At 38.8% G+C, this 57,671-nt stretch carries 44 protein-coding genes; 29 read left to right on the forward strand and 15 right to left on the reverse strand.

Annotated features, from left to right (window positions below):
• Positions 1 to 148 precede the first annotated feature (148 nt).
• The gene (gene pta, locus DK858_RS00550) at positions 149 to 2,293 is read right to left on the reverse strand and encodes a phosphate acetyltransferase (protein ID WP_109395776.1); all 2,145 of its coding nucleotides are present in this window, start codon (positions 2,291 to 2,293) and stop codon (positions 149 to 151) included.
• Positions 2,294 to 2,370: 77 nt separating this feature from the next.
• A complete protein-coding gene (gene ackA, locus DK858_RS00555) occupies positions 2,371 to 3,573 on the reverse strand; it encodes an acetate kinase (protein ID WP_109395777.1) in 1,203 nt (400 codons plus the stop codon).
• Positions 3,574 to 3,965: 392 nt separating this feature from the next.
• Here ackA and yfbV point away from each other — a divergent pair, with 392 nt between their 5' ends.
• From yfbV to DK858_RS00580, 5 genes are all read left to right on the forward strand, one after another.
• Positions 3,966 to 4,421, forward strand: coding sequence for a terminus macrodomain insulation protein YfbV (yfbV, locus tag DK858_RS00560; RefSeq protein ID WP_109395778.1), 456 nt, complete (start codon positions 3,966 to 3,968; stop codon positions 4,419 to 4,421).
• Between the two features lie 139 nt (positions 4,422 to 4,560).
• Entirely contained in the window at positions 4,561 to 5,055 is a 495-nt protein-coding gene (locus tag DK858_RS00565; protein WP_036913439.1) for a YfbU family protein, read from the forward strand.
• A 53-nt stretch (positions 5,056 to 5,108) separates the two neighbouring features.
• On the forward strand, positions 5,109 to 5,771 hold the full coding sequence (locus tag DK858_RS00570) for a sugar phosphatase (protein WP_109395779.1): 663 nt from the start codon (positions 5,109 to 5,111) through the stop codon (positions 5,769 to 5,771).
• Positions 5,772 to 5,880: 109 nt separating this feature from the next.
• Positions 5,881 to 7,710, forward strand: coding sequence for an SLC13 family permease (locus tag DK858_RS00575; protein ID WP_109395780.1), 1,830 nt, complete (start codon positions 5,881 to 5,883; stop codon positions 7,708 to 7,710).
• A 191-nt stretch (positions 7,711 to 7,901) separates the two neighbouring features.
• Complete coding sequence (locus DK858_RS00580; RefSeq protein ID WP_109395781.1) at positions 7,902 to 9,146, forward strand: hypothetical protein; 1,245 nt, start codon at positions 7,902 to 7,904, stop codon at positions 9,144 to 9,146.
• Positions 9,147 to 9,193: 47 nt separating this feature from the next.
• Here DK858_RS00580 and yfbR read toward each other — a convergent pair whose 3' ends face one another.
• Together yfbR and DK858_RS00590 are read right to left on the reverse strand one after the other, a co-directional pair.
• Entirely contained in the window at positions 9,194 to 9,775 is a 582-nt protein-coding gene (gene yfbR, locus DK858_RS00585; RefSeq protein ID WP_109395782.1) for a 5'-deoxynucleotidase, read from the reverse strand.
• Positions 9,776 to 9,910: 135 nt separating this feature from the next.
• Positions 9,911 to 11,125: a pyridoxal phosphate-dependent aminotransferase gene (locus DK858_RS00590; protein ID WP_072063486.1), complete on the reverse strand. Its 1,215-nt coding sequence runs from the start codon at positions 11,123 to 11,125 to the stop codon at positions 9,911 to 9,913.
• Between the two features lie 860 nt (positions 11,126 to 11,985).
• On the opposite strand from DK858_RS00590, the gene hexA reads away from it, so the two are divergent.
• The 14 genes from hexA to nuoN all read left to right on the forward strand — a co-directional run bounded on the left by hexA (position 11,986) and on the right by nuoN (position 28,650).
• Positions 11,986 to 12,903 carry a transcriptional regulator HexA gene (gene hexA, locus DK858_RS00595; RefSeq protein WP_006533310.1) on the forward strand — a complete coding sequence of 306 codons (918 nt, stop codon included), beginning with the start codon at positions 11,986 to 11,988 and terminating at the stop codon, positions 12,901 to 12,903.
• A 798-nt stretch (positions 12,904 to 13,701) separates the two neighbouring features.
• Positions 13,702 to 14,154 (forward strand): NADH-quinone oxidoreductase subunit A, encoded by a 453-nt coding sequence (locus DK858_RS00605; protein WP_036912633.1) that lies wholly within the window; start codon positions 13,702 to 13,704, stop codon positions 14,152 to 14,154.
• A 17-nt stretch (positions 14,155 to 14,171) separates the two neighbouring features.
• Positions 14,172 to 14,846 (forward strand): NuoB/complex I 20 kDa subunit family protein, encoded by a 675-nt coding sequence (locus DK858_RS00610; protein ID WP_004243697.1) that lies wholly within the window; start codon positions 14,172 to 14,174, stop codon positions 14,844 to 14,846.
• Positions 14,847 to 14,922: 76 nt separating this feature from the next.
• Complete coding sequence (gene nuoC / locus DK858_RS00615; protein ID WP_075670636.1) at positions 14,923 to 16,719, forward strand: NADH-quinone oxidoreductase subunit C/D; 1,797 nt, start codon at positions 14,923 to 14,925, stop codon at positions 16,717 to 16,719.
• A gap of 2 nt (positions 16,720 to 16,721) precedes the next feature.
• Positions 16,722 to 17,267 carry an NADH-quinone oxidoreductase subunit NuoE gene (gene nuoE / locus DK858_RS00620; protein WP_006533305.1) on the forward strand — a complete coding sequence of 182 codons (546 nt, stop codon included), beginning with the start codon at positions 16,722 to 16,724 and terminating at the stop codon, positions 17,265 to 17,267.
• Positions 17,264 to 18,628, forward strand: a complete 1,365-nt coding sequence (gene nuoF, locus DK858_RS00625) for an NADH-quinone oxidoreductase subunit NuoF (protein WP_023581728.1) — start codon at positions 17,264 to 17,266, stop codon at positions 18,626 to 18,628. The genes nuoE and nuoF overlap by 4 nt, the downstream gene beginning before the upstream one ends.
• A gap of 53 nt (positions 18,629 to 18,681) precedes the next feature.
• A complete protein-coding gene (gene nuoG / locus DK858_RS00630) occupies positions 18,682 to 21,414 on the forward strand; it encodes an NADH-quinone oxidoreductase subunit NuoG (protein WP_109395783.1) in 2,733 nt (910 codons plus the stop codon).
• Positions 21,414 to 22,391, forward strand: coding sequence for an NADH-quinone oxidoreductase subunit NuoH (gene nuoH, locus DK858_RS00635; RefSeq protein ID WP_075670642.1), 978 nt, complete (start codon positions 21,414 to 21,416; stop codon positions 22,389 to 22,391). Before nuoG ends, nuoH begins: the two co-directional genes overlap by 1 nt.
• Before the next feature lie 14 nt (positions 22,392 to 22,405).
• Positions 22,406 to 22,948: an NADH-quinone oxidoreductase subunit NuoI gene (gene nuoI, locus DK858_RS00640; RefSeq protein ID WP_036935576.1), complete on the forward strand. Its 543-nt coding sequence runs from the start codon at positions 22,406 to 22,408 to the stop codon at positions 22,946 to 22,948.
• A gap of 12 nt (positions 22,949 to 22,960) precedes the next feature.
• Positions 22,961 to 23,494, forward strand: coding sequence for an NADH-quinone oxidoreductase subunit J (gene nuoJ, locus DK858_RS00645; protein ID WP_109395784.1), 534 nt, complete (start codon positions 22,961 to 22,963; stop codon positions 23,492 to 23,494).
• Positions 23,491 to 23,793, forward strand: coding sequence for an NADH-quinone oxidoreductase subunit NuoK (gene nuoK / locus DK858_RS00650; protein WP_023581731.1), 303 nt, complete (start codon positions 23,491 to 23,493; stop codon positions 23,791 to 23,793). Before nuoJ ends, nuoK begins: the two co-directional genes overlap by 4 nt.
• Positions 23,790 to 25,625 carry an NADH-quinone oxidoreductase subunit L gene (nuoL, locus tag DK858_RS00655; protein ID WP_109395785.1) on the forward strand — a complete coding sequence of 612 codons (1,836 nt, stop codon included), beginning with the start codon at positions 23,790 to 23,792 and terminating at the stop codon, positions 25,623 to 25,625. Before nuoK ends, nuoL begins: the two co-directional genes overlap by 4 nt.
• A 19-nt stretch (positions 25,626 to 25,644) precedes the next feature.
• Positions 25,645 to 27,174: an NADH-quinone oxidoreductase subunit M gene (nuoM, locus tag DK858_RS00660; RefSeq protein WP_109395786.1), complete on the forward strand. Its 1,530-nt coding sequence runs from the start codon at positions 25,645 to 25,647 to the stop codon at positions 27,172 to 27,174.
• 6 nt (positions 27,175 to 27,180) lie between these two features.
• Positions 27,181 to 28,650 carry an NADH-quinone oxidoreductase subunit NuoN gene (nuoN, locus tag DK858_RS00665; protein ID WP_109395787.1) on the forward strand — a complete coding sequence of 490 codons (1,470 nt, stop codon included), beginning with the start codon at positions 27,181 to 27,183 and terminating at the stop codon, positions 28,648 to 28,650.
• Positions 28,651 to 28,724: 74 nt separating this feature from the next.
• Here nuoN and DK858_RS00670 read toward each other — a convergent pair whose 3' ends face one another.
• Positions 28,725 to 29,753: an alpha-xenorhabdolysin family binary toxin subunit B gene (locus DK858_RS00670; protein WP_109395788.1), complete on the reverse strand. Its 1,029-nt coding sequence runs from the start codon at positions 29,751 to 29,753 to the stop codon at positions 28,725 to 28,727.
• Positions 29,754 to 29,768: 15 nt separating this feature from the next.
• Positions 29,769 to 30,983, reverse strand: coding sequence for an alpha-xenorhabdolysin family binary toxin subunit A (locus DK858_RS00675; protein WP_109395789.1), 1,215 nt, complete (start codon positions 30,981 to 30,983; stop codon positions 29,769 to 29,771).
• Positions 30,984 to 31,195: 212 nt separating this feature from the next.
• Between DK858_RS00675 and DK858_RS00680 the strand changes: the two genes are divergently transcribed.
• The 6 genes from DK858_RS00680 (at position 31,196) to menE (ending at position 38,563) form a co-directional block, all read left to right on the forward strand.
• Positions 31,196 to 32,527, forward strand: a complete 1,332-nt coding sequence (locus DK858_RS00680; protein WP_109395790.1) for an isochorismate synthase — start codon at positions 31,196 to 31,198, stop codon at positions 32,525 to 32,527.
• 343 nt (positions 32,528 to 32,870) lie between these two features.
• Positions 32,871 to 34,565, forward strand: a complete 1,695-nt coding sequence (gene menD, locus DK858_RS00685) for a 2-succinyl-5-enolpyruvyl-6-hydroxy-3-cyclohexene-1-carboxylic-acid synthase (RefSeq protein WP_109395791.1) — start codon at positions 32,871 to 32,873, stop codon at positions 34,563 to 34,565.
• Complete coding sequence (menH, locus tag DK858_RS00690) at positions 34,540 to 35,307, forward strand: 2-succinyl-6-hydroxy-2,4-cyclohexadiene-1-carboxylate synthase (RefSeq protein ID WP_109395792.1); 768 nt, start codon at positions 34,540 to 34,542, stop codon at positions 35,305 to 35,307. The genes menD and menH overlap by 26 nt, the downstream gene beginning before the upstream one ends.
• Before the next feature lie 12 nt (positions 35,308 to 35,319).
• Positions 35,320 to 36,177: a 1,4-dihydroxy-2-naphthoyl-CoA synthase gene (gene menB, locus DK858_RS00695; RefSeq protein WP_023581739.1), complete on the forward strand. Its 858-nt coding sequence runs from the start codon at positions 35,320 to 35,322 to the stop codon at positions 36,175 to 36,177.
• Positions 36,177 to 37,148 (forward strand): o-succinylbenzoate synthase, encoded by a 972-nt coding sequence (menC, locus tag DK858_RS00700; RefSeq protein ID WP_109395793.1) that lies wholly within the window; start codon positions 36,177 to 36,179, stop codon positions 37,146 to 37,148. Before menB ends, menC begins: the two co-directional genes overlap by 1 nt.
• The gene (gene menE / locus DK858_RS00705) at positions 37,136 to 38,563 is read left to right on the forward strand and encodes an o-succinylbenzoate--CoA ligase (RefSeq protein WP_109395794.1); all 1,428 of its coding nucleotides are present in this window, start codon (positions 37,136 to 37,138) and stop codon (positions 38,561 to 38,563) included. Before menC ends, menE begins: the two co-directional genes overlap by 13 nt.
• Before the next feature lie 385 nt (positions 38,564 to 38,948).
• Here the strand turns inward: menE and DK858_RS00710 are convergent, their stop codons facing one another.
• Positions 38,949 to 40,403 carry a catalase gene (locus tag DK858_RS00710; protein WP_109395795.1) on the reverse strand — a complete coding sequence of 485 codons (1,455 nt, stop codon included), beginning with the start codon at positions 40,401 to 40,403 and terminating at the stop codon, positions 38,949 to 38,951.
• Between the two features lie 284 nt (positions 40,404 to 40,687).
• On the opposite strand from DK858_RS00710, the gene DK858_RS00715 reads away from it, so the two are divergent.
• Positions 40,688 to 41,230: a YfaZ family outer membrane protein gene (locus DK858_RS00715; RefSeq protein WP_109395796.1), complete on the forward strand. Its 543-nt coding sequence runs from the start codon at positions 40,688 to 40,690 to the stop codon at positions 41,228 to 41,230.
• A 90-nt stretch (positions 41,231 to 41,320) separates the two neighbouring features.
• On the opposite strand, the gene tyrP is transcribed toward DK858_RS00715, so the two are convergent.
• From tyrP to nrdA, 5 genes are all read right to left on the reverse strand, one after another.
• On the reverse strand, positions 41,321 to 42,532 hold the full coding sequence (gene tyrP / locus DK858_RS00720; protein WP_109395797.1) for a tyrosine transporter TyrP: 1,212 nt from the start codon (positions 42,530 to 42,532) through the stop codon (positions 41,321 to 41,323).
• A gap of 181 nt (positions 42,533 to 42,713) precedes the next feature.
• A complete protein-coding gene (locus tag DK858_RS00725) occupies positions 42,714 to 42,947 on the reverse strand; it encodes a YgdI/YgdR family lipoprotein (protein WP_109395798.1) in 234 nt (77 codons plus the stop codon).
• Positions 42,948 to 43,037: 90 nt separating this feature from the next.
• Positions 43,038 to 43,316, reverse strand: a complete 279-nt coding sequence (gene yfaE / locus DK858_RS00730) for a class I ribonucleotide reductase maintenance protein YfaE (protein WP_075670674.1) — start codon at positions 43,314 to 43,316, stop codon at positions 43,038 to 43,040.
• A gap of 25 nt (positions 43,317 to 43,341) precedes the next feature.
• A complete protein-coding gene (nrdB, locus tag DK858_RS00735) occupies positions 43,342 to 44,472 on the reverse strand; it encodes a class Ia ribonucleoside-diphosphate reductase subunit beta (protein WP_109395799.1) in 1,131 nt (376 codons plus the stop codon).
• A gap of 11 nt (positions 44,473 to 44,483) precedes the next feature.
• Positions 44,484 to 46,775, reverse strand: a complete 2,292-nt coding sequence (nrdA, locus tag DK858_RS00740) for a class 1a ribonucleoside-diphosphate reductase subunit alpha (protein ID WP_109395800.1) — start codon at positions 46,773 to 46,775, stop codon at positions 44,484 to 44,486.
• Here nrdA and DK858_RS00745 point away from each other — a divergent pair.
• On the forward strand, positions 46,774 to 46,983 hold the full coding sequence (locus DK858_RS00745) for a hypothetical protein (protein WP_109395801.1): 210 nt from the start codon (positions 46,774 to 46,776) through the stop codon (positions 46,981 to 46,983). The genes nrdA and DK858_RS00745 overlap by 2 nt on opposite strands.
• Before the next feature lie 141 nt (positions 46,984 to 47,124).
• Here DK858_RS00745 and ubiG read toward each other — a convergent pair whose 3' ends face one another.
• Complete coding sequence (gene ubiG / locus DK858_RS00750) at positions 47,125 to 47,862, reverse strand: bifunctional 2-polyprenyl-6-hydroxyphenol methylase/3-demethylubiquinol 3-O-methyltransferase UbiG (RefSeq protein ID WP_109395802.1); 738 nt, start codon at positions 47,860 to 47,862, stop codon at positions 47,125 to 47,127.
• A gap of 172 nt (positions 47,863 to 48,034) precedes the next feature.
• Between ubiG and gyrA the strand changes: the two genes are divergently transcribed.
• A complete protein-coding gene (gyrA, locus tag DK858_RS00755; protein ID WP_109395803.1) occupies positions 48,035 to 50,662 on the forward strand; it encodes a DNA topoisomerase (ATP-hydrolyzing) subunit A in 2,628 nt (875 codons plus the stop codon).
• 192 nt (positions 50,663 to 50,854) lie between these two features.
• Positions 50,855 to 53,695 (forward strand): two-component system sensor histidine kinase RcsC, encoded by a 2,841-nt coding sequence (gene rcsC, locus DK858_RS00760; protein ID WP_109395804.1) that lies wholly within the window; start codon positions 50,855 to 50,857, stop codon positions 53,693 to 53,695.
• Between the two features lie 383 nt (positions 53,696 to 54,078).
• Here rcsC and rcsB read toward each other — a convergent pair whose 3' ends face one another.
• Entirely contained in the window at positions 54,079 to 54,735 is a 657-nt protein-coding gene (rcsB, locus tag DK858_RS00765; RefSeq protein ID WP_006533269.1) for a response regulator transcription factor RcsB, read from the reverse strand.
• 2 nt (positions 54,736 to 54,737) lie between these two features.
• A complete protein-coding gene (gene rcsD / locus DK858_RS00770; protein ID WP_109395805.1) occupies positions 54,738 to 57,452 on the reverse strand; it encodes a phosphotransferase RcsD in 2,715 nt (904 codons plus the stop codon).
• Positions 57,453 to 57,671 lie beyond the last annotated feature (219 nt).

Below are 57,671 nucleotides of genomic sequence, written 5' to 3' on the forward strand. Positions count from 1 at the left end.
CCGTCACACAGACGGTTGCGGTCTAAGAAGTGGGAAGCCTCGCCCGACAGGGCGGGGAGCAGTCACTTAAATAGAAAATCCGTAGAATAAAAAACGCCAGATAAAATTAATCATCTGGCGTGGTTCTAATTGAAGCGAACTTCAATAATTATGCGTTTTCTTGTTGGCTTGCTTGAATTGCTGTCAACGCAACGGTGTAGACGATATCATCTACTAATGCACCACGAGAAAGGTCATTTACTGGCTTACGCATACCTTGTAACATTGGTCCGATTGAAACCAAGTCAGCTGAACGTTGTACCGCTTTATAAGTGGTGTTACCGGTGTTCAGATCAGGGAAGATAAACACAGTCGCTTTACCTGCAACGGGTGAATTTGGCGCTTTAGATTTAGCAACGTCAGCCATAACTGCTGCGTCGTATTGTAAAGGACCATCAATCATCAGGTCTGGGCGTTTTTCTTGTGCTAAACGTGTCGCTTCACGAACTTTCTCTACATCGCTACCTGCACCTGAGTTACCAGTAGAATAAGAGATCATCGCAACGCGAGGGTCGATACCGAATGCAATTGCAGAGTCTGCAGATTGAATTGCGATTTCAGCCAGTTGTTCTGCTGTTGGATCTGGGTTAATTGCACAGTCACCATAAACATAAACTTGTTCAGGTAACAGCATAAAGAACACAGAAGACACTAATGAGCTACCTGGAGCAGTTTTGATTAACTGTAATGGTGGGCGAATAGTGTTAGCAGTTGTATGAACAGCACCAGAAACTAGGCCATCTACTTCGCCTTTTTCCAGCATTAATGTGCCAAGAACAACGTTATCTTCTAACTGTTCACGAGCAACAACTTCTGTCATGCCTTTGTTTTTACGTAGTTCAACTAAGCGAGGTACATAGATTTCACGGACTTCTTTAGGATTGACTAACTCAATACCTGTACCTAATTCAACGCCTTGTGCGGTTGCTACGCGACGAATTTCTTCAGGATCGCCTAACAGTACGCAAGTTGCTATGCCGCGATCAGCACAAATTGCTGCGGCTTTAACAGTACGTGGCTCATCACCTTCTGGTAAAACGATACGTTTTTTCGCTTTACGTGCTAATTCTGTTAATTGATAACGGAATGCTGGTGGTGATAAACGGTTAGGGCGTTCAGAATTAGCGGTCAGAGAATCAATCCATTGTGTATTGATATGTTGAGCAACGTAGTTCTGAATTTTTTCAATACGTTCATGGTCATCAGCAGGCACTTCTAAGCTAAAGCTTTGCAGATTTAGAGAGGTCTGCCAAGTGTTTGCATTAACCATAAAAATTGGTAAGCCAGTTTCGAATGCACGTTCACAAAGTTGTTTGATTGGTGCATCGATTTGGTAGCCACCTGTTAGTAGGATTGCACCAATTTCAACGCCATTCATTGCTGCAAGGCATGCTGAAACTAATACATCAGGGCGATCCGCTGAAGTCACTAACAGTGAACCTGGACGGAAATGTTCTAACATGTGTGGAATACTGCGGGCACAGAAAGTCACAGATTTAATACGACGAGTTTCAATATCGCCTTTATTGACGATAGTCGCATTTAAGTGTTTTGCCATATCTGTTGCACGAGTGGCGATTAAATCGAAGTTCCATGGAATGCAACCCAGTAAAGGTAGTGGGCTATTTTTTTCGATGGTTTTTAAATCGACATTAGAGATAATCGCTTTACTTGAATCATCAAAGATTTCAGATAAGTCAGGGCGAGTACGACCTTGATCATCAACAGGTGCATTTAGCTTGTTAACAATAACGCCTGTAATATTTTGGTTTTTTACACCGCCGAATTCAGCACGCGCAAATTCGATACGCTCTTTTAGCTGTTCAACAGTGTTGTTACCTAATGCAGTAACGAAAACAATTTCTGCACCTAATGTTTTTGCAATTTCATAATTTAATGATTGTGCAAAAGGGTGCTTACGCATAGGCACTAGACCTTCGATGAGAACAACTTCTGCATCAGCTGTGTTTTCATGGTATCTAGCAACAATTTCTTCCATCAGAACATCTTTTTGGTTTGAGCTGAGTAGAGACTCAACATAATCCATATTTAAAGGTTCTGATGATTGAATAGTGGAGTGAGAGCGGATAATCGCAGTTGTCTGATCTAAAGCGCCTTTTACACGAGGTTGTGCAATTGGTTTGAACACGCTAAGGCGAACGCCTTTTTGTTCCATAGAACGGATAACACCCAAGCTGACGCTGGTTAAACCTACGCGTGTATCAGTTGGGACTAGCATAATTGTACGGGACACGGAAACCTCTTTAAATATCGGTTGCTCGTTATGTAAAACAGTACTGCCAGCATGACACTGGCAGTACATCAAAGAACTTAAGCGGTCAGGCGACTTGCGTCCTGAGCGATAACTAACTCTTCGTTAGTTGGGATAACAACAGCAAGACGGCTGTTATCGGTAGTGATAATGCCTGATTTACCAAAACGTGCATCTAAGTTACGTTGATGATCAACTTCGAAGCCTAACAGAGACAGTTTTTTCAGAGATAATTCACGTACCATTGCTGCGTTTTCACCGATACCACCAGTAAAGATAATAGCATCTAAACGGCCTTCCATCAGTGCACAGTAAGAACCAATGTATTTCGCTAAACGATGGCAGTAAACGTCCATTGCACGTTTAGCATCTTCTTTAGTATCGTAGTTATCTTCAACATAACGGCAGTCACTAGTAACTTCTGTTAAACCTAACAGGCCAGATTCTTTAGTCAGTAGTTTGTTGATATCTTCAACGCTCATACCTAAAGTGTCGTGTAAATGGAACACGATAGCAGGGTCGATATCACCACTACGAGTACCCATTACTAAACCTTCTAATGGAGTTAGACCCATTGAGGTATCAACACATTTACCGTTAACAACTGCAGAAACAGAACCACCATTACCTAAGTGGCAAGTGATTACGTTCAGTTCATCAACAGGTTTGTTTAACATTTTAGCGGCTTCACGAGAAACATAGAAATGGCTAGTTCCGTGAGCACCGTAACGACGGATGCTGTGATCTTTATATAAGCTATATGGCAGAGCATATAAATAAGCTTCTTGTGGCATTGTTTGATGGAAAGCGGTATCAAATACTGCAACCATTTTTTCAATTAAATGAGGGAATGCTTTACGCGCTTCTTCAATACCAATAAGGTGAGCTGGGTTATGCAATGGTGCAAATGGGATAGCAGCTTCAATGCCTTTGATAACTTCGTCAGTGATCACGACAGATTTAGTGAATTTCTCACCACCATGAACAATACGGTGGCCAATAGAGGCGATTTGTGCAGAAAGTTCTGGTTTTTCTGCCAGAATAGTATTTACGATGAAGTTTAATGCTTCGCTATGAGCAGCGCCTGCGCCTAACGCAGCTTCGTGTTTCTGGCCATCCATTTTCCACTTCAGGCGGGCTTCAGGAAGGTTGAAGCATTCAGCCAAACCTGACAGGAATTCTTCACCATTTTCTGGGTTGATAATTGCAAATTTAAGAGAAGAACTACCGCAGTTCAGTACCAGCACCAGCTTACTTGACATGGAATTACCTATTTATCTTGTTGTCGTAGTGTCTTTTATATTATAAAGACGGTGGTTAATAAAACGTCAATCATAAAAGCCTATCGCATTACTATGATGACATTAATGACGCGCATCATGCTTAAAGTAAAAAACTTGATGCTAATTATAGTTGCCAATCATTAATTGGACGATTTTTATTCACCCATTAGCTTTTCGCGTTAAAATCGGCGAAAAGGGTTGAAAATCACGCCGGCAAACAAAATATAGCGCTTTATTGCCACAAACCTTTAGAATGGGCACAGGATACAGAGTAAAGGCAACAAAGACAAAATATACTTAATTCTACTAAAAGATTTTTATTCTTTATAGGTATTTTTTAAAAGTTACAGAAGAAATTGATTGAGGTCATTATGAGCGAACCGACAGTGACTCCCCCTGGCTTTTTTAAAAAGCTTCGTTTGGGTAACGAGTATTTAAAAACCTGGCCGGTTGAAAAGCAATTAGCACCTGTTTTTCCTGAGAATCGTATTATCAAAGCTACACGTTTTGGTATTCGTTATATGCCACCTATTGCCATTTTTACAATGACATGGCAAATCGCATTAAGTGGTAATTTAGGGCCTGCAATGACGACAGCGCTCTTTGCTTGTAGCTTGCCAATGCAGGGGTTATGGTGGTTAGGTAAGCGTGCAGCAACACCACTTCCAGCTGCGTTATTACGTTGGTTTTATGAAATTCGAGAAAAATTTGAAGAAGCTGGCATCGCTTTAGCACCTGTTGAGCAAACACCAACTTACCTTTCTTTAGCTCATTTATTAAAACGTGCTTTTAAGCAACTTGATCGCTCTTTTCTTGATGATGTGTAGAACATTTGTTCTACCTTCTTCGTTTGTCATGATTGTCATCTGAATTACCCCGTTGAGATCAAAAAACGCGTAGTTAGCACTACTCAATACTTTTGATTAATGACATGATCCTTCCAATAATTTCTTTGGAGAATTAATGATGGAAATGACACACGCACAACGCTTGATCCTCTCTAATCAGTATAAAATGATGACTATGATGGATCCTGATAACGCTGAACGTTATCGTCGCTATCAGACAATTATTGAACGCGGTTATGGATTACAATTACGTGAACTTGATCGAGACTTCGATGAAATGTCAGAAGAGACTTGCCGTACCATTATTAACGTCATGGAAATGTACCATGCACTGCAAGTTTCTCGTGATAACTTAAAAGAACAAGAGATGCCAGATGCTCGTCGCGTCGCATTTATAGGCTTTGATGCGGCGACAGAATCTCGCTATCTTAGTTATGTGCGTTTTATGGTGAATACAGAAGGGCGTTACACACATTTTGATAGTGGCAGTCATGGTTTTAACTCTCAAACACCAATGTGGGAAAAATACCAAAGAATGCTTGCTGTTTGGTTAGCGTGCCCTCGTCAATATCACCTTAGCGTCGTTGAAATTCAGCAAATACTCAATGCGTAATTGCAGTAGATAATAGTTGACGCATCACTGTAAGGTTAAGGTAGGCATAAAATATGGCAATCACATGTAAAGGTTTTCTGTTTGATCTCGATGGAACATTGGTTGATTCATTACCTGTTGTTGAACATTGCTGGGCGTTATTTGGTGAGCGTGTTGGTGTTTCAACACAAGAGATTAATGACTATATCCACGGAAAGCCGGCTATTGAGTCGATTCGCCATTTTATGCCTAATGCAACAGAACAAGAGATAACGGAAACTTTTCGTTGGCTAGAAAAATTAGAGTCAACACAAACAGAAGGCTTAGCACCGCTTCCAGGTTCTATTGCGTTGATTAATCGTCTTAATAGCTTAAATATTCCATGGGCGATTGTCACATCAGGTACAGTTCCTATTGCCACAACGCGCCAATCTGTCACGGGGATCCCTGAACCTAAACATTGGGTTACCGCGGAATGTATTAGTAAAGGTAAACCTAATCCTGAGCCTTATCTTTTAGGTGCCAAAAAATTGGGGTTATTACCAGAAGATTGTGTGGTTTTTGAAGATGCTGCGGCGGGTATTTACTCTGGCTTAGATGCGGGATGCCAAGTCGTTGCTGTTCATGCACCTCTTTCCCTTCCTCGTCGTAATGAAATTCATTTAATTATTGATTCTTTAAATGATATTCAAATCGAGAAGCAAGCTGAAAAAGTGATAATAACACACAAAAGATAGTCTTTTCTTTGATCATATTAGAAGATTTATAGTTGTAAAAATGGTCTACTTATCAATGTAGTGAATTGATGTCTTAAACTGTTTTCACTTATTGCTGATTGAGGCCATTTTGAATAGCGAATTATTATGGGTTTTAAGCCTGCTATTGATAGCTATTGTCCTTTTTACGACCAACAAAATCCGCATGGATGTGGTCGCTTTACTTGTCATCATCGCATTCGTTCTTAGCGGTACACTAACCTTAAATGAAGCTACGGTAGGATTTAGCGATCCGAACGTATTACTTATTGCTGCCCTTTTTGTTATTGGTGAAGGGTTAGTGAGAACTGGTGTGGCTTATCAAATGGGTGACTGGCTAGTTCGTGTCGCGGGTAGCAGTGAAGTTAAAATGCTTGTGCTATTAATGATATGCGTTGCAAGCCTAGGTGCTTTCATGAGTTCAACGGGCGTTGTCGCCATATTTATTCCTGTTGTATTGAGTGTTGCTGCTCGAATGAAAACATCGCCAGGTCGTTTAATGATGCCGTTAGGTTTTGCAGGGCTGATTAGCGGATTAATGACCTTAGTGGCAACGCCACCTAATATGGTTGTTAACAGTGAATTAGTCAGAGAGGGGTTACCGAGTTTTCAGTTTTTCTCTATTACGCCTATTGGTATAGCGGTATTATTCGCAGGCATTCTTTATATGTTGGTAGTACGTCGCTGGCTAGGAAATAACGATAATGGTAAACAAAAAGAAGCTTATCGTCGTACTTTCCGTGATCTTATTCGTGATTATCAGTTAGCGGGACGCGCTCGTCGTTTAGCCATTCGTAAAGGTTCTCCGCTAGTAGGTCATTCACTTGATGAATTGCACTTACGCTCTCGTTATGGTGCAAACGTTGTCGGTATTGAACGCTGGAGGCGGTTTCGGCGTGTTATGGTTAGTGCAACTGGTGGCACTGAATTAAGAGAGCGTGATGTGTTATTAGTTGATATGTCAGCCAGTGATGTCGATTTACGTGAGTTTTGCCGTGAACAGCTGTTAGAGCCTATGGTATTGCGAGGTGAATATTTTTCTGAACAATCTCGTGATGTAGGGCTTGCTGAAGTATCCATGAATCCAGATTCAGAATTATTAGGTAAATCATTAAGAGAAATCAAATTTCGTACTCGTTATGGCCTAAACGTCGTTGCTATTCGTCGTGAAGGAAGTGCCTTACCGGGTAAAATTGTCGATGAGCCATTACGCCTTGGTGATGTGTTATTGGTGATTGGTGATTGGAAACTTATTCGTATTCTTTCGACGAAACCACGTAATTTTATTGTGTTAAATTTAGCAGCAGAAATTGAAACTGTTGCACCAGCTTCATCTCAAGCACCTCATGCACTGTTTTCGTTAGCATTAATGGTGGCATTAATGGTGACAAATGAAGTCCCTAACTTTATTGCGGCACTTATTGCTTGTTTATTAATGGGGAAATTCCGCTGTATTGATATGGAAAGTGCTTATCGTTCTATTCATTGGCCAAGCATTATTTTAATTGTTGGTATGATGCCTTTTGCTGCGGCATTGCAAAAAACAGGCGGTATCGAGCTTATTGTAAATGGCTTAATGGATGTTGCAGGTAGTGCAGGTCCTCAAGTGATGTTGGTGTGTTTATTTATACTTTGTGCATCAATTGGGCTGTTTATCTCAAATACGGCAACCGCAGTATTAATGGCACCAATTGCTATTGCCGCTGCAAACCAAATGAATGTGTCACCATTACCGTTTGCCATGGTGATTGGTGTTGCTGCATCGGCAGCCTTTATGACTCCGGTTTCATCACCTGTTAATACGCTTATTCTTGAGCCCGGGGGATATAAGTTTGCCGATTTTATTAAGATTGGTGTGCCATTTACAGTTATTGTGATGTTGATTAGTGTCTTCCTGATCCCGCTATTATTCCCATTCTAAATATCAATACTTTTGTTTTGCTGAAACGCTGTTTGTTAATTAATAAACAGCGTTTTTTATTTATTGGGCGGTGGTTTTTTATTTGATGTATGCGACACATCTATGAATGTGTGTTTTTTTAAAATCTTTCTTAGAAAAAAAAGTATAGTCATATTATTGAGTTGAAAATAATTTAATAAGAGAGATATATAATGGATATAAGAAATATAAGCCCCCAAAAAACCATTTCGATTCAGAATGATAAAAATAGTCAAGATGACAAAGGAATAAGCGCTCTATCAAACAGCAGTAGAGAATTTAAAACTAATGGTAATAATCATACATCAAAAGAAAGTAACAAAGTATTAAGTGGTAAAATAAAAGAAATAATAATAGAAAAAAATAGTCAAGGTAAATCAACAGCAAGAGTGAGTAATAAAAATATTGTTTTTTCTAGCGAACATAATAAAAATTTGACTCAAAGTGTTAGCGATGATCTAAAACAGATAAAACAGGCTATTTCTGCACGTCGTACTGTTTTTAAAGGATTAATCGCGAATAGTTTGATTAATAATAAAGAAAGTGTGGGGAATGAGATATTATCAAAGTATAATAATTTTACTTCATTGGCACCTGAGTTTCATGATAAAGCATCAAAAGCAATGACTAATTTTTCTATTTCATTAGAGTTAAAAAACGCAGATGAGGCAATAATTTTTTCTATATTAGAAAATAATAATAAGAATGATTCTGTTGAGTATGTAAAGGAATATTTAAATGAGAAATACCAAGGATATATAGACGCTAGAAAAAATAAATTGAATATTACTAATAGAGCGAAAAGTATATTAAAAACGATGGAGTCAAATAAATTTGATAAAAAAATAGAAGATCTTTTTGAACTTGTTAATGATTTTAAAAATAAAAATATTGTTAGAAATGAAAGTAAATTAAATACACATGATATTTTTCAAGGAATTGCTGAACACTATCTTAATGATAAAAATATTCATGTTAATTTAGAACAAGCCGAAAATATTATTGAAAAAATGATCAAAGATAAAGGTCTAGAGTTTGCTGCTACATTAAACTCAGAAAAACGATTAGAGACAGTTAATTCAGCAATTGACCAAACATTAGATTATATAAAAGCACTAAAACTTGATGAAAATAAAAATGATATAATAATGCTTGCTATGGGAAAAACAAAAAGTATCAATAGAAGTAATGTGTTTATTAGAGGTATGAAAGGAATAAGAAATTTAGTTATTGGTAAAGATAATAGCAAAATTGATAGACTAAATAAATTAACAGAAGGTTTGATCGTAAGTTTTGAATCCAATACATTGAAGTTTTTAGCAGAAAATATAAAGGAAATGGAAAATATAAAACAAATAAAAAGTATGGATGATAAGGATATTAATTCTGATAAAAACAATATAAAAAATGAAGAGTGATGTATATCAGTAAATTATAGTCTCAACGTTAAAGTGAGTGATTATTATCACTCACTAATTTCATCCAGCGATAAACTAAACCCCGGGACAAACACTTTTATAAAATAGTCCATTTCTGGGCTATTTCTCTCAGCTAAGGTTTTTTCTAACCGATTTTTCGCTAAATTAAATTCGCTATTACCGGCTGCTAACTCTTCAAGGCATTTTAAATAAGCACACAGACTGTCGGCTTGTTTTACAATAAATGTTTCCTCCTCGCTATGTAATTGCTCATCAATAAGAGGGCGAAAATCATCTTGTAATTCTTCGGGTAACATTTCAATTAGTTTTTGCTGTGCGTATTTTTCTATTTTTTTATATTCATGAGCAATTTGTGGATTGTGATATTTTATGGGAGTTGGCATATCACCAGTAATGACTTCACTGGCGTCATGATACATCGCCTGTAATGCAATACGTTCAGCATTAACATTACCATTAAACATCCGATTTTTAATTACAGCGAGTGCATGAGCAACAAAAGCCACTTGTAAACTGTGCTCAGAAACATTTTCTTGGCGAATGTTACGCATTAAAGGCCAACGAGTAATGAGTTTTAAGCGAGAAAGGTGGGCAAAAAAATAACTCATAATATCTCCCAATTGCGTGACTGAAGACATTATTGTGAGTGGATAATAGATAGATGTAAACATTAATAAAAAAGAAAATAAAAAACGCAATATAACGTATTGTAATATTGCGTTTTATTTTAGGTGTAGACAATTTTATTGATGATAACCCACAATAAAACGACCAAATTTTTGAATTGCCATATCTAAATCATCTTCGCGCGGAAGAGTAACGATACGGAAATGGTCAGGGTATGGCCAATTAAAGGCAGTACCTTGCACTAATAAGACTTTTTCTTGCAGTAACAAATCAAGGATCATTTTCTGATCGTTTTTAATACTGTAGCGGTTAAGGTCTATTTTAGGGAACATATACAATGCCCCCATAGGTTTAACACAAGAAACCCCTGGAATTTGATTAATGAGCTCCCAAGCGCGATTGCGTTGTTCGTATAAACGACCACCCGGCAGGATAAATTCACTAATACTTTGATAGCCTCCCAATGCCGTTTGAATAGCATGTTGCATTGGTACGTTGGCGCATAAACGCATCGATGCCAGCATATCTAAGCCTTCAATATAGCTTTTAGCCTGCTTTTTAGGGCCATTTAATACCATCCAACCTTGACGGAAACCTGCAACACGGTAAGTTTTTGATAAACCATTAAATGTGACGGTTAATAAATCGGGGGCCATGGCAGCGATAGAATGATGTTGTGCATCGTCATACAGAATTTTATCGTAGATCTCGTCAGCGAAGATAATCAGGTTGTGTTGACGTGCTATTTCAACGATTTCCATCAGAATATCTTTGCTATACACCGCACCTGTTGGGTTATTTGGGTTGATAATAACAATACCACGGGTATTTTTTGTAATTTTACTGCGGATATCATCTAAATCTGGGAACCAACCTTGTTGCTCGTCACACATATAGTGAACAGCATTTCCTCCTGAAAGAGAAACTGCGGCTGTCCATAATGGATAATCAGGCGCAGGTACGAGCATTTCATCGCCGTTATTCAATAAGGCTTGCATCGCTTGTACGATTAATTCAGAAACACCATTACCAATATAAATGTCTTCAACAGTGATATCTCTCATATCACGAGCTTGATAATGCTGCATGATAGCTTTACGCGCAGAAAATAGACCTTTAGAGTCGCTATAACCTTGAGAGCTTGGTAAGTTGCGGATCACATCTACTAAAATTTCATCTGGTGCTTCAAAGCCAAAAGGTGCCGGGTTACCAATATTGAGTTTTAAAACTTTGTTACCTTCTTCTTCCAGACGTTTTGCTTCTTGCAAAACCGGACCTCTAATGTCGTAACAGACATGTTCGAGTTTGTTTGATTTTTTAATCTGATTCATAGCGCGTTTACCTAATAGGGTCTGACTCGTATCTTTATTGTGATTATGGCGACGTAGCGACATTTATCGCCGGTTGCTATTCATATAGAAAGATACAAATGAAAAGGTTATCCCAGCAAATAACTGTTCTATCACTCTACTCTTACGTTACAAACTTTTGAAGATGCTAGGTAATTTTTGGTGTAAAAGGTCATTTTATTCTTAGAATGTTATTTTGATGACTGATTGTATTGCTTATTGTGGATTTATATTTTGGTTTTGATGAATAATCTGGATTATTATTCTACTGGAAAGGGGCTTTTTAGTGTGTCGATTAGAAATAAGTTGATGTGATAGATTGGTAGGTGAAATGTTGCATAATCAATTATTGAATAATTTTATCGGATTTGTATTATCTGACTTAATATATTAAATTTTCAAATAATATGGTTAAATCTACTTTATTCTATAGCAATCAATTAGTTTAAGTATAAATTAAATTTAAATCTTAAATTTAGTTTATAGGGGGAAATACTTAAATCCGAATGCATAGTTAAGATAATTTAAATTATTTTCAAAATGTTAAAATTTATGAATGAGAAAGCAACATAGTATGATCTAAGTCTAACTTGTGATGACGGTATAGAGTTCTTTCTTGTGAATGCCTGAAATGATAATAAAATTTAATTTGTTACAAAAAGATGCAATTCCTTTCTATCTAGGAGGTGTAAACGATAAGAAACAAATGTAAAGTATTCAGTATGTCTTTGCTCTCCTTTTCAGAGTAAAGTACAGTCTGAATCGGAAGTCTTTTTTAGACTTTTGATATAAAACACCAGGTATATGTAATTTAAAAATCAAAAATAAGTGAAGAATAAACAATGATTAATGCAAATCGTCCGATAATGAATCTCGACCTCGATCTGCTTAGAACGTTTGTAGCTGTAGCAGATTTGAACACTTTTGCAGCCGCCGCTGCTGCTGTATGTCGAACCCAATCTGCTGTGAGTCAGCAGATGCAACGTTTAGAGCAATTGGTGGGCAGAGAGCTTTTCGCCCGTCATGGTCGTAATAAACTTTTAACAGAGCATGGTCTACAACTGTTAGGTTATGCGCGTCAAATTCTGCGTGCAAATGATGATGCAACGGCATCATTAACGTATAGCGATGCAGAAGGGGAGCTACGTATTGGTGCTTCTGATGACTCTGTCGATACTTTATTACCGTTTTTGTTAAATCGTATCGCGTCAGTGTATCCTCGCTTAGCTGTTGATGTACGTATTAAGCGTTCTCAATATATTGAGACAATGCTAGATAATCATGAAATTGATTTAGCGTTAACAACAGCACGTATAGGTCATCACCCACGTACAGCGTTACGTACTGCACCCGTGTTATGGCATTGTGCGCCAGATTTCCAATTACAAATGAATGAACCTATTCCTTTAGTTGTTATGGATGAAACGAATCCATTCCGTCAATTAGCGATAAACACGTTAGATGACGCTGGAATTCAATGGCGTGTTGCTTATGAAGCGGCTTCTTTATCCGCTGTTCGTGCGGCAGTTAATGCCGAAGTGGGTATTACTGCTCGTCCACTGGAAATGCAAAATGCCGATTTGCGTATTTTAGGTGAAAGTGAAGGGTTACCTCGCTTACCTGAAACACAATATTGGTTATATCGTAACTCTGATGAACAAAATGAAGCAGTGTTAACGGTATTCAATGCAATTGAAAACAAGAAAACACCTTATACCGTTACTGCATCTGAAGATATTAGCTCTACTGAACTTGAATAATCACATTAATCATTGTGTGAATTTTTAGCGTTAAAACACAAAAATTAAAGATTAAAATAGAGTCAAATAGAACTGGATAGTGATGAATAATAATAAACGGGAATAGATGCAATGAAGTGCATTTATTCCCGTTTTTTTATTGCTTCTTTTTGAAATAGTAACATTATGTTAATAATTATGTTGTTTTATGTATTTATCTTTGTGACATTTCATTCCATAACTACCTTAACTGTTTGTTAAAAAAATGTTTACCTTCCCCCTTGGTTAATCACTTGTAGGATTTGTTAACAAATAAAAAGTTTGTCTAGGTTTTAAGAGAATAAAAAAGTAAATCTAAGCGGATATTTGACCTTCTCCACAATATTAGAAAGTTAATTTGTTAAAATTTGGATAAATTTTAAACTGATTAGGTGTTTTTTCGACTATTTTGTGAGTTTGATCAAAAAAATAAGGCACATTTGCCTGTGTTTAGTCAGGTTTTTCCTGAGATACTGGTGTAGTAAAATCGAATTATCGGTTAGACTAAGCGTGTTAGCATAAAGTTTGTCGGTTGACTGACACGTTTTAGCATTAACCCATAATCTAGTGTTAAAAATGAGTGTTGATTTTGTTAAATCGCGATAGAAAACTGAGTGATTTGTCGCAAAGTTTTCTAAAAAAGAAAAAAGGTATAAATAGACTGTTATTATTTCTTTAATTAGCAAGTCTGTTTAATTCGCCTTTTTTTCGTAATTAGAAATGTGGTGTAAACCGCCGGATAAGAGTTGGTTAATTGACACCACCTTTGATGAGTAAGCAATGAGTATGTCTACAACCACTGAAGTTATCGCCCATCATTGGGCATTTGCTGTCTTCCTCATAGGCGCATTGGGATTATGTTCGCTCATGTTGTTGGGTGCCCGCTATTTAGGTGGACGCGCACAGGCAAGGGCAAAGCATGTTCCTTATGAATCTGGTCTTGATTCTGTTGGCAGCGCTCGTCTGCGCATGTCAGCTAAATTCTATTTAGTTGCCATGTTTTTCGTTATTTTCGATGTTGAAGCACTGTTTCTTTATGCCTGGGCTGTTTCCGTTCGTGAAGTTGGCTGGTTAGGCTTTATTGAAGCGTCAGTCTTCATCGCTATTTTATTAGCTGGATTATTCTATTTGGTTCGTATAGGCGCATTAGATTGGACGCCTGTTCGCTCTCGCCGTGAAACTGCGAGTAAAAGCCATGTTCGATTAACCAGCGGCAAACATCCGCAGCAGTAATAAGCGAGGCATTAGAAATGGATTATACGCTCACCCGCATAGATCCGAACGGTGAGAATGACCGTTATCCCCTGCAATCACAGGAAATTGTCAGTGACCCATTAGATGCTCACGTTCATCGCAGTGTGTATATGGGAAAACTGGAACATGCGTTGCATGACGTTGTGAACTGGGGACGGAAAAACTCTTTATGGCCATATAACTTTGGTCTTTCCTGTTGTTACGTTGAAATGGTGACATCATTTACGGCTGTACATGACGTAGCTCGTTTTGGTTCAGAAGTATTACGTGCATCTCCTCGTCAAGCTGACTTTATGGTGGTTGCAGGTACTTGCTTTACTAAGATGGCACCCGTTATTCAGCGTTTATACGATCAGATGTTAGAGCCTAAATGGGTTATCTCTATGGGGGCATGTGCCAACTCTGGTGGTATGTACGACATCTACTCAGTGGTGCAAGGTGTTGATAAGTTCATTCCAGTTGATGTGTATATTCCTGGATGCCCTCCACGCCCGGAAGCTTATATGCAGGCACTGATGTTATTACAAGAGTCCATTGGTAAAGAACGTCGCCCATTATCATGGGTTGTCGGCGACCAAGGCGTTTACCGTGCCAATATGCAATCAGAACGAGAAAGAAAACACGGTGAACGTATCGCAGTGAAAAATCTGCGTACTCCTGATGAAATTTAAAGGCTTTTGCCTAAGACGTAACCAGAGCAATGTGTTGCGATCATAGTAACCCTGATCAAAGTTGTGGTGAATAGAAATGACCGATCAGATAGCGCAAAAAGGCGCTCGGCCAGCGTGGGAAACGACCGATCATATTGATGATCAGGTGGTGAATGAACTGCGTCAGAAATTTGGTCCAGATGCCTTTACGTTCCAGCCTACTCGTACTGGCATGCCAGTTGTTTGGGTAAAACGGGAACAACTCATTGAGGTAATGTTATACCTCAAATCTTTACCAAAACCTTATGTCATGCTGTTTGATATGCATGGTTTTGATGAGCGTCTTCGTACGCATCGTCAAGGCTTGCCCGCAGCGGACTTTTCCGTTTTCTATCATCTGATATCAATCGATCGTAATAAAGATATTATGCTGAAAGTTGCATTAAGTGAAAATGATCTTAATGTTCCGACTATCACATCTATCTTTCCTAACTCGAATTGGTATGAGCGTGAAGTGTGGGATATGTTTGGAATTGTCTTTAATGGGCATCCAAATTTACGCCGTATTATGATGCTTCCTGATTGGGAAGGTCATCCACTGCGTAAAGATTATCCTGCTCGTGCGACAGAGTTCGATCCTTATGTGCTGACAAAGCAGAAACAGGATCTGGAAATGGAATCGCTGACATTCAAACCTGAAGAGTGGGGGATGAAACGCGGTACTGAGAATGAGGACTTTATGTTCTTAAACCTCGGTCCAAACCATCCATCATCTCACGGTGCATTCCGTATTATTCTTCAGCTTGATGGCGAGGAGATAGTCGACTGTGTGCCAGACGTGGGTTATCACCACCGTGGTGCTGAAAAAATGGGTGAGCGCCAATCTTGGCATAGCTATATTCCATACACAGACCGAATTGAATACCTCGGCGGATGCGTTAACGAAATGCCTTATGTACTTGCGGTAGAAAAACTTGCCGGTATTGAAGTACCTGAACGCGTTAAAGTTATTCGTGTCATGCTGTCAGAGCTATTCCGTATTAATAGTCACTTACTGTATATCAGTACCTTTATTCAAGACGTTGGTGCAATGACACCGGTGTTCTTTGCCTTTACTGACCGTCAGAAAGTTTACAACATCGTGGAAGCGATTACTGGATTCCGTATGCATCCTGCATGGTTCCGTATCGGTGGTGTTGCTCATGATTTACCTCGCGGTTGGGAACGCTTATTACGTGAATTCTTAGATTGGATGCCAAAACGTCTAGATTCTTACGTAAAAGCAGCACTGCAAAACAGTATCTTGAAAGGTCGTACTATTGGTGTTGCCTCATATAATGCTAAAGAAGCATTAGATTGGGGTGTGACAGGTGCAGGTCTTCGCGCAACAGGCGTTGAGTTTGATGTCCGTAAATGGCGTCCATATTCAGGTTATGAAAACTTTGAATTTGAAATCCCTGTCGCAAGCAATGGTGACTGTTATGATCGCGTAATGCTGAAAGTAGAAGAACTACGCCAAAGCTTACGTATTCTGGAACAGTGCTATAAAAACATGCCAGAAGGGCCATTTAAAGCAGACCATCCACTGACAACGCCTCCACCAAAAGAGCGCACATTACAGCATATTGAAACCATGATTAACCATTTCTTACAGGTTTCATGGGGTCCAGTTATGCCTGCTAATGAATCATTCCAGATGGTTGAAGCCACGAAAGGGATCAACAGCTATTACTTGACTAGTGATGGTAGCACGATGAGTTACCGTACGCGTATTCGTACGCCAAGTTTTGCTCACTTGCAACAAATCCCTGCGGTTATCCGCGGTAGTCTGGTTTCTGACTTGATTGTGTATCTGGGAAGTATTGATTTTGTAATGTCGGATGTGGATCGTTAATCATGCAAAATGAATTAAACCAAAAAGATGATGCCGTGCAGATCGAAATCGTTGATGTAACACATTCAAAGAAAGCAACGTTTGTTTTAACTGAAGAAGAACGTGCTGAAATTGAACAAGAAAAACATCATTACGAAGATCCTCGTGCAGCTTCTATTGAAGCACTGAAAATTGTGCAAAAGAACCGAGGTTGGGTTGAAGACGGCGCGATTTATGCGATTGCGGATGTTCTTGGGATCCCTGCAAGCGATGTTGAAGGCGTTGCTACGTTCTATAGCCAAATTTTCCGTCAACCCGTTGGCCGTCACATCATTCGTTTTTGTGACAGCGTGGTTTGTCATATTACAGGTTATCAAGGCATTCAGGCAGCAATTGAAAAGCATCTTAATATCATTCCTGGTCAAACTACACCAGATGGTCGCTTTACATTACTGCCAACCTGCTGTTTAGGTAATTGTGATAAAGGTCCTACTATGATGGTAGATGACGATACTCACAGCTTTGTTAAACCTGAAGAGATTGAAACGTTACTGGAGCAGTATCCATGACAGCAATTTCAGGAGCAAAACCGATTATTCGTAGCGCGGAAACGCATCCGCTAACGTGGCGCTTACGTGATGATCGTCAGCCTGTATGGCTGGATGAATACCGTGCTACAAACGGTTATAAAGCGGCAGAAAAAGCATTAAAAGGTATGTCCCCGACTGAGGTGACCACTGAAGTTAAAGATGCTGGTCTAAAAGGTCGTGGTGGTGCTGGATTCTCAACAGGCTTGAAATGGAGCCTGATGCCAAAAGATGAAAGCATGAATATCCGTTACATCCTTTGTAACGCGGATGAAATGGAGCCGGGTACTTATAAAGACCGTCTCTTAATGGAAGAACTTCCACATCTGTTAATTGAAGGGATGATCATCGGTGCTCACGCACTCAAAGCTTACCGTGGTTATATTTTCCTTCGCGGAGAATATATCGAAGCGGCTAAGAATTTACGCCATGCCATTGAGGAAGCAAAAGCAGCAGGCTTTCTTGGTAAAAATATCTTTGGTTCAGGAATTGATTTTGAACTGTTTGTTCACACAGGTGCAGGTCGTTACATCTGTGGTGAAGAGACCGCATTAATCAACTCATTAGAAGGTCGTCGTGCCAACCCGCGTTCTAAACCTCCATTCCCTGCAACATCAGGTGCATGGGGCAAACCAACGTGCGTCAATAACGTAGAAACACTGTGTAACGTACCTGCAATTATTGAACACGGCAAAGATTGGTATATCGGCTTAAGTGAAGGCAAAAGCCCAGATGCGGGTACTAAGTTAATGGGGTTCTCAGGTCGCGTGAAATATCCGGGCTTATGGGAATTACCATTTGGTACAACAGCGCGTGAGATCCTTGAAGATTACGCGGGTGGTATGCGTGATGGTCTTAAGCTGAAAGCATGGCAACCGGGTGGTGCAGGTACTGACTTCTTAACAGAAGATCACCTCGATCTTCCAATGGATTTTGGCACGATAGCAAAAGCTGGTAGTCGTTTAGGTACAGCACTTGCGATGGCGGTAGATAATGAAATTAATATGGTTTCATTAACCCGTAACTTAGAAGAGTTCTTTGCGCGTGAATCTTGTGGCTGGTGTACACCTTGTCGTGATGGTTTGCCATGGAGTGTCGAAATCTTACGTGCGATAGAAAACGGTAAAGGTCGCCCTGGTGATATCGAAACTCTTGAGCATTTATGTCGTTCTTTAAGTCCAGGACACACATTCTGTGCTCACGCACCGGGTGCAGTAGAACCTTTACAAAGCGCCATTAAATATTTCCGTGAAGAATTTGAGGCTGGCATTATTCAAGAAGATTATACCAATGCCAACTTGATCCGAGGTATTCAGCCTAACTTGCTGAAAAGCCGTTGGTAATTTTTCACGACACATTTTAGGTTTAACGCCTGCTGTGCAGGCCTTTGGGAAGCATGCTGACTATGGCTACGATTCATGTAGACGGCAAAGAATATGAAGTTAACGGGGCTGATAACCTGTTAGAAGCCTGTCTTAATTTAGGCTTAGATATTCCTTATTTTTGCTGGCACCCAGCGCTGGGAAGCGTTGGCGCTTGCCGCCAGTGTGCGGTGAAGCAGTATCAAAATGCTGAGGATACCCGCGGTCGTTTAGTGATGTCTTGTATGACACCAGCGACTGATGGCACGTTTATCTCTATTGACGACGAAGAAGCGAAGAAATTTCGTGAAAGCGTTGTTGAATGGTATATGACAAACCATCCTCATGACTGTCCAGTTTGTGAAGAAGGTGGTAACTGTCACCTTCAAGATATGACGGTAATGACAGGTCATACTATGCGTCGCTATCGCTTTACGAAGCGTACACATAGAAACCAAGATCTGGGACCGTTTATTTCTCATGAAATGAACCGTTGTATTGCTTGTTACCGCTGTGTTCGTTACTACAAAGACTATGCTGATGGTACTGATCTTGGCGTCTTTGGTGCACATAACAACGTATTCTTTGGGCGCGTTGAAGATGGCACATTAGAGAGCGAATTCTCGGGTAACTTGGTTGAAATTTGTCCAACAGGTGTATTTACTGATAAAACTCACTCATCGCGTTATAACCGTAAGTGGGATATGCAGTTTGCACCAAGTATTTGTCAAGGCTGTAGCATGGGTTGTAACACAAGCCCAGGTGAACGTTATGGTGAATTACGTCGTATTGAAAACCGTTATAACGGGACGGTAAACCGCTATTTCCTTTGTGACCGTGGTCGTTTTGGCTATGGCTATGTGAATTTAGCAAGCAGACCTCGTCAGCCTAAAAAACGTTTAGGCAGTAACTGGTTAGAAATTAGTGCAGTTCAAGCGACTCAAGCTGCTGCGGATATGCTGAAGAAAAGTCAGCGTATTGTGGGTATTGGTTCGCCTCGTGCAAGCATTGAAAGCAACTTTGCATTACGTGAAGTTGTTGGCACTGAAAATTTCTATAGCGGTATCTCTGCATCAGAGCAAAAACGACTGACTTTAATGTTAGATATTTTACAAAAAGGTGGTGTTCATACTCCATCTCTACGTGAAATTGAAGATTACGATGCTGTTTTAGTGTTAGGTGAAGATTTAACACAAACAGGTGCTCGTATGGCACTGTCTGTACGTCAAGCAGTAAAAGGTAAAGCACGAGAAATGGCAGCAGCTCAAAAAGTGGCTGACTGGCAAATTGCTGCGATTATGAATATCGGACAACGTGCAAAATATCCACTATTTGTCACTCATGTTGATGAGACTCGCCTTGATGATGTTGCCGCATGGAGTTATCGCGCACCGGTTGTTGATCAAGCGCGTTTAGGCTTTGCGATTGCAAATAATATTAATGGTGAAGCACCTGCTGTTGATGGTATTGATGAAGCGCTGAATAAACATATTGAAATGATTGTTCAAGCACTTTCTCAAGCGAAGAAACCATTAATTATCAGTGGTAGTCACGCCGGTAGTGAAGAGGTTATTAAAGCAGCAGCTAACATTGCTTTTGCATTAAAAGCAAATGGTAATGAAGTCGGACTTTCTTTCGTTGCTGATGATGCAAACAGCATGGGTCTTGCCATGATGAATGCACAGCCACTTGATGATGCATTAAAAATGATGCGCAGTGGTCAAGTTAACACAGTTGTTGTCATGGAAAATGATTTATATCGCCATTACGATGCTGACGTTATTGATGAAGCGATTGCTAAAGTCGATAACGTGATTGTTATCGATCACCAGCAAACAGACATTATGGCGAAAGCACATCTTGTTCTACCTGCATCTTCATTCGCTGAAAGCGATGGAACAATGGTGAGTCAAGAGGGCAGAGCACAACGTTACTTCCAAGTTTTTGAGCCTTCTTTCTATAACAAAGACGTGGTGATGCATGAAAGCTGGCGTTGGTTGAGCGCTGTTGATTCACAATGGCATGAAAGAACACTGGATTGGACACAGTTAGACAATGTTATTGCGCATTGTGCAACCAGTCTTCCTCAGTTTGCTGGCATTGTTGATGCTGCACCGAATGCATCATTCCGTATTCGTGGACAGAAACTAGCTCGTGAACCACATCGTTATAGTGGTCGTACTTCTATGCTGGCGAATGTGTCTGTTCATGAACAGCGTCAACCAAAAGATATCGACACCCCATTTGCATTCTCAATGGAAGGTAATAACAGCCCAACAGCCCCTCGTCAGCAAATTCCATTTGCATGGGCACCGGGTTGGAACTCACCTCAAGCATGGAATAAATTCCAAGCAGAAGTGGGGGGGAGCTTACGTTTTGGCGATCCGGGCGTGCGTTTAATTGAATGTGGTGATAATACACTTGGCTACTTCACTGATATTCCTGCGCCATTTAATGCTCAGAAAAATCAATGGACTGTCGCACCTTGCTACCGTTTATTTGGTAGTGAAGAGTTATCACAACGCGCTGAAGTTATCCAATCTCGTATGGAAACTGCTTATTTAACATTGAGTGAATCTGATGCCCAAGCATTAGCGTTAACTCAAGGTCAACAAGCTATGTTTATTTACGAAGGCCGTGAATTCACCTTACCTGTGAAAATCAGTGCTCACCTGACTCAAGGTCAAATTGGCTTGCCGTTAGGTATGGCTGGTATTTCTCCATCGCTGGTGGGTGTATCGGTTCGTCAACTGCGGGGTATTGCATAATGAGCTGGTTATCTCCTGAAGTTACAGAGATTTTACTCACTGTTTTAAAAGCCGTCGTGATCTTGCTTGTCGTGGTTACTTGTGGTGCTTTTATGAGTATGGGGGAACGCCGTTTACTGGGGTTATTTCAAAACCGTTATGGGCCTAACCGTGTAGGTTATGCTGGTTCAGCACAGCTAATTGCGGATATGATCAAAATGTTCTTTAAAGAGGACTGGATCCCGAAATTTGCTGACCGCTTTATCTTTACCATTGCGCCAGTGATTGCGTTTTCATCTTTACTATTGTCATTTGCGATTGTACCGGTTAGCTCGACATGGGTTGTTGCTGACTTAAACATTGGTATTTTGTTCTTCTTGATGGTTGCCGGTATTGCGGTGTATGCCGTGTTATTTGCAGGTTGGTCAAGTAATAACAAATATTCATTGTTAGGTGCAATGCGTGCATCAGCACAAACCGTAAGTTATGAAGTGTTCTTAGGACTTTCAATCTTAGGTGTTGTTGCACAAGCGGGCTCTTTTAACCTGACTGACATCGTAAACTCACAAGCAAATATGTGGAATATTATCCCACAATTCTTTGGTTTTATTACGTTTGCCATTGCTGGGGTTGCTGTTTGTCACCGTCACCCATTTGACCAACCAGAAGCAGAGCAAGAGCTAGCTGATGGTTATCACATTGAATATTCTGGTATGAAATTCGGTTTATTCTTTGTTGGTGAATATATCGGGATCGTTGCGGTATCGGGTCTTATCGTGACGTTATTCTTTGGTGGTTGGCAAGGTCCTTTCTTACCGTCATTCGTTTGGTTTGCACTGAAAACAGGATTCTTCATGATGATGTTTATCCTTATTCGTGCTTCGTTACCGCGTCCGCGGTATGACCAAGTGATGTCTTTCGGTTGGAAAATTTGCTTACCGTTAACACTTATTAATCTGCTGGTAACTGCTGCAGTGATACTTTACAACGCTCAATAAGGGGTGATTGAACCATGACTTTAAAAGAGTTATTGACTGGTTTCGGCACCCAGGTACGAAGCATTTGGATGATTGGTTTACATGCCTTCGCCAAACGTGAAACACAGATGTACCCGGAAGAACCTGTCAATGTAGCACCACGCTATCGTGGACGTATTGTGTTGACGCGTGATCCCGATGGTGAAGAGCGCTGTGTTGCTTGTAACTTGTGTGCAGCAGTCTGTCCAGTAGGCTGTATTTCATTACAGAAAGCAGAACATGAAGATGGTCGTTGGTATCCGGAGTTTTTCCGTATCAACTTTTCTCGTTGTATCTTCTGCGGTTTATGTGAAGAAGCTTGTCCAACAACGGCACTGCAATTAACGCCTGATTTCGAAATGGGTGAGTTTAAGCGTCAGGATCTGGTTTATGAAAAAGACGATCTGTTGATTTCTGGACCCGGCAAATATCCTGAATATAACTTTTACCGTAAAACAGGTATGGCGATTAACGGCAAAGACAAAGGCGAGGCGGATGATGAAGCTAAACCTATTGATGTCAAAAGCCTGTTACCGTAAGGAGCGATATTCATGGAATTTGCATTTTACATCGCGGGGCTGATTGCCATCCTTGCAACATTGAGAGTTATCACTCATACCAATCCGGTACACGCACTGCTGTACTTGGTGATTTCATTGATTGCACTCTCTGTGGTTTTCTTCTCGTTAGGAGCCTATTTTGCTGGGGCATTAGAAATCATTGTTTACGCTGGCGCCATTATGGTGTTATTCGTTTTCGTGGTGATGATGCTCAATTTAGGTAAATCTGTCGTCGATCAAGAGAAAAAGTGGCTACAACCGAAGTTTTGGATTGGGCCAGCACTTTTATCTCTTATTTTGCTTGTGGTGTTGGTGTATGCCATTAGTAGTGTGACTCACGGCGAAATAGCTGGAGAAGTGATTGGCGCGAAAGAGGTCGGTATTAGCTTGTTTGGACCTTATATTTTGGCTGTTGAGTTAGCATCTGTTCTCTTATTGTCTGGATTAATAGTTGCTTATCACATTGGTCGTGATCAGAGCCATGACGATCTCGTCGAAAACGAAAACGCAGGGGAGCAAAAATGATACCTCTTCAACATGGTTTGATCTTGGCTGCGGTACTGTTTGTGTTAGGTTTTACCTGCTTAGTACTTCGCCGCAACCTGTTGTTTATGTTGATCGGACTAGAAATTATGATTAATGCGGCTGCACTGGCATTTGTTGTCGGTGGTAGCTTTTGGGGTCAAACAGATGGTCAGATAATGTATATTCTGGCAATCAGCTTGGCAGCGGCAGAGGCAAGTATTGGTCTGGCATTGTTGTTACAGCTTCATAGACATCGCCAAAATATCAATATCGATACAGTCAGTGAGATGCGCGGATGAATATACTCTATTTAACCATTCTGCTACCACTGCTGGGATTTTTATTGCTCGCTTTCTCGCGTGGTCGTTGGTCTGAAAATGTATCAGCATGGATTGGTACTGGTTCGGTCGGGCTATCAGCTTTAGTGGCACTTTGGGTTGGTATGGATTTCTTTGCCAATGGGCAAGAAACTCAAGTTCTGACTTTATGGAACTGGATGTCAGCTGGGAATTTTAATATTCCATTTACGCTGGTTCTTGATGGTCTTTCATTAACCATGCTGGGTGTGATTACCGGTGTTGGCTTCCTTATTCATATGTACGCATCTTGGTATATGCGTGGCGAAGAAGGGTATTCTCGCTTCTTTGCTTATACCAACTTATTTATCGCAAGTATGGTTGTTTTAGTACTGGCCGATAATATGATGTTGATGTATATGGGGTGGGAAGGGGTTGGTCTATGTAGTTATCTGTTAATTGGTTTCTATTATAGCAACCCTGCTAATGGCGCAGCTGCGATGAAAGCGTTTATTGTAACGCGTATCGGTGATGTGTTCTTAGCTATCGGTATGTTTATCCTGTTTGACCAATTGGGTACATTGAGCTTCCGTGAAATGGCAGTGCTTGCTCCTGAACAATTAGCAGTAGGTTCAAGTGTCATTAACTGGGCAATGTTAATGGTATTAGGCGGTGCGGTAGGTAAATCAGCACAGCTTCCATTACAAACTTGGTTAGCCGATGCAATGGCAGGTCCAACACCTGTATCTGCATTAATTCACGCCGCAACCATGGTCACGGCGGGTGTATACTTAGTTGCACGTAGCAATGCGCTATTCTTAATGGCACCAGAAGTACTTGAATTAGTCGGTATTATCGGTGCTATGACATTAGTGCTAGCAGGTTTTGCAGCTTTAGTACAAACAGATATCAAACGTATTCTTGCTTATTCAACCATGAGCCAAATTGGTTATATGTTCTTGGCTTTAGGCGCTCAAGCATGGGATGCGGCAATTTTCCACTTAATGACCCACGCTTTCTTTAAAGCATTACTGTTCTTATCCGCAGGCTCTGTGATTATTGCCTGCCACCACGAACAAAATATCTTTAAGATGGGCGGGTTACGTAAGAAGATCCCATTTGTTTATGCCTGTTTCCTAATTGGTGGTGGCGCATTAGCGGCATTACCACTGTTAACAGCAGGGTTCTTCAGTAAAGATGAAATCTTATGGGGTGCGTATTCAAACGGGCATTTTAACTTAATGCTTGCAGGTTTAGTTGGCGCATTATTTACGTCACTTTATACCTTCCGTTTGATTTTCATCGTATTCCATGGTGAAACCAAAACCGAAGCACACCAAGTTAAAGGGTTTACTCATACTTTCCCATTAGCAGTATTGGCACTGTTATCAACATTTATCGGTGCATTAATTACTCAACCGTTAGGTGCTGTTTTCCCTGAAGGAAATGCATCGCACGATGGTAAATATGTATTAGAAATTCTTTCTGGTGTGGTAGCGATAGTAGGTGTTGCCATTGCAGCATGGTTATACCTGAAACAGCGTCAATGTGTTTCTAAGGTTGCTAATACTTGTACAGGTCGTTTTTTCTCAACATGGTGGTTCCATGCTTGGGGATTTGATGCCTTGTATGAAGTGCTGTTTGTCAAACCTTATAAAGGGGCAGCGTGGCTTATCCAAAATGATCCTGTTAACCAATTCTTTAATCTATTCGGTTGCCTGCTTAAAGGTACCAATAAAGGATTAAGTTTCAGTGAGAATGGATTAGCTCGTTGGTATGCGGCTTCTCTCGGTTTAGGTGCAGTGCTGGTTATCGCTCTGCTGCTTCTGGTTTAATTAAGGGACACATTGCGCCATGTTATTACCCTGGCTAATACTTATTCCCTTCATCGGTGGCCTGCTAAGTTGGCAGGCTGAACGAATCGGCTCGCAAGTTCCTCGCTGGGTTGCGTTGCTGACGATGGGATTAACACTCGTTATTTCTGTGCAACTTTGGTTGCAGGGCGATTATCAACTACTTAGTGCTGATGGAGCACCACGCTGGACAGAGTATTACTTTGTGCCGTGGATCCCTGCTTTAGGGATTAATATCCAATTTGCACTTGATGGTATGTCATTGCTGATGACTGTATTAACTGCGATTTTAGGTATCTTAGCGGTACTTTCATCGTGGAATGAAAATCAGCCATCACAAGGCGCTTTCCATTTTAACCTGCTCTGGATCTTAGCAGGTGTGATGGGGGTATTTTTAGCGACAGACCTGTTTTTATTTTTCTTCTTCTGGGAAATGATGTTGATCCCAATGTATTTCCTGATTTCTTTATGGGGACACAAAGGAAGTAGTGATAAAAAACACGTTAGTGCAGCAACAAAATTCTTTATCTATACACAGGCTAGTGGCCTGTTAATGTTGCTGGCTATTATTGGTCTTGCGGTAGCTTTCTACCGTGAAACAGGTATTTGGACGTTTAACTACGATACCTTATTACAAGCACATACTGTTTTAAGCGCTGAACTGCAATTTATCCTGATGTTAGGTTTCTTCGCTGCATTTGCAGTGAAAATGCCAATTGTTCCTGTACATGGCTGGTTAGCGGATGCTCATGCAGAAGCACCAACAGCTGGTTCTGTTGATTTATCAGGTATTTTGCTAAAAACAGCGGCTTACGGCCTATTACGTTTTAACTTACCGCTCTTCCCTGAAGCCTCTGCTTTACTGGCACCAGTGGCGATGTGGTTAGGTTTAATTACTGTATTTTATGCAGCATTACTGGCATTCCGTCAGACAGATATCAAACGTCTTGCGGCTTACAGTAGTATTTCTCACATGGGCTTTATCGTAATTGCGATTTATGCTGGCTCTATATTGGCTTATCAAGGTGCGATTATTCAAATGATCACCAATGGTTTGTCAGCAGCAGGTCTGTTTATCATGTGTGGCATGCTGTATGAGCGTTTAGGTACGCGTGATATGAACCAAATGGGTGGATTGTGGAAAAGCATCCGTTTCTTACCTGCGTTTTCACTGTTTTTTGCGGTTGCCTCGTTAGGTATGCCAGGAACAGGTAACTTCGTTGGTGAGTTTATGATCCTGTTTGGTACTTATGGCAACTTTAAGCTGATTACGATTATTTCGGTCTTTGGTTTAGTTTTTGCTTCTGTCTACGCATTGTGGATGATGCAACAAGCTTACTATGGTTCACCGAAAACAGCTGAAAGAACCTACAAAGGGTTAGATCTGAGAGAGTTCTTTATCCTGATCACATTGGTTATTTTACTGGTTATCTTGGGTTTCTTCCCACAACCAGTGTTAGACACCTCTGCAGCAACGATGGAAAATCTCCAGACTTGGTATTCCGCTTCTATTTCAACAGTAAGGCCGTAATTCGCCATGACAATAACTCCTGAACAATTGATCGCAATGCTACCGCTATTGATCGTCGGATTGACGGTGGTGGTTGTGATGCTGTCCATTGCGTGGCGACGCGATCATTTTATTATTGCCACTTTGACAGCAACAGGTTTCATCCTTGCGCTGGGATCGCTCTATTACGTTAATGCATTAGGCGTAGTAGACGTTACCACGCTTTATCATGTTGATGGATATTCTAGTTTCTTTACTGCATTAGTTATCCTTTCTGGTATTGGAACTATCGCATTTGCTTATCCTTGGTTAGAAGGCTATCAAGATAACAAAGAAGAGTTTTACTTGCTGATAGCGATTGCAGTGATTGGAGGGATTTTACTCTCTTCAGCTCACCACTTCGCATCGATGTTTATTGGTATTGAATTGCTGACATTACCGCTATTTGGTCTTATCGGTTATGCATTCCAACAACGTCCCTCTTTGGAAGCGGGTATCAAATATATGCTGCTTTCGGCAGCAGCATCTTCTTTCTTACTGTTTGGTATGGCTCTTCTCTATGCAGAAGCTGGGGATCTCTCCTTTACCGCAATGGGGCAAAGTTTAAGTGATAGCAATATCCATAAACCATTAGTACTCGCAGGTTTAGGTATGATGTTAGTGGGAATTGGATTTAAATTATCTTTATTCCCATTCCAACTGTGGACACCAGATGTTTATCAAGGCGCACCAGCACCTACTGGCGCGTTCTTAGCGACAGCAAGCAAAATTGGTATTTTTGCTGTTGTTATGCGTTTATTCCTTGAAGCGCCAGCGGCAGATAGTGAAACCTTACGAATGATCTTAGGTTTCATGGCAATTGCCTCTATCTTGTTTGGTAACATTATGGCGTTAACGCAAAAGAGCGTGAAGCGCTTATTGGGTTACTCTTCGGTATCACACCTTGGTTATCTGTTAGTGGCATTAATCGTGTTGCAATACAGCCCTGTATTAGCACAAGAAACAGCAGAAATTTATTTAGCTGGTTACTTGTTTGCAAGTTTAGGGGCATTTGGTGCTATTGCAGTAGCTTCAAGTCCTTATCGTGAAAACGAAATGGATTCACTGGAAGATTACCGTGGATTATTCTGGCGCCGTCCTGTCGTTGCTGTGGTGATGTCACTGATGATGTTATCGCTGGCAGGTGTTCCAATTACATTAGGCTTCATTGGTAAACTGTATGTCATCATTGCGGGCATTAGCTCAAGCTTATGGTGGTTAACAGGTATGGTTGTGTTAGGCAGTGCGATTGGTTTATTCTATTATCTACGTGCTGCGGCGATTGTCTTCTTACGCAAACCAGACAATGACAACACCCCTGCTATTTCAACAACATCACAAAATATGGCAACATTTGTTGCATTAATCTGTGTTATCGTTGTGATTGCCTTAGGTGTATGGCCACAACCATTAATTGAACTAACTAATTTTGCGGTTATTGCGCCTGTAGCAAATTAATCGTAATAGTTAGATATTCAAATTAGGAGCGGCTCTTTTATAGAGCCGTTTTTTTCGTTATTATTAATGGTTTTTTATTTTTCAACATCTTCATAATATAAAGAAAAATCATCTAAGAATGAAAACATAGGGATAATAATATCTTTATTTAATAAATTATTATTTTTTAGTGTAAACATCTGCAAAATAAATTCTCTCCAATATTCAGATAAAAACTCTAATTGCTTAATAAATATATGAAGAAAATAATCAATATCTACGAGTTTGTAATGGTGTTTTAAGTTTAATAGTGTATTTTGTTGTTCTTTTTTTAACTGATGCACTTTTTTTATTTGTGCTAAATAAAGTGTAGTAAGCTGGTGTCGAGTTTCAACTATTTTAGTATAAGAAAAACCATGATTTAATGTAGAGAATAAATTATTTAATATTTTTACTAGGGAAGATAAAATGTTTTTTTCTTGTGTTTCAATGTTGAGGTTATTGATTTCTGATTGTTGAGGTATAGAGTTTTTAAAAAGGTCGAAAAAGTTTTTTCTATGTAAAATGTCTTCACTGTCACGTATAATATCAAGTTCTTTTTTTGTTTCCCCTGATTGATGTTCTAAAGTAACAATTTCATTTGTGATTTTTTTCATGCTGTTTTCTTTATCATGAATAAAAGGAGTTATTTTATTTGTGATAAATTTATTTTTTAATTCTTTAATTTCAAATGAAAGGTATTGATTGTGTTGATTAATAGCATTTATTGTTTCATCTATTTCATCAAAAAGTATTTTTAATATTTCATTTTTTTCTTCTTTTAATTTATTCTTTAATTCATTGTTAATTGTTTCTACCTGTATTTCTTTATCAATTTCATTAATCGTTTCTAAGATATCATTGAATAAAATTTGCCTTAGTTTATTTTTTAGATTGAGAGAAAAATAAATAATATTTTCAATGTTTTTATTGTTTCTTTCTAAAAGTTGTGTTGTTTCTTCTTCTAGTGCACTATCCATATAGCATTTACTACTGCTTAAATAAAGAATATTTCTGTATGCATGAAATAATTTACTATGTTCAAAGAGATGATCTAATTTAATAGGATTTTCAGGGTTGTTCATAACAATATCCTTTTGTTAGTTATTTGATGAGTAAAATGTAGAAAGTGCACTATCAAAAGAGAGCAGGATCTCTTTTGAGTAACCAATGACCATGTACCAAGGTGTGATGATTTTCTCAAGATAAATACTAAATTTTATCAACTCTAATGCATTGTTAATTTTATTAAAGTTAGTTATTGATGCTTCTATTTCTGTTAATATAGCCTGCCATACATATTCAATATGCTCTAAGGCCATATTTGTATCTTCAATAAACTGCTCAATTTCTGATAATTCAATATAAAGTGTATTTAAATGCAAAGATAAACCCGTGTAGATATCAATTTTCACATTGATTTTCTTTACTTTTTCAACAAGTTCATTTTTCTTTTTACGAATAGCTTCAGCTTTTGCACCAAATATTCCTCCCGTAATAATAACACCAATAATACCTATGGCGAGTCCTGTAAAAGCAAGACTAACATAGTGTTTATATTCATCTTTTAATCGTGTAATTTCCTCAATTAATAAATCCCGCTCTTCTATAAGAGAATTGCTATTGTCTGTATAAAATTCATTAATAAATCGTTTTTTATTCAATATTTCATGATAGATAGAAGAGTGAGTGACATTTTGACTATCTTTTCCACCTATTATTTTACTTCTAAATGTCGATAAGCTATCTTTTATTTTAATCGTTTTATTACGTTCATTCTCAATATCTTCTTTCATGCTTTCTAAAATATGAATAAGTTGTGTTGCAACTTCTTTATCTTGAGATTTATATTGGATTCTTTTTAACTCTTGTTCGGAGAGATCTTCAATAACAGAAGATATTTTTGTTAATAAAGGCATTTGATTAATAAATGCAATGATATTTTCACCTGTAGAAGTAATTTCTCTGCCCATTATTTCTAAATCAATTGCTTGTTGCTTGATACTATATTCTATTTTATTCCAATCAAAAGCGTGCTCTCGTATTTTAATAAAAAGAGAGAGGATATTATCAGGCGAGAGTTGTGGTTCATTTATTTCATTGTAATGAATAAATTTGATGATATCATCTATTTTGTAAGGAAGAGAAAGTGCTTTATTAATATAAGACTTTATTTTTATTAAATCATGAGAAGTAACAATACCCGGTAATCGTCCATCTTCAATATCTATACCTAATATTAATCCCAAAGCAACCTTAGGAATATCGGACGTCTCAATTATTTTATCGACGTGCTCAAAGGTGGTTGTATCCATATAACCTCACTTATGTATAAAAAATTTTTATCTTTACCACTTTATCTAATCAAGATTTGTTGATTGTTTTAGAAGTGCGAGTTAATGCATCTACTTTGTAACATAAAAAATACAAAACTTTGATAAATGACAAAGGTTATAATTAATCAGTCCTTTGATAATTTGTATAGAGACGTATAATCACCTTTTTAATTTTGTTGTGGGTATTGGTAGTGGAAAAGATTAATCCTGTGTTTTTGGCACTGTACGAAAAAGTGAAAAATATAAATCTGATAGCACAAGGTAATCTTTTACATTTGAAAGTCACCTTGCCATCAGAGGTTTCATTTTCATTGCTCTCTTGGCTCGCGGCACAGTCGTATTATCCTCAATTTTATTGGCAACATCGTGATGAGCATGAAGAAGTTGCTGCTTGTGGGCAGTTGCGTTGTTTTAATCATATTGAAGATGCTTGCCAATTTTTAGATTTACACCAGAGTGATGTAAATAGTGATGATGTGCGTATTTGGGGCTTAAATGCATGGGATACCATTATTCCTGGTCGTATTGACAAAATAAAAGGCGATAATGCCTACCTTTTTTTGCCTCACATTGAGATTAGACGCCATCAACAACAGCTTTCTGTTCATCTAAATATGTTGGATGAGGGGGATAAACAAAATACATTAGATTTTCTGCAAACATTAAACCAAGCCGTAGAAATTGAACCGCTTTCTGTTTCTGTTACTCATGTCAATCACTCTTTAACACAAGCACAGTGGACTCACTATCTCAATATCGCCTTAGATGAAATTAGCCAAGGTTTATTTGAAAAAGTTGTCCCTGCAAGAGCAACGTGCTTAACATTGGATAATCCGCTTAAAGCGATCCAATTTATGAAGGCGAGTCGTGATGTTAATCATCATTGTTATCACTATATGCTGGCATTTTCACCTTCAGATGCATTTATGGGATCAACACCTGAAAGATTATATAAACGTGATGAGTTGATGCTTTATACAGAAGCGTTGGCTGGTACTGTGGCGAGTTCTGATAACGAACAACAAGCCACTAAATTTGCAGACTGGCTGATGAATGATAAAAAGAATCAGCATGAAAACCTTGTTGTAGTAGATGATATTTGTCAACGATTACAAGGCGGTGTCGAAGGTATTGATGTTTCACCCGCAGATGTTATCCGGTTGCGTAAAGTGCAACATCTTCGTCGTTATATACATGGTAAATTAATTCACGCTGATGATATCGATTGCTTAAAACGATTACAGCCAACGGCCGCTGTATGTGGATTACCAAGAAGTGTTGCTCGTGCTTTTATTCGTAAACATGAACCTTTCGAGCGTCGTTGGTATGCGGGATCTGCGGGATATTTATCTCTTCCCCATGCGGAATTTGCTGTTAGTTTACGTTGCGGTGAGTTGCATGATGATGCCTTAACTTTATATGCTGGTGCTGGTGTTGTCGCAGGATCTGATCCCCTGCAAGAGTGGACTGAAATCGAAAATAAAGCAGCAGGTCTACGAACATTGTTGGAAAAAGAGAGTTAATTCTTACAGATAATCTCAGTTTAAATAACATTAGTGTAGTCATCAAATTTGATGAGTAGTTTTTTATGTCAATTATTTAGTGCTACTCTTTAAATAACCATTGCTAATTGTTAATTAATTGATGCTATCCTTTAGAGTACTAACGCTATTTATTCCTATTCTTAACGATAAAAAAGAGCTCATTGAAAATAGAGTGGATGATTAGCCTAAATAATGCACTTTTTGAGTGTTTTTTTAACGATTTATTTAACGAAAACTTCTGTTCATTGAACTAGGCTAAGGAAAAGTATTTAGTAACAGATATTATAATAGCAATTGCAGGTTTTCGTTGTTGGGATAATCAATGTCTAATAGTTCGTTTAATCGCCAATGGGCTAAAGTTATACTCGAAACTTTGACTCGTCATGGCTTGCGCCATATCTGTATTGCTCCCGGATCTCGTTCGACCCCTTTAACACTTGCGGCGGCAGCTAATCAAAAATTAGTTTGCCATACGCATTTTGATGAGCGTGGACTTGGGCATTTAGCTTTAGGGTTAGCAAAAGCAACCAAAGAACCCGTTGCGGTGATTGTCACTTCGGGAACAGCCGTTGCGAATTTATACCCAGCCTTGATTGAAGCGGGATTAACGGGTGAACGAGTTATCTTTTTAACCGCAGATAGGCCACCTGAATTGATTGATTGTGGTGCAAACCAAGCTATCCGACAGCAAGGTATTTTTGCAACGCACCCTTCACAAACCCTCTCTTTACCAAGACCAACAGCTGATATTTCCGCGAGTTGGTTAGTTTCTACTCTTGATAATGCCATGAATACGTTGGTTCATGGTGCATTACATATCAATTGTCCTTTTGCAGAACCTTTATATGGTAATGATATTGAAACATCGACACCATGGACGGATGCTTTAGGAGATTGGTGGCAAAGTGATAAACCGTGGTTACAAGAAACACTTGTTACATCTGCTGCAATGCATCCACTGTGGAATATATTACGTCAGAAAAAAGGGGTGGTTGTTGCAGGGCGCATTACGTCAGAAGAAGGGAGGGAAGTTGCAAAATGGGCTTCGCAACTAGGTTGGCCTTTATTGGGGGATGTGTTATCTCAAACAGGGCAACCACTACCTTGTGCCGATTTATGGTTGAATAACCCTCAAATAACATCAGAATTAAATCAAGCTGAGATAGTTATTCAATTTGGTTCAAGCTTAACCGGTAAACGCTTATTACAATGGCAAGTAGGATGTGCACCAAAAACGTATTGGATTATTGATCCTATTCCGGGACGTTTAGATCCTGGTCATCATCAAGGTGAGAAATTTACATTACCACCAATGCAATGGTTAACGGCACATCCAGCGGTCGATAATTCACCTTGGACTAATGTATTAACTCATATAGCCAAACAAACTTATCAGAAAGTCAGTGAAGTAACCGATTATTTTGGTGAAGCACAGGTTGCTCACCAATTAGATAAATTACTGCCTAATGATGGGCAATTATTTGTTGGCAATAGCCTAATAGTACGATTAATCGATGCATTTGCTCAGTTACCACAAGGGTATCCTGTGATGAGCAATCGAGGCGCAAGTGGTATTGATGGCTTAATTTCAACATCTGCAGGTGTTCATCGTGCGACAGAAAAGCCAACGTTAACAATAATAGGTGATTTATCTGCGCTGTATGATTTAAATAGTTTAGCGTTACATCAACAAGTTTATGCACCTAATGTTATTATTGTAGTGAATAATAATGGCGGGCAAATATTTTCAATGCTACCCACGCCAGAGGCAGAGCGAGAACGCTTTTACTGTATGCCTCATTCACTAAATTTTAAACACGCGGCAGCAATGTTTGGTTTGCATTATGTCTCACCAACAAGTTGGGATGCACTGTTAACGACTGTTCAGAAATGCTGGGCAGGGGCGCCAACAACGACATTAATTGAGTTAATTGTTGATGATACTGATGGTGCAAAAACATTAAATCAGCTGGTAAAACAGGTAACATCTCATGACTTTAGCATGTCAGCGATATAATACCCATAATGAAGGGCCTTGGTTAGTTTGGTTGCATGGGCTATTAGGTGAGGGGCGTGAATGGGAGCCTGTCATTCAGGCTTGTCATGAGTATCCATCACTGGTGATTGATTTGCCTCGTCATGGTGGTTCTGCTGCTATCAGCGTGAAAAATTTTGTTGAAGTGAGTACATTACTGACGGAGACACTTAAAGAGCAAGGTATTGACCACTATTGGTTAATTGGCTATTCGTTAGGCGGCAGAATTTCGATGTACCATGCGTGTTTTGGTAATACTACGGGATTAATGGGGTTGATTGTAGAAGGTGGAAATCCGGGGTTATCTGATGCAACAGAAAGACAAAATCGCATTGCGCATGATAAACGCTGGGCTGAACGTTTTCGTAATGAACCTATTAGTGATGTTTTAGCACTATGGTACCAACAACCCGTCTTTGCTGATTTAAGTGATGAAAAACGTCAATTACTGATTGAGAAGCGTCGCGGTAATAGCGGGTTGTGCATTGCAGAAAGCCTTGAGACGCTTTCTTTGGGTTATCAACCGTGGTTGGTGACTGAATTACAGCAACTTACATTGCCGTTTATTTGGCTTTGTGGTGAAAAAGATAATAAATTTCAATCTATTGCGCAGCAGTATTCGCTGCCATTAACGACTATCCCGCATGCTGGTCATAATGCCCATCAGGCACAGCCTGTTGCTTATGCTGCGGTGATAAATCATGTTTTATCCCTCTTTGGTTAAAGGAACCTAATTATGCTTTACCCGAGCGAAGAAAAATTATATGCACCGATTGAATGGCAGGATTGCTCTGAAGGTTTTGAAGATATCCTCTATCATAAATCAGTCGATGGCATTGCAAAAATTACGATTAACCGCCCGCAAGTGCGTAATGCTTTCCGTCCTTTGACAGTGAAAGAGATGATCCAAGCATTAGCTGATGCACGCTATGATGACACTATTGGTACGATCATTTTAACAGGTGCGGGTGAGAAAGCATTCTGCGCTGGTGGTGACCAAAAAATTCGTGGTGACTACGGCGGATATCGTGATGAGAGCGGTACACATCATCTAAACGTGTTGGATTTCCAACGTCAAATCCGTACTTGTCCGAAACCTGTTGTAGCAATGGTAGCGGGTTATTCTATCGGTGGCGGTCATGTACTTCATATGATGTGTGACTTAACTATCGCTGCTGAAAACGCTATTTTTGGTCAAACTGGCCCTAAAGTAGGTTCTTTCGATGGTGGTTGGGGCGCATCTTATATGGCGCGTATTGTTGGTCAAAAGAAAGCACGCGAAATTTGGTTCTTATGTCGTCAATATGATGCAAAAGAAGCATTAGAAATGGGTTTAGTTAATACCGTTGTCCCTTATGCAGATCTTGAAAAAGAAACCGTGCGCTGGTGTCGTGAAATGTTGGAAAACAGTCCAATGGCATTACGTTGTTTGAAAGCCGCATTAAACGCAGACTGCGATGGTCAAGCGGGTCTTCAAGAATTAGCGGGTAATGCAACTATGCTGTTCTATATGACTGATGAAGGTCAAGAAGGCCGCAATGCCTTTAATGAAAAACGTCAACCTGATTTCACTCGATTTAAACGTAATCCATAATGCGAAACGCCAAACTCTATTCATTCAGCCTACCTGTAGATGCAGGCGTTGTTCTGCGCTATCAAAGGTTAAAAACGCGTGATGGTTTTCTTGTCTGTTTAGAGCAAAATGGCAAGCAAGGATGGGGTGAAATTTCACCTCTTCCTGAGTTTAGCCGTGAAACTTTAGAACAAGCACAAGAAGCTGCACAATCTTGGTTAACAGCTTGGTGTGCGGGTGAAAACCCAGTTCATAGTGAACTACCAAGTGTGGCTTTTGGTATTAGCTGTGCATTAGCAGAGCTTGATGAGACGTTGCCCCAAGACGCGAATTATCGTGCTGCACCTTTGTGTAATGGCGATCCTGATGATTTGATTTTAAGCCTTAATGATATGGAAGGTGAAAAGGTCGCTAAAATCAAAGTGGGCTTATATGAAGCTGTGCGTGATGGGATCGTCGTTAATCTGTTATTAGAAGCTATTCCTGACTTAAAACTCAGACTCGATGCCAATCGAAGTTGGACGCCGGCAAAAGCAGAAGGCTTTGCGAAGTATGTAAATCCTGCGTGGCGAGATCGCATTGCATTCTTAGAAGAGCCTTGTAAAACCCCAGAAGAGTCACTGGCTTTTTCTCAAGCAACAGGAATTAATATTGCTTGGGATGAAACTGTGCGTGATGACGGTTTTGAAGTAAAACCACAATCTGGTGTGACAACGATTGTTATCAAACCTACGCTAGTGGGGAGTCTTGAACGCTGTCAAATGCTTGTTGAACAAGCGCATGCGTTAGGACTAGATGCCATTATTAGTTCAAGCATTGAAAGTAGTTTTGGGCTCACTCAATTAGCAAGAATTGCACAATGGTTAACACCTAATAGCATTCCAGGACTCGATACTGTTGATTTAATTAAACAACAACTTATTCGTCCTTGGCCAAATGTGGATATTCCACTTATCTCTCTTGAACAGCTAGAGACAGTATGGCAACAGTAGTTCCATTTAAACAATGGCCGTGGCATCACTGGGCACAATTATACCCAAATGAAACGGCCATCATTTCAGGTGTTTCATCAATTACATGGCAACAACTAAGTTGTCATATTAATCACTTAGCTGATAATTTTATGAAACAAGGGGTTGATACACAAAGCACCGTGTTGCTACGTGGAAAAAATCACCTCAATCTTGTTTTTGCATTACTCGCAGCTTTTCAATGTGGTGCTAAGGTTTTACCTTTAAATCCACAGCTTCCAAAATCTTTACTTGATGAATTATTACCTCACTTATGTATTGATTTTTATGCCGATTTGAGTGGCTCACCGCTAGATTTGAAAGTGACATTGCTTGATCTTAGCGGTATTGAGCTAGATAACACGCCACATCAATATAAAACTCAAAGAGTAAATGATGTCTTATGGGAACCATCTCGTATGGCAACACTTATTTTGACATCGGGATCATCAGGTTTACCCAAAGCGGCGGTACACACCTTTGATGCTCATCTTTGTAGTGCAATGGGTGTTTTGTCGTTAATGCCTTTGGAAAAAGGTGATAGCTGGTTACTTTCTTTGCCTCTTTTTCATGTATCAGGGCAAGGTATACTTTGGCGCTGGTTATTACGCGGAGCAACGCTGGTGGTACGTGAAATGCACCCATTTGTGGATGCATTGCAAGGTTGTACTCATGCCTCTTTAGTGCCCACACAACTATGGCGCTTCTTACAAAATAGAGCGCAGCAAGATAATCAACAATCTATTACCTTAAAATCTGTTTTATTAGGGGGAGCGATGATCCCTATTGAGCTAACGCAAGAAGCAGAACATTGGGGTATTCAATGCTGGTGTGGTTATGGCATGACGGAAATGGCATCGACGGTTTGTGCAAAGCGTGCTGATGGTAAAGCAGGGGTAGGGCTTCCGCTAAAAGGCAAAAATGTTAGGTTAGTCAATGATGAACTTCAGATAATGTCTGATAGCGTTGCTTTAGGTTATTGGTTTGATGGTAAATTAAAACCGTTATCACTTACAGCTGATGGATGGTATTCAACGCGAGACAAAGGCGGTTTTATTGCTGATGAATGGTGTGTTTTAGGGCGATTAGATAATCTTTTTTTTAGTGCAGGTGAAGGTATTCAGCCAGAAGATATTGAGAAAATACTCAATACACACCCTAATGTAAGCCAATCTTTTGTTGTTCCTATCGATGATATGGAGTTTGGACAACGGCCTGTTGCGGTTGTAGATACCGATCTTGAAACAATTAATCAGTTACCACAATGGTATCACTCTCAATTAGCCGGATTTCAACGTCCTGTTGCTTGTTTACAACTCCCAGAAAGTCTTAAAAATGGCGGAATTAAAATCTCTCGCAAGCAAGTGCAAGAGTGGGTGAAAACACAATTAGGGTAAGATATTATTCTTATCAGTAACATTTTATAGATAATATTGTTAGTCTAATCAACAATACCATTTATTAGATAAAGTAGTTGAATTATTTATATTTGTGTTTTTTTAAATATTATTAATCCAAAATTAGTTCAGTCGTTTGCGAGGAGTAAGAATGAGTTAACGTTGGGTTATGAAAATAATAAAACAATTATTAAGATGGTAACTACAAAAAATTCAAATACGCCTAGCTTGGTGATTAATATTTCAGGCCAATTTAGTTACGAAGAGCTTCTTTGTTAATAATAAAAAAATTAATTTAATGATAAAGAAAACCTCCTAATTACCAATTTATTAATAACTAGGAGGTTTGTTTTGCCGAGTTGCTCACAAGGCTTTTTATTATTTGTTACTTAGTGTCTTTTTTTGCTAACGCTTTTATTGCTTTTTCAACGCCTGCGCCATATTCAGGATGGACTTTCTTAAATAGGGCAATTTGACGTTTTTGTGTATCTTTACTTGCCTGTACTAATTCACCTGCGATACGAGCAAACATACGTTGATGCTCTTCATCACTCAGTAATTCATAAAGTGCACGAGGCTGACTGAAATAATCTTCATCTTCACGATGATTCCAGTGATCTGCTGCACCTTCAATAGATAATGGTGGTTCTTTAAAGTTAGGTTGTTCTTGGAACATGCCGCCATTATTTGGCTCGTAAGTAATACCACTACCACTATTACCATCAACGCGCATTGCACCATCACGATGATAATTATGGAATGGGCATTTCGGCGCATTCACTGGGATTTGGTGATGATTAACACCTAAACGATAACGGTGTGCATCACCATAAGAGAATAGGCGACCTTGTAACATCTTATCTGGTGAGAAACCAATACCAGGAACAATGTTAGCGGGGCTAAATGCCGCTTGCTCTACATCAGAGAAATAGTTTTCAGGGTTACGATTTAATTCGAAATAGCCTACATCGATTAATGGGTAATCAGCATGAGGCCAAACTTTAGTTAAATCAAAAGGATTATAAGGGACTTTTGACGCTTCTTTTTCTGGCATTACTTGGATTTGTAAATTCCAGCGAGGGAAATCACCACGTTCAATCGCATCAAATAAATCACGTTGTGAGCTTTCTCTATCTTTACCGACTAACGCTTCTGCTTCATCATCCATCAGGTTTTTAATGCCCTGCTGGCAACGAAAGTGAAATTTAACCCAAAAACGCTCATTATCTTTATTAATAAAGCTATAAGTATGGCTACCAAAACCGTGAATAAAACGATAGCTTTGTGGTAAACCACGATCGCTCATATCAATGGTTAATTGGTGTAATGATTCTGGTAAATGAGAAAAGAAATCCCATTTGTATGCCATATTGCGTAGGTTAGTTTTAGGATCACGTTTTACAATGTGGTTTAAATCTGGAAATTTTAGAGCATCACGAAGGTAGAAAACAGGGGTGTTGTTACCCACCATATCCCAGTTACCTTCTTCAGTATAAAATTTTAACGCAAAACCACGAATATCACGTTCGGCGTCTGCGGCACCTCTTTCACCAGCCACTGTTGAGAAGCGGGCAAACATTTCTGTTTTTTTACCCACTTTAGAGAAAATTTTAGCACGAGTATATTTTGTAATATCGTGAGTGACTTTAAATGTACCAAAAGCACCAGAGCCTTTTGCGTGCATACGTCTTTCTGGGATAACTTCACGATCAAAGTGAGCTAGTTTTTCTAAAAACCAGACATCTTGAAGTAACATCGGACCACGAGGGCCTGCTGTCATCGAGTTATTATTGTCTACGACAGGTGCGCCTGACGCCGTTGTTAGCTTTTTCTTTTCCATCACATATCTCCAGTTTATGAAATAGTAAACGTTCTAAAAAAACAGCACGTGTGAATAAAACGAAGCGAACAGCCTTATACTTATTATGGTTAATATTGACTGTATTTCCACTTTAACAATATTGAACTCATTAATAAAACCAATTAGACCAATAACATTGATAGACGTAACTTATTTACATAGATTGATAATTCTACAGATTATCTTTCAATTTTGACTCAAGTTGTTTAATAAATTTATTGTATAATTATATATTAGGACAATTATTTGCTGGGGTAATTACAATGAAAAAATATTTATTGGTCGGTGCGATAAGTGCGTTGTTTGTGGCTGGAAATGCCAATGCAGTATCAATGAATATTCAAGCAGGGAAACATTATACGGATGTTCGCGCCGGTTTAGGTGATCCTAATGCAGGCCTTTCTTTTAATGGAAACTGGGCACGTAGTGATCATGATGGTCAAGTAGGAAGCTTAGGTGCAAAATTTGCGCTACCTTTAGGGCCTTTTTCAGCAAGTGTTGGTGGTAAAGCACTCTATTTAGCGCCAAAAAATGGTGATGATGGTGCCGCTTTAGCGGGTGGTGTGGGACTTAACTGGAATGTTCTGCCGGCTTTAAGCTTATATGGTGAGGCTTATGCATCTCCTGAAGGATTAACCTCTGGTAGCAAATCTTATTATGAAGCTGATGTGGGTGCACAATTAACCGTCTTTAAACCATTGCATGTTAATGCTGGTTATCGTGTGATTGAAATCGAAAACTCACATAATAGAAGCAATAATAAATTAGCTGATGGTTTCTATGTGGGGGCAGGTTTAAGTTTCTAATCTAGACGCTATATCTGAATCAAAAAAAGCAGGTGTCTAAATCAGCACCTGCTTTTTATTGTCTATAATACAGCTGTATTAGAAAGGATATTAGCCAACTTGAGGTAATACATCAAAAGTGATGGCGATTTGAATACCAATAACCACCAGACCACAAACAAATACAATACCTAATGCACCATTCCCACCTTTAACTTTGTATTTATCTGCACTATTTTGTTCTTGTCTGACTTTCCATACTAATAAAGCGGGTAGAAGTAACGCTAAAATTGACAGTGCAATAGCGGCATAAGCTAAAGCTTGTACAAAGTTAGGAAAATATAGTGCACATAATAAAGGGGGAATAAAGGTTAATAGGCTGGATTGCATACGTCCAGTCGCACGATTACTGCGCTTAAATAAATCCGCAAGATAATCAAATAGACCTAATGCAACACCCAGGAATGATGTAGCCAAAGCCAATGCAGCAAATAGGTTAACAGCAATATTTACGCGAGGTGTAGCAACAACATCACGAATCGCTGTTAGTAAACCATTTAATCCAGATTGTTGTGCCATAATTCCCATAAAAGTATTTGTTGGGATGGCGCCTAATGTGGCCATTTGCCATAAAATATAAGCAATGAGCGGAATAGCACTACCAGTAATAAAGATAATACGTAGCTTTTTAATATCGCCATTCATATAGCTGACGATACTTGGCACACTACCGTGGAAACCAAAAGAGGTGAAAATAACAGGAATAGCAGAAAGAATAAGCCCATACGCCACAGGCATTGAGGTTAAGTTTACTGATTCAACGTGAGGTAACATCACAATTAGCATAAATATGAGGAAGAAAACTTTTGCGGTAAACAATAGACGGTTAATCATATCAACCGATGTTGTGCCAATCCCGACTACAGCTCCGCCAATCACTGTAAAGATAATAATACCTTGTGTGACAGAGAGCTCATGACCAATCCAAGATGAAAGAGTAGCAGAAAGGAGTTCACCCGCACCACTAATATAAGCGGTGGTTAGCGCATACATTAATAACAATAGTGCAAGGCCTGTGATGACTTGACCGCCTATACCGAGATAGCGTTTTGCGATAGAACCAAGGCCAGTATGAGGGTCGTTGTATTGATAAACTTCCACCAGAAGTAATGCGGTATAACTCATCAATAACCATAAACCAACAAGCAATAGCATCATTGTGCTAAAGCCAATACCCACAGCAGCCAGTGGCATTGCCAGCATACCTGCCCCAATTGTTGTTCCTGCAACAATAAAAACACTGCCTATAGTGCGATTCTTCACAAGTTCCTCTATTCACTAGACTATTTATTTACTTAGAAATGCAGAGTATAAGAATGGTAAATTTCTGTCAAATTTTAATTACGTAGAGTGTAATGATTTGTTTACATGTAAGGTGTTGTGAATAAAAAAACGCCAATCATAAATATGAATTGGCGCTTTAAGAGAAAGATTTATCAGGGCGTTAATCGTCAAGTTCTACCATTCGTCTTATTTGATCACGATTAATTTGTTTGAGCTGTCCTGTTTCTGCATCTTTGTAGGTAATTAATCCAGTTGCTTCATCTTCTTGGGGTTTATCTGTCGTTAAAATTGTTTCCCCATTTACTGTTTCAATTTTTTGTGGGCTGGAACAGCCTGCAACGAGCAAAATTGATGTAGAAATTGCAATGACTGAGAAAAGAGACTTTAATTTCATAATGCTTTTCCTTTTTTTATTGTGTTAACTTAACCTTAGTAAAAGTTGAACAAGAGTGTTAGAAAAAAGCTTAAATTAAGATAATTCAAATTATTCAGAGTAAATTTCTATTTCAATATCACTGATGGGATGACAACTACAAGGTAAGATTTCATCAGGCTGGATAAATGCTAAAGGCTCGTTGCGATAACAAACTTTGCCTTTTACTAAACGTAGACGACAAGAGCCACAATAGCCTTCACGACATTGGTATTCGACTTGGACTTTCCCATGTTCTAATGCATCAAGCAAAGAAGGATGGGTGTCAGTATGAAATTCTAAAGGTTTTGAAAGACCCTGCTGATGCAGGGTCACTTTATGAGATGCCATAACGTATCGATGTTATTTCTCAGTATTACAATTCAAAGTTACTTAAGTCATCAGTATCAACTTGTGAATCGATTTGACCCACGAGGTAAGAACTGACTTCAACTTCTTGAGGCGCAACTTGAACGTTGTCAGACACTAACCATGCATTGATCCATGGAATAGGGTTAGAGCGTGCTTTAAATGGTAATTTAAGACCCACTGCTTGCATGCGAATATTAGTAATATATTCAACATATTGACAAAGGATATCTTTATTTAAACCAATCATTGAGCCTTCAGAGAATAGGTATTCAGCCCACTCTTTTTCTTGCTCGGCAGCTTCAACGAACAGGTCATAACACTCTTGCTCACATTCTTCTGCAATTTCTGCCATTTCAGGATCATCTTGACCTGAACGCAGTAAATTCAGCATGTGCTGTGTGCCTGTTAAGTGTAGCGCTTCGTCACGAGCAATAAGTCTAATGATTTTCGCATTACCTTCCATCAGTTCACGCTCAGCAAAGGCAAATGAACAGGCAAAGCTAACGTAGAAACGAATCGCTTCTAGTGCGTTAACGCTCATTAAACACAAATAAAGCTGTTTCTTTAATTTGCGTAATGTGACATGAACGGTTTTGCCTTTAACCTGATGGTCGCCTTCACCATACATGTGATAAAGGTTTGTCAGATTGATTAATTCATCATAATAAGAAGAAATATCACGCGCACGTTTTAAAATTTCTTCATTTTCAACGATATCATCAAACACAACTGACGGATCGTTAACAATATTACGAATAATATGAGTATAAGAGCGTGAGTGAATGGTTTCAGAGAATGACCATGTTTCAACCCATGTTTCTAACTCTGGGATTGAGATTAAAGGTAAGAATGCCACGTTAGGGCTTCTTCCTTGAATTGAATCCAACAGTGTTTGATATTTTAAATTGCTAATAAAAATATGTTTTTCATGATCAGGTAACGCATTGTAGTCAATACGATCACGAGAAACGTCCACTTCTTCTGGGCGCCAGAAGAAGGAGAGCTGTTTTTCAATTAGCTTTTCAAAAATAGGATATTTTTGTTGATCATAACGCGCTACGTTAACAGGCTGCCCAAAAAACATGGGCTCCTGAAGTTGATCATTTTTAACTTGTGAAAAAGTAGTATAAGACATAGCTTCCTCAATTAAATTTTACACGCGCCGCCTTCACAATCTGAATCTTCCGCCTCAACGACTTCTTCCAGATCACCCTGTACATCGTCTGCACCGTCGCGGGTATTGTGATAATAAAGTGTTTTCACACCATATTTGTAAGCGAGCAGCAAATCTTTCAGCAGCTGGTTCATTGGAACTTTACCGCTAGGGAAACGAGTAGGATCGTAGTTAGTGTTTGCTGAAATTGCTTGGTCAACGAATTTTTGCATGATACCCACTAACTGCAAGTAACCTTCAATACTTGGCATTTGCCACAGTAATTCATAAGCGCCTTTCAAACGCTCATACTCAGGAACCACTTGACGTAAGATACCGTCTTTAGAGGCTTTAATACTGATATAACCACGTGGTGGTTCGATACCATTTGTTGCATTCGAAATCTGTGAAGAGGTTTCTGATGGCATCAGCGCAGACAGAGTTGAGTTACGTAAACCGTGCTCTTTAATGTCTTTGCGTAAACTTTCCCAATCGTAATGCAGTGGCTCTTTTGTCAATACATCCAATGATTTTTTATAGGTATCAATAGGTAGAATACCTTCAGCGTAAGTCGTTTCATTAAACCATGGGCATGCGCCTTGTTCTTTCGCTAATTCATTAGATGCTTTTAATAAATAGTATTGAATTGCTTCAAATGCACGATGAGTTAAGTTATTTGCGCTACCATCAGAGTAGCGAACACCGTGTTTTGCTAAATAATAAGCAAAGTTAATAACACCAATACCTAAGGTGCGACGCCCCATTGCACCTTGTTTAGCCGCTAAGATTGGATAATCTTGGTAATCTAACAGTGCATCCAATGAACGAACAGCTAAACGAGCCAGTTCTTCTAAGTCATCAAGGTTTTCAATTGCGCCTAAGTTAAAGGCAGATAATGTACACAGTGCAATTTCACCATTAGGATCTTTAATATCATTTAATGGTTTAGTTGGCAGTGCAATTTCTAAGCATAAGTTTGATTGGCGAATGGGTGCAACAGCCGGATCAAATGGGCTATGTGTATTACAATGGTCAACATTTTGAATATAAATACGACCAGTTGAAGCGCGTTCTTGCATCATTAATGAGAATAACTCAACCGCTTTAACTTGTTTTTGGCGGATGCTCTTATCTTTCTCATATTGTACATATAAACGTTCAAATTCATTTTGATCAGCAAAGAATGCATCATATAAACCAGGAACATCAGAAGGACTGAATAAAGTAATCTCCTGACCTTTGATTAAACGTTCGTACATTAATTTATTTAACTGAACACCGTAATCTAAATGGCGAACACGATTATCTTCAACCCCACGGTTATTTTTCAGTACCAGCAGGCTTTCAACTTCTAAATGCCATAATGGGTAGAATAAGGTTGCCGCACCACCACGGACACCGCCTTGCGAACAAGATTTTACCGCAGTTTGGAAGTGTTTATAGAACGGAATACAACCTGTGTGGAATGCTTCACCATTACGAATAGCACTACCTAAGGCACGAATACGACCTGCATTAATACCAATACCCGCACGTTGAGAAACATATTTCACAATGGCACTTGATGTTGCATTGATAGAATCAAGGCTATCGTCGCACTCAATTAAAACACAAGAGCTAAATTGACGAGTTGGGGTTCTTACTCCAGCCATGATTGGTGTTGGTAATGAGATTTTAAAGGTTGAAATCGCATTATAGAAACGTTCGATATAGTCCATACGTGTTGCTTGTGGATAACGAGAGAACAAGCAAGCTGCAACTAAAACATATAAGAACTGTGCGCTTTCGTAAATTTCACCTGTAATACGGTTTTGAACGAAGTATTTACCTTCTAACTGTTTAACTGCCGCGTAGGAGAAATTCATATCACGTTGATGAACAATAAAATTATTCATCTGTTCGAACTCTTCTTGTGTGTAATCTTCTAGAAGATGGCGATCGTATTTGCCTAAATCGACTAATTTTTTAACGTGATCATACAGTTTTGGTGGCTCAAATTGGCCATACGCTTTTTTACGTAAATTAAATACGGCAAGACGGGCAGCGAGATACTGATAATCAGGTGTTTCACCAGAGATTAAGTCTGCAGCAGCTTTTACCAGCGTTTCATGGATATCAGCAGTTTTGATACCATCATAAAACTGAATCTGAGAACGTAATTCAACTTGAGATACTGAGACATTTTCTAGACCTTCAGCGGCCCAGGCGATAACACGGTGAATTTTGTCTAAGTCAATGCGTTCTTTATGACCATCACGTTTTGTGACGAGCAGGCTATGATTCATGAGCGATGCACCTTATCTTGCATTAGTGTTACCTGAAATTTTATACCGCAAAAAAACGCTCCCGATGACAAACTATGTCAAGGAGTCTTGTGGTGTGAAATTTAAGGAAACACAATATATAGGGGTTGGTTCAAATGGTGATAACAAGATAAAGGTAATTGAGAGATTGATCAAGTGTACAAATCTGATTGTTTCTGTGGATAAATAGGGGATAAATTTTTTAACAACTGCCCGTACCCTGCATAAATACAGGCAGTAAGAAACACAAATTCAAGTGGCAACGATGTAAAGTCAATTTTAAAAAATGTGATCGTTTGATGTTTTATTAGACCAAATCAAACTTTCAGTTTCACGAATTCGAGTTATATGTCGATTGTGTGTGCACCATATAATTCACATCGACATTCGGCGCTAATCTGAATTTGTCAGTGATCGGGTTATAATGTAAACCAATCATATTTTTGCTACGTAAATCGGTTTCATCGACCCAGCTAAGTAATTCTGACGGGCGAATAAACTTATTAGCATCATGTGTGCCTTTAGGTACCATATTCAGAATATATTCCGCACCTACCACCAGCATTAGCCACGCTTTTTTATTACGATTGATGGTTGAGAAGAAAACATGTCCACCTGGTTTTACCAGTTTTGCACAGGCTCTGACAACAGAAGATGGGTCAGGAACGTGCTCTAACATCTCCATACAAGTAACGACATCGTAAGTTTGTGGATTTTCATTCGCGTGGTTTTCAACGGTATCTTGAATGTAAGTGACGGGAATACCGGATTCTAGTGAGTGCAACCGTGCGACTTGTAACGGTTCTGTTCCCATATCAAGACCAGTCACTTCAGCGCCAACACATGCCATACTCTCAGACAAAATACCGCCACCACAACCGACATCTAGGACTTTTTTTCCAAATAGGCCGTCTGCGCGTTCTTGAATATAGTTGAGTCTTAGTGGGTTGATGCGGTGTAATGGCTTAAATTCACCTTCAAGATCCCACCACCGTGATGCGACGCTTTCAAACTTGTCGATTTCATGCTGATCCACGTTAGCATGTAAAGAGGTTGTTTTATCATTCATCAGAAAGTATTACTCCTATTTTCATATTGTCATGATTCTACCAACGTTAGACGGTGAAATCGAAGAGAATAGCGAAAGGAGTATTAATTTAGTTGTTTCCTTTTTCCAAAAATTGGCGATTTGTGGTATAGTTCTAAACCTTTGAATCCGTAGTATGAGGGACAGTGGCTCCATGAGCGACATTGCCAGAGAAATCACACCAGTTAATATCGAAGAAGAGCTGAAAAGCTCATATTTGGATTATGCGATGTCTGTTATTGTAGGACGCGCATTACCCGATGTTCGAGACGGACTGAAGCCAGTACACCGTCGAGTACTTTTCGCGATGAATGTACTAGGAAACGATTGGAATAAACCTTATAAAAAATCAGCCCGTGTTGTTGGGGATGTTATCGGTAAATATCACCCGCACGGTGACAGTGCTGTTTATGAAACGATTGTTCGTTTAGCACAGCCTTTTTCTATGCGTTACATGTTGGTTGACGGGCAGGGTAACTTCGGGTCAGTTGATGGTGACTCGGCGGCTGCAATGCGTTATACCGAAGTTCGTATGGCGAAAATCGCCCATGAACTGCTGGCGGATTTGGAAAAAGAAACGGTTGATTTTGTTCCTAACTATGATGGAACAGAACATATCCCGGCAGTAATGCCAACCCGTATTCCAAACTTGTTAGTCAATGGTTCTTCAGGGATTGCGGTAGGGATGGCAACAAACATTCCTCCACATAACCTAGGCGAAGTTATCGACGGTTGCCTTGCTTTCGTTGATAACGAAGACATCACGATTGAAGAGTTGATGGAACATATTACGGGGCCTGATTTCCCGACTGCCGCTATTATTAATGGCCGCAGAGGAATTTTAGATGCTTACCGTACTGGTCGCGGAAAAATTTATATCCGCGCTCAGGCTGATATCGAAACTGATGAGAAAACAGGTCGCGAAACGATTATCGTGACAGAAATTCCTTATCAGGTGAATAAAGCTCGCTTAATTGAAAAAATTGCAGAGCTTGTTAAAGATAAGCGTATTGAAGGTATTAGCGGATTACGTGACGAGTCTGATAAAGACGGTATGCGTATTGTCGTTGAAATCAAACGTGATGCTGTGGGGGAAGTGGTATTAAATCACTTATTCTCACAAACACAAATGCAGGTTTCTTTCGGTATTAATATGGTTGCGCTTCACCAAGGCCAGCCAAAATTATTAAATTTAAAAGAAATTATTTCTGCTTTTATTCGTCACCGTCGTGAAGTTGTTACTCGTCGTACTATTTACGAATTACGTAAAGCGCGTGACCGTGCTCATATCTTAGAAGCACTTGCTGTCGCTTTGGCGAACATTGACCCAGTTATTGAAATGATCCGTCAAGCACCAAATCCAGCAGAAGCGAAAGCGGCATTAATTGCACAACCATGGGATTTAGGTAGCGTTTCTACCATGCTAGAGCGTGCTGGCGATAGCAACGTTGCTCGCCCTGAATGGTTAGAGCCACAGTATGGTGTGCATGACGGTAAATACTATCTAACAGAGCAACAGGCTCAAGCTATTTTGGATCTGCGTTTGCAGAAACTGACAGGTCTTGAACATGAAAAACTGTTAGATGAATATCGTGATTTATTACTCCAAATTGCTGAGTTGTTACATATCTTAAGAAGCCCAGAGCGTTTGATGGAAGTCATTCGTGAAGAGCTAAATGCGATTAAAGATCAATATAACGATCCTCGTCGTACTGAGATCACTGAAAATACGGCTGATATTAATATTGAAGACTTGATCAATGAAGAAAATGTTGTTGTGACACTTTCTCATCAAGGTTACGTTAAATATCAACCGCTTACCGATTACGAAGCACAACGTCGTGGCGGTAAAGGTAAATCAGCAGCCAGAATTAAAGAAGAAGACTTTATCGATCGCCTACTGGTAGCTAACACCCATGATACGATTTTATGCTTCTCAAGCCGTGGTCGTCTCTACTGGATGAAAGTTTACCAGTTACCAGAAGCAAGTCGCGGTGCTCGTGGTCGTCCAATTATCAATTTGTTACCTCTTGAACAAAATGAGCGTATTACCGCTATTTTGCCAGTAAGAGAGTATGAAGAAGGTAAGTTTGTCTTTATGGCGACGGCAAGCGGAACGGTGAAGAAAACACCTTTGCAAGATTTCAGCCGCCCTCGTAGTGCAGGTATCATTGCTGTTAATTTAAATGAAGGCGATGAGTTAATCGGTGTTGATTTAACCGATAGCACTAATGAAGTTATGCTGTTCTCTGCGGAAGGTAAAGTGGTTCGCTTTGCAGAAGATTGTGTTCGCCCAATGGGTCGTACTGCGACAGGTGTTCGTGGTATGAAGCTGAGCGATGACGATAAAGTGGTGTCACTGATCATTCCTCGTGGTGAAGGTGATATCTTAACCGTAACTGAGAATGGTTATGGTAAACGTACTGCTCAAAGTGAATACCCAACGAAAAATCGTGCAACACAAGGCGTTATCTCTATTAAAGTGAGTGAGCGTAACGGTAAAGTTGTTGGTGCAATTCAAGTTGAAGAAACTGACCAAATCATGATGATCACCAATGCGGGTACATTAGTTCGTACACGTGTTTCTGAAGTCAGCATTGTTGGACGTAATACACAAGGTGTTACCCTAATTCGTACAACAGAAGGTGAGTTAGTTGTTGGTTTGCAACGTGTCGAAGATGAAGATGATGCACTAGATGACGATGAAGTTAATGAAGTTATTAACGAAGAGTTATCAGAGGCACCTGATTCAGATTTAGCAGATGATGCGGACGAAGAATAGTATTTATCATTATTGTGATGTATAAATAAAAGAAAGCAGGCATAATTGCCTGCTTTTTTTATGTGGTGAGATCCGTTTATCATCAGAAAAAATTATCCTGATGATAAAGATCATATCATTCAGACATACAGTAACTTCTGCTAGAATAGAATAAGTTTCTTGAGCGGTAGGAATATTGATTAGGGTGGTTGTTTGAGATATCTCTCGTCCTTTAAAACATCGTTAAAAATTTCCCGCTACCTTTTTCGTATATTAGGTATCATGTTGTGGGCGATGGGGGCATTGCTAACGATGTTTTACCTTATCAACATCTTCAATGATACTAAATCTGATATTCGGCAAGAATATAGTAATAACTACACTAATCTTCTTGGCTTCTTTAGGCAAACCTCCAGCACTATCCGTGATTTACAATACCTTGCAGAACGCCACCAAGAACAAATTAACTTAAACCCGAGTATGAAAAATTCATTATTTTATGAAGGGCCATTTTCACTTCATAAGCTTAATGAAACCGCAGATTGTGAATTATTTAAAGGGCAAACAGACAACTATTTCCGCTCATTTAATAGTATCTTATATTATTGGAAAGATAATACTCCGGCCTTACAAGGGATAAACCAAGTCTTTATGGTTGGTTCCCATAGCATGTGTATGATTAACTTCCCTTTGCGTGCATCCCCAGTTGATACTGAAATGTTGAAAAAGATGGTTTACGAAAATACCCGTAACTACATTAATCAACGAGCACAAGGTAAAGAAGTTAACCAATATTGGATTGTGCCAGATGCAAAAGGGGATAGTGGCATTTTATATGTTATGTCTCCCGTTTATGCTTCAGGTAAATTTATTGGTTTGATTGGTATTGAAAGAGCTATTCGTCTTGAGTATTTTTCTCCTACCAAAGATAGAGTGATTTCAATTCATCTTCTTAATAATAGAAATACTACGGTTTTAAGCTATCCTGCAGAAAATACTTATCATTCGGTTAAACAAGTTCCTGATGTCAGCGCTCCTTATTTTGGTTTTGATGAAGACTTTAGTGATTTAGTTGCTAAGCGTAAATTATTGCCTTCGTCTTTTAGTGTGGTGTATTCATTACCACTCAAGCAAATTTTAAATGAATTTAAATTCACGATTTTTAATGCGCTGATCTTAAATATTATTTCAGCCATTATGATTTTTATTTTTGTGTGGATTTTTGAGAGAAAAATATTCTCCCCAGCCGAAAATAATGCTTCTCGCCTAGAAGAACACGAGCAATTTAACCATAAGATTGTGGCATCAGCGCCGGTTGGGATCAGTATTCTCAGAATACGTGATGGCATGATCATTTTAAGTAACGAGCTGGCACATAACTATTTTCGTTTACTTAGCCATAGCGATAAACAAAATATTCTCTCTATTATTGCTGAGAAAAGTAGCAATATGGTCGATGTAGTGACCAACAATCGTAATCATTTGCAAATAAGCTTTGTTAATTCACGCTATCAAAATGAAGATGTGGCTATCTGTGTTTTAGTGGATATCAGCTCACGGGTTAAAATGGAGCGTTCACTACAAAATATGGCAACAGCTGCGGAACAAGCTAACCAAGCTAAATCGATGTTTTTGGCAACAGTCAGCCATGAATTACGAACGCCACTTTATGGCATTATTGGTAATTTAGAGTTATTGCAGTCTCTTACACAAAGTGATGATACCGCTCGATTGCTAAAAACGATGGATAACTCTTCATCATTATTACTAAAAATTATTAGTGATATCCTCGATTTTTCGAAAATTGAATCTAAACAGTTAAAAATTGATATTAAGCCATTTAATTGTCGCCAAGTGCTCTCTTTTGTTATCTCTAACTATTTACCTTTGATTGCGAAAAAAGGCTTGGCTATTTACTGTTTTATCGAACCTGATGTACCTAAAATTGTAAATAGTGATCCTGTTCGTGTACAACAAGTTATCTCTAATTTATTGAATAACAGCATTAAATTTACCACGACCGGATGTATTACCTTGCATCTTTATAAAGATGATTATTATCTCTATTTTGATATTCATGATACAGGACGAGGGATCAGTGACAAAGCATTGCATGAGCTTTTTGAACCATTCTTCCAAGTGTCCCAGAATACAGAAAGTGCATCAGAGGGAACAGGGTTAGGTTTAGCCATATGTGAAAAGTTGATCAACTTGATGGATGGCGATATCAGCGTTGTTTCCCAAGAAAATATTGGTAGTCGCTTTACGATCCGTATACCTCTTTATGGTGCCTTAGATGGAATAGATCCTAATTCTAAACAGAATATTTATAAAGAAAGTAATGTTCGTTGTTTTATTGATATTAAAAATCTTTATTTAGAAGGCTTTATTGGTCGATATCTTCGTTACTTTGGTTTGAGTTGTGAATTGCTTACCGAAGAGGAGGTGATATCTCCAACCGATTTTATTATCACTGATTACGATGTACCAAGAAAAGATAACTGCCAATTTATTAGGATTAATGCGCATTACTTTGAACCATTGAAGAAAACAGCTGAAAACGTATGGGTATGTAGTACTTATAAGCTAAACGATTTAACAAAAATAATAATGCAATTGCCACAAAGTAAAGTGGAAGCAAATTGTGTGGAGATCGTGAAGCAAGATCAAGATACGGATTGTCGCTTACAAACTTTAACTATCCTTATTGTCGATGATCATCCAATAAACCGCTTATTGTTGACCGATCAATTGAAAAAAATAGGCTTTAATACAGCAATAGCAGAAGATGGCTGTGATGCATTAACATATTTAGCTAAAAATCATGTTGATATCGTTCTGACGGATGTCAATATGCCAAACATGAATGGTTATCAGTTGGCAACACATATAAGAGAAATGGGCAGTAATATGCCTGTGATAGGTGTGACAGCGAATGCAATAGCCGAAGAGAAGCAACGCTGTATTGCTGCAGGAATGAATGATTGTGTATCTAAACCTGTTTCGCTCTCTATTTTAAGAGAAGTATTGGTGAAGTATATCTCTAAAGAATAATTCTAGATAGTGAACGATAAAACAAGTAAACAGACAAAGACTAATTTATTAGTCTTTGTCTTTTTTTAAGCTTCTAGAAGGTAAAATAACGTAATCACAAAGCATTTTGATAGATAAAATGAAACAAAGAGTAGTAATAATATAAGTTGATTAAAAGGAGAGTGAGAGCATCTCTGTAATAGTCTGTAAGCTCAAAACCTAGTAAAGGTATGAAAATATAAACTATACAGCTTATAAGGTACTCTTTGAATGGAAAGTATTTGCAAGAAAAGATCGATAAGTGCAAAGAGAATGAGGAATAAAGAGTAAAAAAAACAGAGAAGCTCCTACAACGGGTTGAGCTTCCTGATTTTATCGGTTCGACTAAGGTAACTACGGTGAAATTAATCTGGGCCGTTAATTTCCTTATCAATAGTCACTGATGACAAGTAATTAAGTAATGCGATATCGTTATCGACACCTAATTTCATCATGGCTGATTTTTTCTGACTACTAATCGTTTTAATACTACGATTGAGTTTTTTGGCGATTTCGGTCACAAGGAAGCCTTCAGCAAATAATCTTAGGACTTCACTTTCTTTAGGTGATAAACGTTTATCGCCATAACCATTCGCATTGACTTTTTCAAGTAGCTTCGCAACGCTTTCAGGCATAAATTTCTTGCCTTTTTGTAGCGCAGCCAATGCTTTTGGCAGATCAGTTGGAGCGCCTTGCTTAAGCACAATACCTTCAATTTCAAGATCAAGGACTGCGCTCAAAATAGCAGGGTTGTTATTCATTGTTAGTACAATAATCGACAAATTAGGATAATGTCTTTTAATGTACTTAATGAGTGTAATACCATCACCATACTTATCGCCAGGCATAGATAAGTCAGTAATTAAAGCATCCACATTTAACTTAGGTAAGTTATTGATAAGTGAAGTTGAATCCTCAAATTCACCTACAACATTGACCCATTCAATTTGTTCTAAAGATTTACGAATACCGAATAAAACGATTGGGTGATCATCGGCAATAATAATATTAAGGTTATTCATGTTTAATTGTTACCTTGCTGCAGCAACTGTTGAATCCATTTATCCAGTTGAGTGATACGTTCTTTGATCTCTAATTCATTATGATTTTTTATGTCATGCTCTAAATATTCACAGCTTTCTCTGAGATATTCTAAATCTAACATGGCAAAAACACCTTTTAGACGATGAGTTGTCTGGGCTAGAGAATGAAAGTCTTTATTTGTTGCTTCTAAGTGTAGTTTTTCAACATCAATAGGAACAGTACTGATAAATAGTTCCTTATAATCACTACCATTCAACTTCTTCCTGTAATTATTAAGAATTACTTCGTATTTATCAAGGTTATTATTTTCATCCCAAATACTCTCGTTAGTTGTATCTGGGGAGAATGACTCATTTTCTTCAATTAAATAAGTAATAGCCTCTATTAAAGGGTCACCGAAGTTATAGTTACACTTTATTAAATCTTTTGATATTTTTTCGAAACCAACAATAGAGCTCATTAATAATATTGTTGGAGATTCAGGATTATCATTCGGTGTATCCCTAAGTATGATATCGTATTCAGGATAAAGATTCTCTCTATTTTTATCAAAGTATGTAGCGCCATATTTATCAAGCTGTTGGCAGATGATTTTTTCTATTTCAGGGTTTTTTATAGCGAGTTTTGCGTTTATCCCCTCCAATAATACGTTAAAAGTCCGTTCTTCTGTATCTATATGCTGGTATGGGAGGGCAATTCGAAAATGAGAACCAATACTTTCTTGGCTCTTAATAGTTAATTCTCCTTGTATTTTATTACATAGCAAGTGGCATAAATAAAAAATGATACCTGAATTAGAATAATATTTGTCTCCCATTGCTTGGCCTAAGAATGGGTATTTTATATTAGCAATATCTTGAGGTGTAAGCCCGCTTCCACTGTCAATAATATCAATAAGTATTTCTTCTTTATTTTTATCTTTATCTTTAACTAAATTCAGATTAACGGTTATCTTTCCATAATTAGTCGTACTAATGGCATAATTAATCAATGATAAAATAATCTTACTTAAAGCAGGGCCATCGTTAATTAAAAGTAAGCCCGGTCTTATATTATTGTGGAAATAAAGTGTTAGACCCTTTCTTATCATAAAAGGTGATGCTGTTATCAGAATAGATTCAACTAATGTTGATAGTTCAAATTCATCCTTATGTATTTTCCATTCTTGATTTTCTAACTTATTAATTAATGTAATGTTTTCTATCCACTCAGAAATATAATTTGTTTTCTCTAATAATAAACTAAGCAATTGTTGATGAGTGTCTTCGGGTAATAAGTCTTTGAATTGATAAACCATCTCATTTATATCTTTAATGGGACGCATTAATTCTAATGACATATTAGATAAGATCTTGCGTCGAGCGATGGTATTTTTCTCATATTCTTGTTGTGCAAGTTGCAATTTTTTGTTGATAAGAGCTTCGTTATCTTTATTCAGAAATATGAATAATGATGTATTGTCAATATTGTTATTATTACTTGTTCTTATTTCATAAATTTCGTTGTTGATAGCCGTTTGGATTAAACCATTGTGCTCAACTGCCATTTGGCGGATCTTAGATAAATCGATATGAGGCAGTAATTTTTCCGCATGGCTGTTGCTAATAATCTTATGATTAGAGGAAAAATTATAGACTAATAATCCTATAGGAAGGTTTGAAATGATGTCGTTAGTCATCTCTTCTTTGATCCGTAGATTACGTGTCATAGAGATATAAGGATAAACGTACTTATTACGGATATAGATATGGCCAAAAACGGAGATAGAAACAAATACCAGTAAGCTGATTAATAACCAAATATTTTTGTAGACAATTTCTTTGATCATCGACTTTAGTGGGTATTCATAAGAGAGTGAATAGGGGATCCCAATAATTGGTTGAGAAAAAATCAGTGAAGAGCCATCGGTTGATATTTCAATGTCATTCTTATCATAGACCGATTGCTGACCTGTTGGCAGTAATCTTAAGTAGTGTGGAGATAACTCTGAAGGTAAAAAATTATTGATAGGCAAATCAAACGCCACTACGCTGGTTAACTGACCTGGCACATTAAACATAATACGATAGGTATAGTAATAAATGTTTTCTGTAGACATCTTCCTAATAGGAGAAAGGCTCTCTTTTTCATCTAATGCTGTTGATTGCATCAATAACTCAGACCGCTTATTTTCAGCTGTTAATGTCAAATAGCTTTCTTTGTAACGGATCTCTGGCTTAAGCACAGAATGGGTCGTAATTAAGATAAGATCATTCCCTTTACCATTTAGATAATAAAGAGAACTGTAATCATTACGTACACCCCAAAGAATTTCGAGTGAATTCGCGAATCGTTGTGCTAACTGAAAGGTTTGCTCATTGGGTTTACCAAATATAATGGAATCTACGGTTTGGTCTCGACCTTCAAGCCAAAATACATCAGAACGTAATTTTATTGGATTAAGTCGCAATACAGGGAATATTGAGGTATCAGCTATTTTATTTGATAACTGGAAAAGCTGATTGGAGTGGTAACGATAATCTTCAACTTGGCGAGCGAATTTATGAGTTGTATTGTTTATCGCGTTTTTTTTGCTATCTAGCCAAGTGTCAAAATAACTGTAAGCATAGAGAAAAAGCGATATGACCATAAAAAGAAGAAATAGGGCATATAGACGAGTTAGTGTATTTGGCTTGAGTTGGTTCAATGTACGCATTCAGTTTGCGAGCCCTTAAGAGACAATGTAATTAAAAATAGAATAAACAATCACCATTATTCGGCCATTATATTAACAGGTTATCACTTTAAAAGGGATATTCGGATGAACTTTGAGCAAACAAACTAAAAAATTCAATTTTTTTACAATTGGAGCTAGACAGCGGGGTCAGAGATAGGCATAATTTCGCGCTATGGAAGGATGGCCGAGTGGCTGAAG

This window comes from Proteus faecis (assembly GCF_003144395.1).
GTDB lineage: Bacteria > Pseudomonadota > Gammaproteobacteria > Enterobacterales > Enterobacteriaceae > Proteus > Proteus faecis.

What these genes read in the sequence shown, in the direction of transcription:
- ackA (WP_109395777.1), bottom strand. Translation starts at nt 3,573, where the DNA reads ATGTCAAGTAAGCTGGTGCTGGTACTGAACTGCGGTAGTTCTTCTCTT.
- yfbV (WP_109395778.1), top strand. Translation starts at nt 3,966, where the DNA reads ATGAGCGAACCGACAGTGACTCCCCCTGGCTTTTTTAAAAAGCTTCGT.
- DK858_RS00565 (WP_036913439.1), top strand. Translation starts at nt 4,561, where the DNA reads ATGGAAATGACACACGCACAACGCTTGATCCTCTCTAATCAGTATAAA.
- DK858_RS00570 (WP_109395779.1), top strand. Translation starts at nt 5,109, where the DNA reads ATGGCAATCACATGTAAAGGTTTTCTGTTTGATCTCGATGGAACATTG.
- DK858_RS00580 (WP_109395781.1), top strand. Translation starts at nt 7,902, where the DNA reads ATGGATATAAGAAATATAAGCCCCCAAAAAACCATTTCGATTCAGAAT.
- yfbR (WP_109395782.1), bottom strand. Translation starts at nt 9,775, where the DNA reads ATGAGTTATTTTTTTGCCCACCTTTCTCGCTTAAAACTCATTACTCGT.
- DK858_RS00590 (WP_072063486.1), bottom strand. Translation starts at nt 11,125, where the DNA reads ATGAATCAGATTAAAAAATCAAACAAACTCGAACATGTCTGTTACGAC.
- hexA (WP_006533310.1), top strand. Translation starts at nt 11,986, where the DNA reads ATGATTAATGCAAATCGTCCGATAATGAATCTCGACCTCGATCTGCTT.
- DK858_RS00605 (WP_036912633.1), top strand. Translation starts at nt 13,702, where the DNA reads ATGAGTATGTCTACAACCACTGAAGTTATCGCCCATCATTGGGCATTT.
- DK858_RS00610 (WP_004243697.1), top strand. Translation starts at nt 14,172, where the DNA reads ATGGATTATACGCTCACCCGCATAGATCCGAACGGTGAGAATGACCGT.
- nuoC (WP_075670636.1), top strand. Translation starts at nt 14,923, where the DNA reads ATGACCGATCAGATAGCGCAAAAAGGCGCTCGGCCAGCGTGGGAAACG.
- nuoE (WP_006533305.1), top strand. Translation starts at nt 16,722, where the DNA reads ATGCAAAATGAATTAAACCAAAAAGATGATGCCGTGCAGATCGAAATC.
- nuoF (WP_023581728.1), top strand. Translation starts at nt 17,264, where the DNA reads ATGACAGCAATTTCAGGAGCAAAACCGATTATTCGTAGCGCGGAAACG.
- nuoG (WP_109395783.1), top strand. Translation starts at nt 18,682, where the DNA reads ATGCTGACTATGGCTACGATTCATGTAGACGGCAAAGAATATGAAGTT.
- nuoH (WP_075670642.1), top strand. Translation starts at nt 21,414, where the DNA reads ATGAGCTGGTTATCTCCTGAAGTTACAGAGATTTTACTCACTGTTTTA.
- nuoI (WP_036935576.1), top strand. Translation starts at nt 22,406, where the DNA reads ATGACTTTAAAAGAGTTATTGACTGGTTTCGGCACCCAGGTACGAAGC.
- nuoJ (WP_109395784.1), top strand. Translation starts at nt 22,961, where the DNA reads ATGGAATTTGCATTTTACATCGCGGGGCTGATTGCCATCCTTGCAACA.
- nuoK (WP_023581731.1), top strand. Translation starts at nt 23,491, where the DNA reads ATGATACCTCTTCAACATGGTTTGATCTTGGCTGCGGTACTGTTTGTG.
- nuoL (WP_109395785.1), top strand. Translation starts at nt 23,790, where the DNA reads ATGAATATACTCTATTTAACCATTCTGCTACCACTGCTGGGATTTTTA.
- nuoM (WP_109395786.1), top strand. Translation starts at nt 25,645, where the DNA reads ATGTTATTACCCTGGCTAATACTTATTCCCTTCATCGGTGGCCTGCTA.
- nuoN (WP_109395787.1), top strand. Translation starts at nt 27,181, where the DNA reads ATGACAATAACTCCTGAACAATTGATCGCAATGCTACCGCTATTGATC.
- DK858_RS00670 (WP_109395788.1), bottom strand. Translation starts at nt 29,753, where the DNA reads ATGAACAACCCTGAAAATCCTATTAAATTAGATCATCTCTTTGAACAT.
- DK858_RS00675 (WP_109395789.1), bottom strand. Translation starts at nt 30,983, where the DNA reads ATGGATACAACCACCTTTGAGCACGTCGATAAAATAATTGAGACGTCC.
- menD (WP_109395791.1), top strand. Translation starts at nt 32,871, where the DNA reads ATGTCTAATAGTTCGTTTAATCGCCAATGGGCTAAAGTTATACTCGAA.
- menH (WP_109395792.1), top strand. Translation starts at nt 34,540, where the DNA reads ATGACTTTAGCATGTCAGCGATATAATACCCATAATGAAGGGCCTTGG.
- menB (WP_023581739.1), top strand. Translation starts at nt 35,320, where the DNA reads ATGCTTTACCCGAGCGAAGAAAAATTATATGCACCGATTGAATGGCAG.
- menC (WP_109395793.1), top strand. Translation starts at nt 36,177, where the DNA reads ATGCGAAACGCCAAACTCTATTCATTCAGCCTACCTGTAGATGCAGGC.
- menE (WP_109395794.1), top strand. Translation starts at nt 37,136, where the DNA reads ATGGCAACAGTAGTTCCATTTAAACAATGGCCGTGGCATCACTGGGCA.
- DK858_RS00710 (WP_109395795.1), bottom strand. Translation starts at nt 40,403, where the DNA reads ATGGAAAAGAAAAAGCTAACAACGGCGTCAGGCGCACCTGTCGTAGAC.
- DK858_RS00715 (WP_109395796.1), top strand. Translation starts at nt 40,688, where the DNA reads ATGAAAAAATATTTATTGGTCGGTGCGATAAGTGCGTTGTTTGTGGCT.
- DK858_RS00725 (WP_109395798.1), bottom strand. Translation starts at nt 42,947, where the DNA reads ATGAAATTAAAGTCTCTTTTCTCAGTCATTGCAATTTCTACATCAATT.
- yfaE (WP_075670674.1), bottom strand. Translation starts at nt 43,316, where the DNA reads ATGGCATCTCATAAAGTGACCCTGCATCAGCAGGGTCTTTCAAAACCT.
- nrdB (WP_109395799.1), bottom strand. Translation starts at nt 44,472, where the DNA reads ATGTCTTATACTACTTTTTCACAAGTTAAAAATGATCAACTTCAGGAG.
- DK858_RS00745 (WP_109395801.1), top strand. Translation starts at nt 46,774, where the DNA reads ATGAGCGATGCACCTTATCTTGCATTAGTGTTACCTGAAATTTTATAC.
- nrdA (WP_109395800.1), bottom strand. Translation starts at nt 46,775, where the DNA reads ATGAATCATAGCCTGCTCGTCACAAAACGTGATGGTCATAAAGAACGC.
- ubiG (WP_109395802.1), bottom strand. Translation starts at nt 47,862, where the DNA reads ATGAATGATAAAACAACCTCTTTACATGCTAACGTGGATCAGCATGAA.
- gyrA (WP_109395803.1), top strand. Translation starts at nt 48,035, where the DNA reads ATGAGCGACATTGCCAGAGAAATCACACCAGTTAATATCGAAGAAGAG.
- rcsB (WP_006533269.1), bottom strand. Translation starts at nt 54,735, where the DNA reads ATGAATAACCTTAATATTATTATTGCCGATGATCACCCAATCGTTTTA.
- rcsD (WP_109395805.1), bottom strand. Translation starts at nt 57,452, where the DNA reads ATGCGTACATTGAACCAACTCAAGCCAAATACACTAACTCGTCTATAT.